This is a genomic window from Actinacidiphila oryziradicis (assembly GCF_005047355.1).
Taxonomy (GTDB): Bacteria; Actinomycetota; Actinomycetes; order Streptomycetales; family Streptomycetaceae; genus Actinacidiphila; species Actinacidiphila oryziradicis.
Genome location: NZ_SUMC01000002.1, coordinates 1 through 57,180 on the forward strand (window position 1 = coordinate 1; position 57,180 = coordinate 57,180).

At 70.3% G+C, this 57,180-nt stretch carries 49 protein-coding genes, 1 pseudogene and 1 riboswitch (1 of these 51 only partly in view); of the genes and pseudogenes, 17 read left to right on the plus strand and 33 right to left on the minus strand.

All coding sequences use genetic code 11. The features are described 5' to 3' along the window. Positions 1-204 precede the first annotated feature (204 nt). Both FCI23_RS02270 and FCI23_RS62255 read right to left on the minus strand, forming a co-directional pair. Positions 205-858, minus strand: a complete 654-nt coding sequence (locus FCI23_RS02270; RefSeq protein ID WP_246143289.1) for a DUF5753 domain-containing protein — start codon at positions 856-858, stop codon at positions 205-207. A gap of 21 nt (positions 859-879) precedes the next feature. After that, a pseudogene (locus FCI23_RS62255) lies at positions 880-1,092 on the minus strand (helix-turn-helix domain-containing protein); the annotation flags it as partial. Positions 1,093-1,374: 282 nt separating this feature from the next. On the opposite strand from FCI23_RS62255, the gene FCI23_RS02275 reads away from it, so the two are divergent. Both FCI23_RS02275 and FCI23_RS02280 read left to right on the plus strand, forming a co-directional pair. Further along, complete coding sequence (locus FCI23_RS02275) at positions 1,375-1,818, plus strand: ATP-binding protein (RefSeq protein ID WP_246143222.1); 444 nt, start codon at positions 1,375-1,377, stop codon at positions 1,816-1,818. Positions 1,819-1,884: 66 nt separating this feature from the next. Continuing rightward, a complete protein-coding gene (locus FCI23_RS02280; protein WP_136721731.1) occupies positions 1,885-2,133 on the plus strand; it encodes a hypothetical protein in 249 nt (82 codons plus the stop codon). 68 nt (positions 2,134-2,201) lie between these two features. Here the strand turns inward: FCI23_RS02280 and FCI23_RS02285 are convergent, their stop codons facing one another. Continuing rightward, the gene (locus FCI23_RS02285; RefSeq protein ID WP_322973789.1) at positions 2,202-3,350 is read right to left on the minus strand and encodes a methyltransferase domain-containing protein; all 1,149 of its coding nucleotides are present in this window, start codon (positions 3,348-3,350) and stop codon (positions 2,202-2,204) included. Positions 3,351-4,044: 694 nt separating this feature from the next. On the opposite strand from FCI23_RS02285, the gene FCI23_RS02290 reads away from it, so the two are divergent. Beyond that, complete coding sequence (locus tag FCI23_RS02290) at positions 4,045-7,020, plus strand: hypothetical protein (RefSeq protein ID WP_136721732.1); 2,976 nt, start codon at positions 4,045-4,047, stop codon at positions 7,018-7,020. A gap of 146 nt (positions 7,021-7,166) precedes the next feature. On the opposite strand, the gene FCI23_RS02295 is transcribed toward FCI23_RS02290, so the two are convergent. From FCI23_RS02295 to FCI23_RS02330, 8 genes are all read right to left on the minus strand, one after another. Beyond that, a complete protein-coding gene (locus FCI23_RS02295; protein ID WP_136721733.1) occupies positions 7,167-8,156 on the minus strand; it encodes a malate dehydrogenase in 990 nt (329 codons plus the stop codon). Positions 8,157-8,344: 188 nt separating this feature from the next. Beyond that, positions 8,345-9,271 (minus strand): helix-turn-helix domain-containing protein, encoded by a 927-nt coding sequence (locus FCI23_RS02300; RefSeq protein ID WP_136721734.1) that lies wholly within the window; start codon positions 9,269-9,271, stop codon positions 8,345-8,347. A gap of 148 nt (positions 9,272-9,419) precedes the next feature. Continuing rightward, entirely contained in the window at positions 9,420-10,256 is an 837-nt protein-coding gene (locus tag FCI23_RS02305; RefSeq protein ID WP_169316663.1) for a helix-turn-helix domain-containing protein, read from the minus strand. A gap of 517 nt (positions 10,257-10,773) precedes the next feature. Further along, complete coding sequence (locus tag FCI23_RS02310; protein WP_246143223.1) at positions 10,774-11,490, minus strand: response regulator; 717 nt, start codon at positions 11,488-11,490, stop codon at positions 10,774-10,776. 79 nt (positions 11,491-11,569) lie between these two features. Further along, positions 11,570-12,760, minus strand: coding sequence for a sensor histidine kinase (locus FCI23_RS02315; RefSeq protein ID WP_407645924.1), 1,191 nt, complete (start codon positions 12,758-12,760; stop codon positions 11,570-11,572). A 264-nt stretch (positions 12,761-13,024) separates the two neighbouring features. Continuing rightward, positions 13,025-14,242, minus strand: coding sequence for an NADP-dependent isocitrate dehydrogenase (locus FCI23_RS02320; RefSeq protein ID WP_136721736.1), 1,218 nt, complete (start codon positions 14,240-14,242; stop codon positions 13,025-13,027). 118 nt (positions 14,243-14,360) lie between these two features. After that, positions 14,361-14,804, minus strand: a complete 444-nt coding sequence (locus tag FCI23_RS02325) for a DUF3017 domain-containing protein (RefSeq protein ID WP_136721737.1) — start codon at positions 14,802-14,804, stop codon at positions 14,361-14,363. 23 nt (positions 14,805-14,827) lie between these two features. Then, complete coding sequence (locus FCI23_RS02330) at positions 14,828-15,709, minus strand: bifunctional methylenetetrahydrofolate dehydrogenase/methenyltetrahydrofolate cyclohydrolase (RefSeq protein ID WP_136721738.1); 882 nt, start codon at positions 15,707-15,709, stop codon at positions 14,828-14,830. Positions 15,710-15,835: 126 nt separating this feature from the next. Here FCI23_RS02330 and FCI23_RS02335 point away from each other — a divergent pair, with 126 nt between their 5' ends. Further along, on the plus strand, positions 15,836-16,429 hold the full coding sequence (locus FCI23_RS02335; RefSeq protein WP_246143225.1) for an RDD family protein: 594 nt from the start codon (positions 15,836-15,838) through the stop codon (positions 16,427-16,429). A 73-nt stretch (positions 16,430-16,502) separates the two neighbouring features. Here FCI23_RS02335 and purH read toward each other — a convergent pair whose 3' ends face one another. Then, the gene (gene purH, locus FCI23_RS02340) at positions 16,503-18,062 is read right to left on the minus strand and encodes a bifunctional phosphoribosylaminoimidazolecarboxamide formyltransferase/IMP cyclohydrolase (protein ID WP_136721740.1); all 1,560 of its coding nucleotides are present in this window, start codon (positions 18,060-18,062) and stop codon (positions 16,503-16,505) included. Continuing rightward, positions 18,059-18,682 carry a phosphoribosylglycinamide formyltransferase gene (purN, locus tag FCI23_RS02345; protein ID WP_136721741.1) on the minus strand — a complete coding sequence of 208 codons (624 nt, stop codon included), beginning with the start codon at positions 18,680-18,682 and terminating at the stop codon, positions 18,059-18,061. The genes purH and purN overlap by 4 nt, the downstream gene beginning before the upstream one ends. Before the next feature lie 185 nt (positions 18,683-18,867). On the opposite strand from purN, the gene FCI23_RS02350 reads away from it, so the two are divergent. Continuing rightward, a complete protein-coding gene (locus FCI23_RS02350; RefSeq protein WP_136721742.1) occupies positions 18,868-19,626 on the plus strand; it encodes a hypothetical protein in 759 nt (252 codons plus the stop codon). A 209-nt stretch (positions 19,627-19,835) separates the two neighbouring features. On the opposite strand, the gene FCI23_RS02355 is transcribed toward FCI23_RS02350, so the two are convergent. After that, positions 19,836-21,083 (minus strand): cell division protein PerM, encoded by a 1,248-nt coding sequence (locus tag FCI23_RS02355; RefSeq protein ID WP_136721743.1) that lies wholly within the window; start codon positions 21,081-21,083, stop codon positions 19,836-19,838. Positions 21,084-21,169: 86 nt separating this feature from the next. Here FCI23_RS02355 and FCI23_RS02360 point away from each other — a divergent pair, with 86 nt between their 5' ends. After that, on the plus strand, positions 21,170-21,907 hold the full coding sequence (locus FCI23_RS02360; RefSeq protein ID WP_246143226.1) for a sigma factor-like helix-turn-helix DNA-binding protein: 738 nt from the start codon (positions 21,170-21,172) through the stop codon (positions 21,905-21,907). Positions 21,908-22,026: 119 nt separating this feature from the next. Here the strand turns inward: FCI23_RS02360 and sucD are convergent, their stop codons facing one another. The 7 genes from sucD to FCI23_RS02405 all read right to left on the minus strand — a co-directional run bounded on the left by sucD (position 22,027) and on the right by FCI23_RS02405 (position 31,108). After that, positions 22,027-22,911 carry a succinate--CoA ligase subunit alpha gene (gene sucD, locus FCI23_RS02365; protein ID WP_136721745.1) on the minus strand — a complete coding sequence of 295 codons (885 nt, stop codon included), beginning with the start codon at positions 22,909-22,911 and terminating at the stop codon, positions 22,027-22,029. Positions 22,912-22,957: 46 nt separating this feature from the next. After that, positions 22,958-24,145 (minus strand): ADP-forming succinate--CoA ligase subunit beta, encoded by a 1,188-nt coding sequence (gene sucC / locus FCI23_RS02370; protein WP_136721746.1) that lies wholly within the window; start codon positions 24,143-24,145, stop codon positions 22,958-22,960. Between the two features lie 399 nt (positions 24,146-24,544). Continuing rightward, complete coding sequence (locus tag FCI23_RS02375) at positions 24,545-25,234, minus strand: hypothetical protein (protein WP_136721747.1); 690 nt, start codon at positions 25,232-25,234, stop codon at positions 24,545-24,547. 97 nt (positions 25,235-25,331) lie between these two features. Continuing rightward, positions 25,332-26,165 (minus strand): hypothetical protein, encoded by an 834-nt coding sequence (locus tag FCI23_RS02380; protein WP_136721748.1) that lies wholly within the window; start codon positions 26,163-26,165, stop codon positions 25,332-25,334. Between the two features lie 101 nt (positions 26,166-26,266). Then, a complete protein-coding gene (locus tag FCI23_RS02385; RefSeq protein WP_136721749.1) occupies positions 26,267-27,448 on the minus strand; it encodes a VWA domain-containing protein in 1,182 nt (393 codons plus the stop codon). Further along, positions 27,445-29,832 carry a DUF5682 family protein gene (locus FCI23_RS56115; protein ID WP_407645905.1) on the minus strand — a complete coding sequence of 796 codons (2,388 nt, stop codon included), beginning with the start codon at positions 29,830-29,832 and terminating at the stop codon, positions 27,445-27,447. The genes FCI23_RS02385 and FCI23_RS56115 overlap by 4 nt, the downstream gene beginning before the upstream one ends. A 166-nt stretch (positions 29,833-29,998) precedes the next feature. Next, the gene (locus tag FCI23_RS02405; protein ID WP_211265181.1) at positions 29,999-31,108 is read right to left on the minus strand and encodes an ATP-binding protein; all 1,110 of its coding nucleotides are present in this window, start codon (positions 31,106-31,108) and stop codon (positions 29,999-30,001) included. A gap of 208 nt (positions 31,109-31,316) precedes the next feature. Here FCI23_RS02405 and FCI23_RS02410 point away from each other — a divergent pair, with 208 nt between their 5' ends. Beyond that, on the plus strand, positions 31,317-32,630 hold the full coding sequence (locus tag FCI23_RS02410) for an SWIM zinc finger family protein (protein ID WP_246143227.1): 1,314 nt from the start codon (positions 31,317-31,319) through the stop codon (positions 32,628-32,630). Between the two features lie 46 nt (positions 32,631-32,676). Beyond that, positions 32,677-34,236 carry a DUF5691 domain-containing protein gene (locus tag FCI23_RS02415; protein WP_136721752.1) on the plus strand — a complete coding sequence of 520 codons (1,560 nt, stop codon included), beginning with the start codon at positions 32,677-32,679 and terminating at the stop codon, positions 34,234-34,236. A gap of 32 nt (positions 34,237-34,268) precedes the next feature. Here the strand turns inward: FCI23_RS02415 and FCI23_RS02420 are convergent, their stop codons facing one another. Continuing rightward, on the minus strand, positions 34,269-34,682 hold the full coding sequence (locus tag FCI23_RS02420) for a cobalamin B12-binding domain-containing protein (RefSeq protein WP_136721753.1): 414 nt from the start codon (positions 34,680-34,682) through the stop codon (positions 34,269-34,271). Between the two features lie 238 nt (positions 34,683-34,920). Between FCI23_RS02420 and FCI23_RS02425 the strand changes: the two genes are divergently transcribed. Both FCI23_RS02425 and FCI23_RS02430 read left to right on the plus strand, forming a co-directional pair. Then, on the plus strand, positions 34,921-35,748 hold the full coding sequence (locus FCI23_RS02425) for an esterase/lipase family protein (RefSeq protein WP_136721754.1): 828 nt from the start codon (positions 34,921-34,923) through the stop codon (positions 35,746-35,748). Between the two features lie 124 nt (positions 35,749-35,872). Further along, the gene (locus tag FCI23_RS02430) at positions 35,873-37,096 is read left to right on the plus strand and encodes a M23 family metallopeptidase (protein WP_136721755.1); all 1,224 of its coding nucleotides are present in this window, start codon (positions 35,873-35,875) and stop codon (positions 37,094-37,096) included. 151 nt (positions 37,097-37,247) lie between these two features. Here the strand turns inward: FCI23_RS02430 and pcrA are convergent, their stop codons facing one another. After that, entirely contained in the window at positions 37,248-39,674 is a 2,427-nt protein-coding gene (pcrA, locus tag FCI23_RS02435; protein ID WP_136721756.1) for a DNA helicase PcrA, read from the minus strand. Between the two features lie 357 nt (positions 39,675-40,031). Continuing rightward, positions 40,032-40,185, plus strand: a riboswitch (cyclic di-AMP (ydaO/yuaA leader). An 8-nt stretch (positions 40,186-40,193) separates the two neighbouring features. On the opposite strand from pcrA, the gene FCI23_RS02440 reads away from it, so the two are divergent. Further along, positions 40,194-41,333 carry a C40 family peptidase gene (locus tag FCI23_RS02440; protein ID WP_136721757.1) on the plus strand — a complete coding sequence of 380 codons (1,140 nt, stop codon included), beginning with the start codon at positions 40,194-40,196 and terminating at the stop codon, positions 41,331-41,333. Positions 41,334-41,342: 9 nt separating this feature from the next. Here FCI23_RS02440 and FCI23_RS02445 read toward each other — a convergent pair whose 3' ends face one another. Beyond that, a complete protein-coding gene (locus FCI23_RS02445; RefSeq protein WP_136721758.1) occupies positions 41,343-41,696 on the minus strand; it encodes a hypothetical protein in 354 nt (117 codons plus the stop codon). 340 nt (positions 41,697-42,036) lie between these two features. Between FCI23_RS02445 and FCI23_RS02450 the strand changes: the two genes are divergently transcribed. Beyond that, entirely contained in the window at positions 42,037-43,128 is a 1,092-nt protein-coding gene (locus tag FCI23_RS02450; RefSeq protein ID WP_136721759.1) for a C40 family peptidase, read from the plus strand. A gap of 119 nt (positions 43,129-43,247) precedes the next feature. Continuing rightward, positions 43,248-44,729 (plus strand): multicopper oxidase family protein, encoded by a 1,482-nt coding sequence (locus FCI23_RS02455; RefSeq protein ID WP_246143228.1) that lies wholly within the window; start codon positions 43,248-43,250, stop codon positions 44,727-44,729. 213 nt (positions 44,730-44,942) lie between these two features. Here the strand turns inward: FCI23_RS02455 and FCI23_RS02460 are convergent, their stop codons facing one another. Beyond that, positions 44,943-45,125: a DUF397 domain-containing protein gene (locus FCI23_RS02460; RefSeq protein WP_136722005.1), complete on the minus strand. Its 183-nt coding sequence runs from the start codon at positions 45,123-45,125 to the stop codon at positions 44,943-44,945. Between FCI23_RS02460 and FCI23_RS02465 the strand changes: the two genes are divergently transcribed. Beyond that, positions 45,046-45,525, plus strand: a complete 480-nt coding sequence (locus tag FCI23_RS02465; RefSeq protein ID WP_136721761.1) for an ATP-binding protein — start codon at positions 45,046-45,048, stop codon at positions 45,523-45,525. The genes FCI23_RS02460 and FCI23_RS02465 overlap by 80 nt on opposite strands. On the opposite strand, the gene FCI23_RS02470 is transcribed toward FCI23_RS02465, so the two are convergent. Together FCI23_RS02470 and FCI23_RS02475 are read right to left on the minus strand one after the other, a co-directional pair. Next, entirely contained in the window at positions 45,491-46,207 is a 717-nt protein-coding gene (locus FCI23_RS02470; RefSeq protein ID WP_136721762.1) for a LuxR C-terminal-related transcriptional regulator, read from the minus strand. The genes FCI23_RS02465 and FCI23_RS02470 overlap by 35 nt on opposite strands. After that, complete coding sequence (locus FCI23_RS02475) at positions 46,204-47,466, minus strand: ATP-binding protein (protein ID WP_246143229.1); 1,263 nt, start codon at positions 47,464-47,466, stop codon at positions 46,204-46,206. Before FCI23_RS02475 ends, FCI23_RS02470 begins: the two co-directional genes overlap by 4 nt. Positions 47,467-47,628: 162 nt before the next feature. On the opposite strand from FCI23_RS02475, the gene FCI23_RS02480 reads away from it, so the two are divergent. Together FCI23_RS02480 and FCI23_RS02485 are read left to right on the plus strand one after the other, a co-directional pair. Then, on the plus strand, positions 47,629-48,810 hold the full coding sequence (locus FCI23_RS02480) for a PspC domain-containing protein (protein WP_136721764.1): 1,182 nt from the start codon (positions 47,629-47,631) through the stop codon (positions 48,808-48,810). Then, complete coding sequence (locus FCI23_RS02485; RefSeq protein ID WP_136721765.1) at positions 48,807-48,995, plus strand: hypothetical protein; 189 nt, start codon at positions 48,807-48,809, stop codon at positions 48,993-48,995. Before FCI23_RS02480 ends, FCI23_RS02485 begins: the two co-directional genes overlap by 4 nt. Before the next feature lie 238 nt (positions 48,996-49,233). On the opposite strand, the gene FCI23_RS02490 is transcribed toward FCI23_RS02485, so the two are convergent. The 4 genes from FCI23_RS02490 to guaA form a co-directional block, all read right to left on the minus strand. Beyond that, positions 49,234-49,752 carry a DoxX family protein gene (locus FCI23_RS02490; RefSeq protein ID WP_136722006.1) on the minus strand — a complete coding sequence of 173 codons (519 nt, stop codon included), beginning with the start codon at positions 49,750-49,752 and terminating at the stop codon, positions 49,234-49,236. Positions 49,753-49,834: 82 nt separating this feature from the next. Continuing rightward, complete coding sequence (locus FCI23_RS02495) at positions 49,835-50,668, minus strand: class II aldolase/adducin family protein (protein WP_136721766.1); 834 nt, start codon at positions 50,666-50,668, stop codon at positions 49,835-49,837. A 41-nt stretch (positions 50,669-50,709) separates the two neighbouring features. After that, positions 50,710-51,321 carry a Uma2 family endonuclease gene (locus tag FCI23_RS02500; protein ID WP_246143232.1) on the minus strand — a complete coding sequence of 204 codons (612 nt, stop codon included), beginning with the start codon at positions 51,319-51,321 and terminating at the stop codon, positions 50,710-50,712. A gap of 130 nt (positions 51,322-51,451) precedes the next feature. Beyond that, positions 51,452-53,059: a glutamine-hydrolyzing GMP synthase gene (gene guaA, locus FCI23_RS02505; protein ID WP_136721768.1), complete on the minus strand. Its 1,608-nt coding sequence runs from the start codon at positions 53,057-53,059 to the stop codon at positions 51,452-51,454. Between the two features lie 225 nt (positions 53,060-53,284). Between guaA and FCI23_RS02510 the strand changes: the two genes are divergently transcribed. Further along, complete coding sequence (locus tag FCI23_RS02510; protein ID WP_265737714.1) at positions 53,285-53,590, plus strand: chorismate mutase; 306 nt, start codon at positions 53,285-53,287, stop codon at positions 53,588-53,590. Between the two features lie 428 nt (positions 53,591-54,018). On the opposite strand, the gene FCI23_RS02515 is transcribed toward FCI23_RS02510, so the two are convergent. Beyond that, positions 54,019-55,818 (minus strand): GMC oxidoreductase, encoded by a 1,800-nt coding sequence (locus FCI23_RS02515; protein WP_136721770.1) that lies wholly within the window; start codon positions 55,816-55,818, stop codon positions 54,019-54,021. A 15-nt stretch (positions 55,819-55,833) separates the two neighbouring features. Continuing rightward, on the minus strand, positions 55,834-57,180 hold the 3' portion of the coding sequence (locus tag FCI23_RS02520; RefSeq protein WP_136721771.1) for a succinic semialdehyde dehydrogenase. Its footprint extends 300 nt past the window's final position; 1,347 of the gene's 1,647 nt are visible here — the last part of the coding sequence; its start codon lies beyond the right edge, outside the window; the stop codon is at positions 55,834-55,836.

The following is a 57,180-nucleotide window of genomic DNA, read 5'->3' on the forward strand; positions in this document are numbered from 1 at the left end:
GGAAACCCCGGCCAGTTCGGCAACATCCTTGCGCCGCCGCCCCTCACCCGACCACAGCACGATCCGCGCTCGCGTCGCCACGACAGCCGGCACGTCGCGACTGTTCACCAACTCCCGCAACTCAGCGGTCTGTTCCACAGAGAGCTCCATGCCAGAACCAACGAGCCCCATCGATCAAAGTAACGACTGCAGGATCACGAGACACTAGAGGGTGTAGAGGACGTACTGGATCAGGCCAAGCGAGTCTCGTGAGTCGTGGCTGACCGGCGTGACCTTGGTGTCCACCGGCGGGAGTGCGGCCGCCGACAGCCGGTCGAATTGCCGTCGGTACTTGGAGATCGAGTCAGCGGCGTGTAGGTACATCGACTCGGCAGGGTGCTCCACGAGCACCGTCTCAAGTGCTCCCGCATGCGAGGAGAGAAAACAGAACGGCGTGTTCAAGGCTGAGACTCCATCAGCGGTGAACGGCAGGATCTGGATGGCCACGTTCGGGAGATCGGCCAGTTCGACGAGCCGGAGTAGCTGCTTGCGCATCGCCGCCGCGCCGCCGAACCGCATGTGCAACGCGGCTTCGTGGATGACTGCGTGGACCTCGGGCGGGTCCTCGTCGGCGAGGATCGCCTGTCGGTCCATCCTGAAGGCGACCGCCGTCTCGACCTCCTCCCGCGTAGTCACCGTGTCACTGGCCCGGAAGATAGCGCGCGTGTAGTGCTCCAGCTGGAACAGACCGGGGATGAACAGCGACTCAAAGGAGCGCAGGCCGGTCGCCTGCGATTCGAACTCCGCCAAATCCAGTGTCGATGGCGAGAGCTTGCCCTTGTAGCCGCTCCACCAGCCCTTCCCGGTGCTCTCGGACATACTCACCAGGGCGTCGACAAGGGTTGAACTAGTGCACCCGTACGAAGCGCAGAGCTTACGTAGCCGAGCCGAGGCGATGGCGGTGCGACCACTCTCGACATGTGTGAGGTGCACGCGACCCATGTCGATGAAGGCCCCGCCGTCACTTACCGTCAAACCCGCTTTTTCGCGCAGCTTTCTTAGCTCTGCGCCGAGTCGACGTTGCCGTTCGGTGGTTGTGGTTCGCAGTGCCAACGCGGTCTCTCCTCAAGGCTCGGCTCACAGTGTGCCCCTGGTCGAGCAGCAGGGTCTATCGAATCTCGCGACTAGGTTGAACATGTAACCCCTCTTCATCTACCGTAAGTGTTGCTTCCGTTACAGAGGAGCGTCGACGGCTCGCTGTCAACGTGTCTTCCCCGTTGCGGAAGTGCACCGCCCGATCCATGCCGCATGCCTCCCGGGCTGCGGTATGCCCGCAGGGGCGGCGAGCCACCGCCTCCACCCGCCCGCCTCAACCTTTCCGTGCAGGAGGTCAGGATGACGCACCATCCCCGGCCGCTCAGCAGCCGCCTTGAGCTGGCCTGTGAGCCCAACGCCGTGGCGTGGGCCAGACACCACACCACCGACGTCCTACGGAGATGGCGGCTGCCGTCCGAGGTGATCGAGGTCGCCCGGCTGCTGGTCTCGGAACTCAGTACCAACGCCATCAGGCATGTTCAGCCGCCGACCGCCCCGCCCTGGGAAATCCGGCTGCCAGTGGGCCGGTTCGTCCTCACGCTCACGTACTGCGTCGGCCGGCTCGTCATCGAGGTCTACGACCACGACCGCTGCCCGCCTGTCGCCAAGTCGGCCGACGACAATGCCGAGAGCGGCCGGGGACTTCTCCTCGTCCAGTCCATGAGTACGCGCTGGGGCTACATGTACCCCCACCCCGACTTCCGGCAAGGTTGTCTGGTGCGAACTGACCATCCCTCCGGCTGATGCTCTGGCCCAGGCTGCGGTCCGGCATCCCCGGCAGTCCACCGTAGGCACGGCGGAGTCGCGGCTATGACCGGACGGCGCGGCCGCACAGCGCGATGTCCAGTTCCTCGGTCACCTGCTTGCCGGATTCAAGAGGCTGCGAAGCCCGATGCCTGGGAGAACAGGCTGCTCGACGGCGTACGCATACTGGGACCGGACGAGACCACCGTCGCGGGCCACGGCTTCCTACCGGAGGACTCCGAGGCGAACAGCTACTACGAAGCCACCCCGCTCCGGCACCAGCCCTGGAGCGAGGACGAGGACGTAGCCGAGTGAGGCAGAGGTTCAGCGGAACGCGCGCTGGGCCTCCCCGACGTGGCAGGCGGCGGCATAGCGCCAGGGCGTCAGCCCGCCAGCGGGATGTGACCCGGCTCCTGCGCCGGCCACTGCGGGCCGGTGGCCGCGTCACGGCACCATACGTACTGTCGGTCCGGCTCCACGGTCATGCCAAAGTCGTACAGCTCCGGCTTGCCCTCGGCCAACCACCGGTCCCACGCCCGCTCCAGCTCATCGGCCAGGCGGCGCGGGCCGCCCTGGTGTGCGACGGTACGGCCGCCGCCGAGGGCGGAGAGCGTCGCCCACGACGAGGCGCCGTCATGGAGCCAGGCGGACAGGCCGTCATCGTCTGCTGCCGTCATAATGTGCACGTCGGACAGCGCGACCCGCAGCGCGAACCGCAGGTGCGGGTCATCGCGCAGCGACCACAGTTCCCGCGTGACCGGCCGCTCGTCCTGGGCCGGGCCGCCGCCGCGCACCTGCCGGAAGTCCCGGCCGGGGTCAGTGCCACGGGCGGGCATGAACTGGGCGAGGCCCTGTACCCAGCCGGTCGCTGACCGGCCGTCCTTGGCGACGGTGAGGGCCACATGTCCCAGCCGACCCCACGGGGTGACGATCCGGCCGCCCGGACGCGTCTGGGTCACCCAGGACCAAGGAACTTGTTCGACGGCGTAGGTGGAGATCACCCGGTCGTACGGCGCGCTCTGCGACCAGCCCGCGTCCCCGTCGGCCACCTCGACGGCCGCTCCCGCGTGCGCCGCGTCCAGACGCTTTTGGGCACGCACGGCCAGCTCCGGATCCAGCTCCACGCTGGTCACCCGTCCCGGGCCCGCCCGCGAGGCCAGCAGGGCGGCGTTCCACCCCGTGCCTGCACCCAGCTCCAGAACGCGCTGGCCGGGCTCCAGGGTGAGGGAGTCGAGCATGTCCACCACTACGGCCTGGCATGACAGGCTGGAGGAAGCCCTGCCGTCGGTGACCTGAGTGACGGTCGCCTCGTCGGGTCCGGCGTACACCTCAGCGGCCCACCGCTCGGCGTCGGCGTCGCGGTCCACCGGCACGTAGGCGTGGCCGTCCCAGCGCCACAGTCGGTCGGGGGCGAACAGATGACGGGGCAGGGCATCGATCGCCGGGCGGATCCAGGGGGATTCGGCGGGCCAGTCGCCACGCCGTTCCATGTCGGCCGCCAGGCGCCGACGCTGCTCACCGAATTGACCCACGGCTCCTACTTCTTGTGCTTGCCGCCCGACGGGGGTGGCGGCGGTACCTGTCCGTCCGCGTTCCCGGGCGGCGGTTCGCCTTGCCCGGGATCTGGTGGCGGCTTTTCGTGTTCACCCATGGTGCCCCTTTTGTAAGTCGTCGGAGGGGCGAGTCCATGGTGACGCACGATCAGACCGCCGGGAAGATGGCGCAGGTCGGACGCAGGGGAGCGCGAGACTCATGTCGCGCGCCCCAACCGCCCCTGGGTGTCCGTGGTGCGGGGCGGCCGCCCCTCGTCGAGTTCGTTCGGTGGCATCGTTACCGAGGTGGCACAGCCCGCCCCCGCCCCCGCGCGGCTGGGCCGTCCGGGGCGGGAGGATCACGTTCAAGCAGAGCTGTTGACGGCGTTCGTCAACGTCACCACTCCCACCGAGCGGTGCTGGTGGTCGAGGAGACCGGGGACGTGGAGAAGGGCACCGGCACTGACCCAGTTTCCGCACCCACAACCAAAGTTCATGGTCTTGACAAACATCGGACCTCGTCGCAGGATCATGGATCCTATAGGAAGTGGTGTGCTTCCCCGTGGGGGTCGGTACCGCGTCCGGTAGTCCCATCCTGACGCGGCGACTGGGTCCGAGCTCGTAGCGCACGACGTTGGCCGCCGCGAAACCCGAGAGGCACCCGCCGATGAGGCATGCCCGGAGAACAAAACTCATGTCTGTTCTCGCCGCTGTGACGGCGGCCGTATTCGGAACCGGAGGCCTGGTTGCTCTTGCGCCGGCGGCGTCGGCGAGCGTACAGGTCACGCTGTACGCATCTCCGGCGGCGACCGCGACCAGCGGCTGCACCCTCAGCGCACCGTGCAGCCTGGACGGCGCCCAGGCGGTGGTCCGGGGCCTGACCGCGACCATGACCGGCGACATCGTCGTCGATCTGCGCGGTGGCGTCTACCGACGTTCGACCACCTGGTCCTTCAGCGATGCCGCGCACGACTCCGGCACGAGCGGGCACCGCGTCATCTACCAGGCCTACCCCGGCGAAACGCCCGAGGTCAGCGGCGCCCAGCAGATCACCGGCTGGACGTTGCACGACAGCGCCAAGAACATCTGGAGCGCTTCCGTCGGCACCTCACTGCACACCCGCGAGCTGTATGTCGACGGGGTCCGAGCCCAGATCGCCCGCGGGCCGTCCAACCCCTCCGGCTGGTCAGCGACCTCAAGCGGGCTTACCGCGCCCGACTCCAGCATGGCCTCTTGGCCGGACGTGGTCGGAGCCGAAGTGGTCAGCGAGAACACCTGGGTGCACAAGTCCTGCCCGATAACCGCCGCCTCGGGGACGGCGATCACCCTCGCGCAGCCGTGCTACACCAACGCCGAGTTGCCGTACAACTTCGCCAGCGGAGCCGTGGTCAACCAGTATCCGTACAACGTGTCATGGGTGCAGAACGCCTACGAACTACTCTCCAACCCCGGCCAGTTCTATCTCAACTCCGGCACAGGCACGCTCTACTACGTCCCGCGCCCGGGTGAGAACCTGGCCAGTGCGGACGTCGAAGCACCGACTGTGCAGACCTTGGTCAGCGGAAGCGGCACCGGCACCTCACCGTTGTCGAACCTCACCTTCAGCGGCCTGACCTTCGAGCACGCCACCTGGCTGGTACCGGGTACGTCGGAGGGATACGCCGAAGGGCAAGCCGGCTGGCGCATCACCGGCAGCGGCATGACCCAGGTGCCGATGAGCGACTTGACCCGCACACCTGGCAACGTCACGTTTGACCACGACAGCAACCTCGTCTTCTCCGGCGACACCTTCACCCATCTGGCCACCGTCGGGCTCGAACTCGGCCGCGGCAGCAAGAACGACACGGTGATCGGCTCGCGGTTCACCGACACCGGCGGTAACGCGGTGCAGATCGGCAGCGTCGACACGCCCGACCGCACGGCAGCCACCGGCGATCAGGTCACCGGCAACACCGTGACCGACAACGCCATCACGTTCGCCGGACAGGTCTATCGCAGCGCCGTCGGGGTGTTCGTCGGTTACACCACTGGCACCACAATCAGCCACAACGCCATCGGGCAGCTGCCCTACACCGCGATCAGCGTCAACCTCGGCTGGGAAGGAACTTCCTACAGCGGAGGGGCAACCGTCACCTACAACGAGATCTTCCAGGACATGCGGGTACTCGACGACGGTGGCGCTCTCTACACCCAGATGCCCATGAGCAGCCCGTCCGTGATGAAGTACAACTGGCTGCACGACGAGGATTACACCGGCGGAGCCCCGCTGTACCTCGACTCGACCGCCGGCAACTGGACGGTGCAGTACAACGTGCTCCAGACCGGCTCGGAGGCATCCCGCAACATCCAGAACTGCTGTGGCGTGCCGGCCAAGAACAACACCGTGCAGTTCAATTACAGCAACGGCTCCGGAACGCTGCACGGCACACCCGACCCGTCGAACACTGTAAATAACAACTACGACAGCCTGACCAGCTTCCCGGTGGATGCGCAGACCATCATGGCCGGAGCCGGGCTCGAGCCGGCCTACGCCGGATTGCTCACCGGGCGCACGATCAACGACAATGCCCGCAGCCTGAGTTACAGCGGCCCCGGCTGGGCTTACTCGAACAACCGCGGCTACGGCGACTTCGACGACGATGTGCACTACAGCTACTCCGCCGGAGCGACAGTACAGTTCTCGTTCTACGGCAGCGGGGTCTCCTGGCTGGCCCAGCGCAGCGGCCAGACCGGACCGGTCAAGGTCTACGTCGACGGCGTGGACCAAGGCACGGTCACGCCGGTGACCAGTGCGGCGCCGTACCCAACCCAGCAGGTCGACTACCGGATCAGCGGATTGGCGCCGGCATGGCACACCCTGAAGATCGTCAATAGCAGCAACAGCCTGGTCACGATCGACGCCTTCACGACCGAAACCGGGTGGTCGGCCTCCAACGACACCGCGACGGCGGTGACGTATGCCGGCAGCGGCTGGAACTACTCTTCCGGACGGGGTTACGGCGACTACGGGGACGATGTGCACTACAGCTCCTCCGCAGGCGCATCGGCGACATTCTCATTCACCGGCAGTGGGGTGTCCTGGCTGGCGCAGCGCAGCGATCACACGGGACCGGTCGAGGTCTACGTCGACGGCGTGGACGAAGGCACCGTGACGCCCGTGACGGCGGCGGCGCCGTTCCCGACCCAGCAGGTGGATTACAGCATCACCGGCCTCGTTCCGGGCTCGCACACGCTTCGGATCGTGAACAACGCCGCCAGCCTGCTCACCGTCGACGCGTTCGTCGTAGAGGCCGATCGCCAAGTCACCAACGACACCGGCTTGAAGGTCAGTTACACCGGCAGCGGCTGGGCCTATTCCAGCTCGCGGGGCTACGGAGATTACGCCGACGACGTGCATTACACGTCCACGTCCGGATCCGCCGTCAGCTTCGCCTTCAACGGCACGAGTGCCTCCTGGTTGGCGCAGCGCAACTCAAGCAGCGGCCCTGTCGAGATCTATGTCGACGGCATTGACCAAGGTGCCTCGACGCCCCCAACCAGCGGCTCGCCGTATCCGGTCAGGCAGGTGAACTACCAGATCACCGGTCTGGCCGCCGGGTATCACCGGGTGAAGATCGTGAACAACAGTGCGGCCCTGCTGGTCGTGGACGCGTTTACGTCGCGGTACTGACGCCGTCACCATGGCCGGGCTGCCCTTGACCGACGGCAGCCCGGCCATGGTGTCGACCGGTCGCCCGCTCCCCCCGCCCCGGGAGGCTGAGCCGTCCGGGGCGGGGGGCGAACCACGGGCGCCGGACGGGGTCCGGCGGTGAAAACTCAGATGAGGCCGAGCTCGCGCACCGCGTCGCGCTCGTCGGCGAGCTCCTGGACGGACGCGTCGATGCGGGAACGCGAGAAGTCGTTGATGTCCAGGCCCTGGACGATCTCGAACTTGCCATCCTTGGCGGTGACCGGGAAGGAGGAGATGAGGCCTTCGGGGACCCCGTAGGAGCCGTCGGAGACGATACCGGCGGAGGTCCAGTCGCCGTCGGGGGTGCCGTTGACCCAGGTGAAGACGTGGTCGATGGCGGCGTTGGCGGCGGAGGCGGCGGAGGAGGCGCCACGGGCGGCGATGATGGCGGCGCCGCGCTTGGCGACGGTGGGGATGAAGTCCTCGGCGAGCCACTTCTCGTCGTTGACGACCTCGGCGGCGTTCTTGCCGGCGACCTCGGCGTGGAAGATGTCGGGGTACTGGGTGGCGGAGTGGTTGCCCCAGATGGTGAGGCGGCGGATCTCGGTGAGCGGGGCACCGGTCTTCTTCGCGAGCTGGCTGAGCGCGCGGTTGTGGTCCAGACGGGTCATCGCGGTGAAGCGCGAGGCCGGGACGTCGGGGGCGGAGGCCCGGGCGATGAGGGCGTTGGTGTTGGCCGGGTTGCCGACGACGAGGATCTTGATGTCGTCGGCGGCGTTGTCGTTGATGGCCTTGCCCTGCGGGCCGAAGATGCCGCCGTTGGCGGCCAGGAGGTCGCCGCGCTCCATGCCGGCGGTGCGCGGGCGGGCGCCCACGAGCAGGCCGACGTTGGCGCCGGAGAAGGCGACATTCGGGTCGTCGGTGATGTCGATGCCCTGGAGGAGCGGGAACGCGCAGTCGTCGAGCTCCATGGCGGTGCCCTCGGCCGCCTTGAGGGCCGGTGTGATCTCCAGGAGGCGAAGCTTGACCGGCACGTCCGCGCCGAGGAGCTGCCCCGAGGCGATGCGGAAGAGCAGCGCGTAGCCGATCTGACCGGCCGCTCCGGTGACGGTGACGTTGACGGGGGTGCGAGTCATTGCCTTCTCCTGGCCTTGTCCTGCTGGATCCCTGGCCGCCCCGGCAGCGTCCCATGTGCTCCGGAACGTGGATCTCTCGGCGTCAAGAGACCCAGGCCAGGCTATACCGCTTGGGGCCGAGCGCACGCCCCGGCCCCGTGTGGCCCGGCTCACCAACGCGCGCGGCGGCCGGGCCTGCCCCAGGACGGCTACCGCGGTGAGGTGGTGGCACCCGGCGCGGTGCAGCCCTTCACGCCGCCGCTGAGCACGGCGCAGGCCTTGCCCTGGCCGGGGGCGGTGACGGCGAGCATCGGCGTATAGGTGGCGGCGTCATTGCCGATACGGCTCTGCTGGGTGCGCCGCGCCGTCTTGACGCTGACCCGGTCGCCGGAGGCGGCGGCCGATATGCGGGCCCAGACGGCGTCACAGACGTCGCTGTAGCGCATCTCCACATACGAGCCGCCGACCCAGGTGGCCGCGGCCGTGGTGGCGTTGTCGCCGCCGCAGCCCATTGCTTCGGGGTCCTTGCCCGCACAGCCGGCGCCGGTGCATTTGACGCCGTCGGGGGTGACGCCGAGCGCATGTTGGGCGGGGGCGGACGGGGAGGCGGAAGGGGCCGGGGAGGAGGGGGACGGCCCGGCGATCTCGGTGTGGTGGCCGATGCCGGGAAAGGGCAGCAGGACGACGGCGAGGGCGCCGAGGACAACGACTGCGGCGCCGAGGACCAGGAGCGGGCCGCGGCGGCGGCGCCCGGTTGTGGCCGGGCGGGGCTCGTCGGCCAGCTGCGGCGGCGGCCCGAATTCGCCGAGGGCGGCACGGGCCTCGGCGACGGCGGCGGCCTCCATGGTGATGTCGCGGCGGCCCTCGGAGCGGCTCCAGGCGCGTTCGGTGAGCTCCCACATGGTGGTGAGGTGGCCGGGTTCGGCCCCGGTGACGTCGGCGAGTGCGACGACGGCGTGACGCGGCGGCAGGAGCCTGCCGTTTAGGTAGCGCTCCCATGAGGTGCGGCTGTAGCCGGTCGCGTCGGCGAGCGCGGACACGCTCAGGCCGCTGCGCTCGACCTGGCGCCGTAACTGGGTGGTGAACTCCTTCACCTGTGGGTCGAGATCCTCCGCCAGTGGCCGCCAACGGGCCATTGTTTCCCCCTTGTTCCCTCTTGATCCCCGGTTACTGCCAAAGATCGTGTTTTCTGGATATCTGGCTACCCAGAGGGAGGGCCGAAGCACGGCCACCGGTTCCCGGGAAGGGGGCGCACGGGAGCACTGGCGGCCGGGCCGCGCACCGCTAAGCGCCGATGCAGACGCCCAGGATGATCAGGCCCAGGCAGAGGCGGCCACCCTTGGAGGCGGAGGGGCTGGGCGACGGCGATGACGGCACCGTGCTCGTGGTGGGCGCGGGGGCCGTCGTGGGGGCCGTCGTAGCCGTGGGGCTCGTCCCGCCCGTGGTCGTCCCGGCCGTCCCGGACGGCGCGGTGGCAGCGCCCGTGCCTGCGCCCCGCTCCCCCGCCGTGGCGGCGCCCGACGCCATGACCTCCGGCTCCACCGCGCCGCCGACGGCTCCCCCGGCGCCCGCGACCGCCCCCGGGTTCACGGTGCCGGCCGACGCACCCGGCAGGCCCGGAACGCCCGCAGGCCCCGAGGCGGACCGCGAGGTCCCGTCACCCGGGCCGGCCACCCGCTCCGGGGCGGCCGCCGTGCTGCCGAGCACGACGATCAGCGCGATCGCGGCAGCGGCCGCCAGCAGGCCGACCGCGACGACCAGCGGGCCCCCGCGCCCCGGCCGCCCGGCCGGTGCGGCGGCGGGCAGCCCCTCCTCCGGCGCCAGCGGATCGAGCGGATCCGGGACGGGCGTACCGGAACCCCCGCCGGCCCGGGCCAGCTCCCACAGGGCGCCCAGCCGCTCGTAATCGGCACCGCTGAGCTGTCCGAGCACTTCGACCGCGTCACGCGGCGGCACCTTCAGCCCATTGAGGTACTGCGCCCAGGACTCGGTACTCTGCCCCGATCGCGCCGCCAGCGCGGGCACAGTCAGCCCGCTGCGGTCCTTCATCCTGCGCAGCTGTACGGCGAGCCGGCGCGCGTCAGCCGTCATGGTGTCCGGCAATGGCTCCCACCGCGTCATTTCGTCCCCCTCACAGCCACACCGTACGGTCGCACAGCAGACCGAATCCCGGATTCCGACAGATCGGCCGGAATCGTACCCTCCGGGTCCCCTCCCGCGTCCCATCCGGTCCCCGTTCCGCCAAGTCCCGTCAAGTCCCGCCAAAGTCCCGCCAAGTCCCGTCCCAACCCGTCCCCGCACGGCCCGCACCCGCCGAGGACCGCACTGCTGACAGCGCGGTCCGTCCCAGAGCGTCCCAGGCCCGCCGTACGGCCTTACGCGTTCGGCGAAGCTCGGTCCTGTCAGCGCAACTCGGGCCGCCCCAGGGGGAGAACCACGGGGGACGGCGGTTCGCTCGCCGAGTTCGACCAGGCTCAGCCCGGTCCGGTCCTTCAACCTCCGCAACTGCTCGACCAGATGCCGCACTTCCGGCGGCAGGGTGTCGGGCAGGGCCTGCCAACGTGCCACGGTCGCTCCCCCTCGCGCCGTATGCGACGAGGTCCGACCGGGCCCGGTTCCCCCTGTGCTCCGCGCGCCGTTACGCGCCACCGGCGCGCGGGGTGACCAAGCCCGACTCATAGGCGAGGACGACCGCCTGGGCACGGCTGCCCAGGTCCAGCTTGGTCATCGTCCGGTTGAGATGGGTCTTCACCGTCGCCTCACTGATGAAGAGCCTGTCGGCGATCTCCGTATTGGACAGCCCCCTGGCGATGAGCCGCAGCACCTCGACCTCACGGGCCGTGAGCGCGTCCAGATCCGCCGGAGTGTCCGCGGACGACTCGACACCGCGCGTATAGGCCTCGATCAGCCGGCGGGTCACGCTCGGCGCGAAGAGCATGTCTCCCCCGGCGACGGCCGCGACGGCCGCCAGCAGCCGCTCCGGGCCCGCGTCCTTCAGCAGGAACCCGGACGCCCCCGCGCGCAGCGCCGCGTACACGTACTCGTCCAGGTCGAAGGTGGTCAGCACCAGGACCCGGGGCAGCGGCAAGGGCTGCCGGTCGCGGGCCTGCTCCAGGATCCGCTCGGTCGCGCTCACGCCGCTCATACCCGGCATACGGATGTCCATGAGGATCACGTCCGGGCGTGTCGTCGCCGCCCGCTCGACCGCTTCCGCACCGTCGGCCGCCTCTCCGACGACTTCGATGTCCGGTGCGGCCCGCAGCAGTGCCACGAGTCCGGCCCGGATGAGGAACTGGTCGTCGACGACGAGCACCCTGGTCAGTTCTTCCCCCTCAGGCCGTGTCCGGCCGGTCATGAACGGCCCTTTCGCCGCCGCTCCCGCGTCACCGGACGACGCCCTGAGCGGTCGGAGACCGCACAGGCGTGTCTGCCTCCTATACCGGCTCGCGCCCGGCCGGGGCCGAGGTGGGGAGGGTCAGCCGTACCGAGAATCCGCCCTCGGCCCGCGGTCCGATCACCACGGTCCCGCCGTAGAGCCTGGCGCGCTCCCGCATCCCAATCAAGCCGTGTCCCCCGGACGGCGCGATTGTGGCCTGAACCGTACGGTCGCCGTCGTCCATGACGCGCACCGTGAGCTGGTGCGGCTCGTACTCCACCAGCACCTCCGCCCGCGCCGCCGGGGCGTGCTTCAGCACATTGGTCAGCGCCTCCTGCACTATCCGGTACGCGCACAGCTCCACGCCCGGCGCCAGCGGCCGCGGCTCCCCCACGACCCGGAGCTCCACCGGCACTCCCGCACCGCGCACCCGGTCCGCCACATCGCCGAGCCGCTCCAGGCGCGGCATCGGAGCGTACGACTCCGGCTCCGCAGGGCTCGCGCGGAGCACCAGCAGCATCCGGCGCATCTCCTCCAGTGCCTCACGCGTGGTGTCGGAAATGGTCCGCAACGCGTCGCGTGCGGTCTCCGGATCGGTCGTGAAGACATAACCGGCCATCCCCGCCTGCACCGAGATCACCGACATGTGGTGCGCGACCACATCATGCAGCTCCCGCGCTATCCGCCCCTTCTCCTCCGCGACCGCCCGCTGTTCCCGCTCCTCCTGCTCACGCCGCAACTGCTCGGTGAGCGCCGCCAGTTGGTCATTACGCTCCACCGACACCCGGGCAGCGACCCCGAACCGGCACATGACCAGGGTGAACACCACGCTCTGCGCCAGCACCGTGGCCATCGAGCTTTCCTCGGCCATGAGCCCCGCGAACACCCAGACCCCGCTCACCAGCAAGGCACATCCCGCCGCGACCCGTACCGGCCGCAGCGAGGCCACGGTGTACAGCGCGAGCAGTGGCGCGAGGCAGTTCACCACCGGCCAGTACCCGGCCGCGATGAACCAGACCCACCCGGCGCAGACGAAGACGCACACCGCGACAGGGGCGTGGCGGCGTGCCACGACCGGCAGGTTGACCAGGCAGGTCAGCAGATACCCGGGCCCGTCCAGCGCCGCCCAGCTGTTCACCGGCGGCGGCTCATGGCCGAGCAGCGCACTCACCACGGCGAACGACAGCGCCGTCGTCACGTCCATGACCAGCGGGTGCGGTCTCCCCAGCTTCCTCGCCAGCTTCCACATCGGCGCAGCGTAGCCCTCCCGGACGGCCCCGTCGTCAGCGAACGGCAGGCCTTCCGCCGTACCGCCGAAGTTGTACGGAACCACTGCCCTACCTCACTGGTTACAGCGAAACGTCAACCCCGCACAGGACGCCTGGGTCCCCTCCGCACCCGTAACTTCTGAGGCATCACGACCGGGGGGAACCACAGCAGGGGGGAACACGGAAAAACGGCGGCCCGTCCTCCCCGGGGGAGGGGACGGGCCGCCGCCACGTGGGGGCTGCCGTCAGGCGGCGAGCTTCTTGCGGAGGTTCTCGTCGATGGCGGCGAGGAAGTCCTCCGTGGTCAGCCACGGCGTGTCCGCCGAGATCAGCAGAGCGAGGTCCTTGGTCATCTGGCCGGACTCGACGGTCTCGACGCAGACCTGCTCCAGGGTCTCGGCGAAGCGGGTGACCTCGGGGGTGTTGTCGAGATTGCCGCGGTGGGCGAGGCCACGGGTCCACGCGAAGATCGAGGCGATCGGGTTGGTGGAGGTGGGCTTGCCCTGCTGGTGTTGGCGGTAGTGGCGGGTGACCGTGCCGTGCGCGGCCTCGGCCTCGACGGTCCTGCCGTCGGGGGTCATGAGGACGGACGTCATCAGGCCGAGCGAGCCGAAGCCCTGCGCGACGATGTCGGACTGGACGTCGCCGTCGTAGTTCTTGCAGGCCCAGACGTAGCCGCCCTCCCACTTGAGCGCCGCGGCGACCATGTCGTCGATGAGGCGGTGCTCGTAGGTGATGCCGGCGTGTCGGAAGTCGGCGGCGAACTCGGCGTCGAAGACTTCCTGGAAGATGTCCTTGAAGCGGCCGTCGTACTTCTTGAGGATCGTGTTCTTGGTGGACAGGTAGACCGGATAGCCGCGGGTCAGGCCGTAGCGGAGCGAGGCGCGCGCGAAGTCGCGGATCGACTCGTCCAGGTTGTACATCGACAGGGCGACACCGGAGCCCGGGAACTCGTACACCTCGAGCTCGAGCGGCTCGGAGCCGTCCTTGGGGGTGAAGGCCATGGTGAGGGTGCCCGGGCCGGGGACCTTCAGATCAGTGGCGCGGTACTGGTCGCCGAAGGCGTGACGGCCGACGACGATCGGCTTGGTCCAGCCGGGGACGAGCCGCGGGACGTTCTCGATGATGATCGGCTCGCGGAAGATCACACCGCCGAGGATGTTGCGGATGGTGCCGTTGGGAGAGCGGTACATCTCCTTCAGGCCGAACTCCTCGACCCGGGCCTCGTCCGGCGTGATCGTCGCGCACTTGACGCCGACGCCGTACTCCTTGATCGCATTGGCCGCGTCAATGGTGACCTGGTCGCCCGTGGCATCGCGGTGCTCGATGCCGAGGTCGTAGTACTTCAGCTCGACGTCGAGGTACGGCAGGATCAGCTTGTCCTTGATGAACTGCCAGATGATGCGGGTCATCTCGTCGCCGTCGAGCTCGACGACGGGGTTGGCTACCTTGATCTTGGCCATGGGAGTAGTTCGTCCCTCTCGCGGTACTTTCCGGCGGATTCCGATGTATCCCTATGTAAAGTTACTCGGCGTCCGGCGTTGAGCCGTGTTCCCGGGGCGAAATCCTGAGGGGCGGGTCTTACCGCACGGTGAAGCGCATCACATGAGCCAGGAACGGGATCTCCACGATCGGATTCGGCTGAGCCATCAGCGCCAGCAGCGCGATCGCGGCGCCCAGCGCCCCGTATGTGATCACGTCGGTGAAGCGGCTCCGTACCGCCAGCATCCCCACCGACGGCACCAGCCAGCGCAGCCCCGCTCCCACCAGCAGCGATACGCCGATGAGCACGATCCCGGCGCGGTATACGTCGGCCGCTGTGATCACCAGGCCGATCACCACGCCGCCCAGCACCACCAGGATCGGCCACTGCCGGTACGGCGCCGGGGCATCCCGGGCGGCCGCCCGGCCGCCGCCCTCGGGGCGCGCGGTGGTCCGGGTGATGGACGGGAAGCGCCGCGTGCGGGCTTTCGGCCGGGTGCCGTGCTTGGGCCGGCTGCCGTTCGGTGCCGTTGCACCACGCATGGTGGGTACCGCCCCTTCCGTTGTCAGCTGCCGGAGCCGGTGCCGGCCGTGGAGAGCTCCACGGCCTCCGCGGCGCCCACCACATTGCCCAGCAGCATCGCCCGCGTCATCGGGCCGACGCCGCCGGGGTTCGGGGAGATCCAGGCGGCGACCTCGGCCACGCCCGGGTGGACGTCGCCGACGATCTTGCCGTCCTCGTCACGGCTGACGCCGACATCGAGAACGGCGGCGCCCGGTTTGACGTCCTCCGGCTTGACGATGTGCGGGGAGCCGGCCGCGGCGACGATGATGTCCGCCTGGCGCAGCAGCGCGCCGAGGTCCCGGGTGCCGGTGTGGGTCAGGGTCACAGTGGCGTTCTCGGAGCGCCGGGTGAGCAGCAGGCCGATGGAGCGGCCGACGGTGATGCCGCGGCCGACGACGACCACATGTGCGCCCCTGGTGGCGACACCATGGCGGCGGAGCAGCTCAAGGATGCCGTTGGGGGTACAGGGCAGCGGTCCCGGCTGGTTCAGGACCAGCCGGCCGAGGCTCATCGGGGCGAGGCCGTCGGCGTCCTTGGCCGGGTCGATCAGCTCCAGGACGCGGTTGGTGTCGATGCCTTTGGGGAGCGGCAGCTGCACGATGTAACCGGTGCAGGCCGGATCCTCGTTGAGCTCGTGGACGACTGCCTCGATCTCCTCCTGGGTGGCGGTGTCGGGGAGTTCACGCTGAATGGAGGCGATGCCGACCTGCGCGCAGTCCCGGTGCTTTCCTGCCACGTACCAGCGGCTGCCCGGGTCGTCGCCGACCAGGATCGTGCCAAGACCCGGGGTGATGCCCCGTGCTTTGAGCGCTTCGACGCGTACGGCGAGTTCGGACTTGATCGCGGCGGCAGTGGCCTTGCCATCGAGAATCTGGGCGGTCATGGGCCCATCCTCTCAGGTCTGCGCCAGAGCGTTATACGCCGCTGCTGGACAGCGGGTGAGCATGGCCACGACGATATGCCTTTGACGTCCCCATTAATGCGATCATCCGCTCGGAGGAAGAGCCACGTGAGCTACCCGCCCCCCGGCCCCAACGACCACTACGGTCAGAACCCGTACGGTCAGAACCCCTACGGCCAGCCGCCGCAGCAGCCCCAGCAGCCGGGCTACGGCTACCCGCAGGGCGCCCCGCAGCCCGGCTACGACCCGAACGCCGCCGGATACGGCTACCCGCAGCAGCCCGGCTACCCGGGTCCCGGCTACGGCGGGCCGGTCCTCGCGGGCTGGTGGCAGCGGTTCGGGGCGAGGCTGCTCGACTCACTGGTATACCTTCTGCCCGGGTACATCGTGGTCATCATCGGCAGCGTGACCAAGACCGGTGCCCTCAGCGCACTCGGTTTCCTGGTCGTCATCGCCGGTTTTGTGTTCATGGCCTACCAGAAGGGCAGCCGCGGCCAGTCGATCGGCCAGAAGGCCGCGGGCGTCCGCCTGGCCCGCGAGGCCGACGGCCAGAACGTGGGCTTCGGGCTGGCCTTCGGGCGCGAGCTGCTGCACGTCATCGACAATCTCGCCTGCTACGTCGGCTGGCTGCTGCCGGCGTGGACCAGCAAGAAGCAGACCATAGCGGACATGATCCTCAATACCCTCGTCGTCAAGGTCTGACGCACCGGCACAAGTGAGAACGGGCGCGTTCACCCCACACACGGTGGGGTGAACGCGCCCGTTCTCGTCCCGCTCAGTGGAAGAAGTGCCGCGTCCCGGTGAGGTACATCGTCACGCCCGCCTTCTGCGCCGCCTCGATCACGACCTCGTCACGCACCGAACCGCCCGGCTGCGCCACCGCCTTGACCCCGGCCTCGAGCAGCACCTCCAGCCCGTCAGGGAAGGGGAAGAACGCGTCCGACGCGGCGTACGATCCGACCGCCCGCTCCGCGCCCGCGCGCTGCACGGCGAGCCTCGCGGAATCGACCCGGTTGACCTGGCCCATGCCGACGCCGACTGTGGCGCCGTCCTTCGCCAGCAGGATCGCGTTGGACTTCACCGACCGCGACGCCTTCCAGGCGAAGGCCAGTTCGCGCAGCCCCGCCTCGTCCAGCGGCTCGCCGGACACCAGCGTCCAGGTGGCCGGGTCGTCGCCCTCGGCCTGGAGCCGGTCCTTGACCTGGAGCAGCAGCCCGCCCTCGACCGGCCTGAACTCCTTGACCTCGCACGGCTCACCGGCCGCGCGCAGCACCCGGATGTTCTTCTTGCGGGCCAGCACCTCGACCGCGCCGTCCTCGTACGCCGGGGCCACGATCACCTCGGTGAAGATCTCCGCGACCTGCTCGGCGAGCGTCACACTCACCGGCCGGTTGACGGCGATGACCCCGCCGTACGCGGATACCGGATCGCAGGCGTGTGCCTTGCGGTGCGCCTCGGCGACATCCGCGCCGATCCCGATGCCGCACGGGTTGGCGTGCTTGATGATCGCCACCGTCGGTTCGGCGTGGTCGTACGCCGCCCGGCGCGCGGCCTCGGTGTCGACGTAGTTGTTGTACGACATCTCCTTGCCGTGCAGCTGCTCGGCGTGCGCCAGGCCCCAGCCGCGCCCGTCGGTGTAGAGGGCGGCGCCCTGGTGCGGGTTCTCGCCGTACCGCAGTACGTTCTTGCGCTCGTAGGTCGCGCCGAGGAACTCGGGGAAGCCCGAGTCGTCGGCGGCGGCGTAGCCCTCGGCGAACCAGTTCGCCACCGCGACGTCGTACGAGGCGGTGTGCTGGAACGCCTCGCCCGCGAGCCGCTTACGGCCGGCCAGGTCGAAGCCACCGTCCTTGGCCGCGGCGAGGACGTCGGCGTAGCGGGCGGGGCTGGTGACGACGGCCACGGACGGATGGTTCTTGGCGGCGGCGCGGACCATCGACGGGCCGCCGATGTCGATCTGCTCGACGCACTCGTCGGGCGTCGCGCCCGAGGCGACGGTCTCCCGGAAGGGGTAGAGGTTCACGACGACCAGTTCGAACGGCTCGATGCCGAGCTCGGCCAGCTGCCGCTGGTGGTCCTCCAGACGCAGGTCGGCGAGGATGCCGGCGTGCAGCTTGGGGTGCAGGGTCTTGACCCTGCCGTCGAGGCACTCGGGGAATCCGGTGACGTCCTGGACCGGGATGACCGGCACACCGGCGGCGGAGATCCGCGCGGCGGTCGAGCCGGTCGAGACCAGTTCGACGCCCGCCTCGTGCAGCCCGCGTGCCAGCTCCTCGAGCCCGGTCTTGTCGTACACACTCACCAGTGCCCGGCGGAACGGCCGCTTGGTGTCACTCATGACGGAATCGTCACCTTTCGTCCCTCGATGCGATAGCCGTCGCGGGCAAGGCGACCCACGACGTCGACGAGCAGCCCGCGCTCGACTTCCTTGATGCGCTCATGGAGCGCTTCCTCCGTGTCCTCCGGCAGGACCGCCACCGCCGCCTGGGCGATGATCGGGCCGGTGTCGATGCCGTCGTCGACGAAGTGGACCGTGCAGCCGGTGACCTTCACCCCGTACCCGAGCGCCTCGCGCACCCCGTGCGCACCGGGGAAGCTCGGCAGCAGCGCGGGGTGAGTATTGACGATCCGTCCGCCGAAGCGGGCCAGGAACTCCTTGCCGAGGATCTTCATGAAGCCCGCCGACACAACGAGATCCGGCTCGTACGCGGCCGTGGCCGCCGCCAGCGCGCTGTCCCACTCCTCACGGCTGCCGTGGTCCTGCACCCTGACCACGAACGTCGGCAGACCCGCCCGCCGCGCACGCTCCAGCCCCGCGATGCCGTCACGGTCGGCGCCGACAGCGATGACGCGGGCGCCGTAGCCGGGATCGGCGGCGATGGCGTCGAGCAGCGCTTGCAGGTTCGTACCCGAGCCGGACACTAGGACGACGAGGCGGGCAGGGCGGGCGGCAGCCACGGGTGGGGCTCTCAATCGGATTTGGAGGTTCGTACGACCCGGGGCACTCTGGGAAACCAGGGAACCCTACGAGGCCGTCGGCCGTCAGCAACGATACCGGCACTCAGCGCGGCCCCCATGGGACGGGGGAGCGTGCGGAGGGTAGCGTCTCCCGGGAAACCACACGAGGAGTCGACGTCAAGGGGATGACGGAAGCAACCATGATTATGGCCACCGCGCTGCGTGAGCGGCGTTCCCCGGAACGGGACAACCCCTTCGCCCCGCCCCCGGAGGACGCGCCTGAGCAGCCGTGGCAGCCACGGCAGCCCGATGATTCGAACAGCTCGGACGACTCAGGCGGCCCGGACAAACCGGGTGGCTCGGGCGGCTCTCAAGGCGGCGCCCCGGATGACGCGGGCCGGCCGCGTTGGGGCAGCCAATGGAGCTCCCAGCAGCCCGGCCGCCAAGGCGGCGACCTCGGCGGCCGTCCCGCGGGCCCCCGCCCCGGCCCGCCCGGCGCCCCCCGCTTCGACCCCACCGACCCGGCCCAGCGCCGTGCCCGCTACGCGCTGCTCTGCGGCATGTGGGCGCTCTTCGCCGCCCTCCTCAACTGGACCCCCATCTCTCTCCTGCTCGCCGCCCTGGCTCTCTACTGGGGCATCAGCTCCCTCCGCATGAAGCCCGAGGAGCGCGCCGCAGCCCGCGCCGCGGCGGCCGCGGCCCTCTCCATCCCCGAGCCGCCCCGGCCCTCCGGCGACGAAAAGCCCCAGCGCACCGCCGCCGTCAGCGGCATCGTCACCAGCGGCATCGCCCTCGCCCTGATCGCCTCCGCCTTCACCGCCCACCTCGTCTACGACGACTACTACACCTGCACCCGCGACGCCCTCACCTCGGCCTCCCACGACGCCTGCGCCGACCTCCTCCCCAAGCACCTCCGCCCCTTCCTCGGCGCCAACAACACGTGACGGCGTTGCCCTCGCCGGGCTGGCCGGTGCGGCGCCGGGTGCCCCGGTGCCGGGGTTGCCGCTCCTCCCCCAGCTAGCTCCCCCAGCCTTCGGCCGGGAGGTAGCTGGGGGAGGAACCGGCACCCCGGACCGGGGTAAACCTGCCGCGCCGGTCCGGCCGGACAAACCCAGCCCGTCCGGCGCTTGAGGACGGTGCGGGTGGCGCCGGGTCAGGGGCGGGCGGGCGGGGGTGCCCCATGACGGGACCGCCACCTGCGAAGGGCAAGCGCGCCGGGGACGCCGATGGCCGCCGTCCAGCCGAAGGCAAACGCGCCGGTGAGCCGCCAGGAGGGCCCGAGGACGGCAAGGGTGCCCGTACCGAGGGGGCCGGAGGCGTACCGGGCGAGGAGCGCGAGGGTGGCGCCGCAGATGAGGGCGGCGTAGAGCGCGTGCAGGGCCACGCGGCCCCGGGAGGCGGCGGAGGCGGCGGCGAACCAGCCGACGGAGCCGCCGGCGAGGAGCGGGACGGCGAGGGCGGCCCAGGTCAGGGGGGTGCCGTGGCCTGGCGCGGGGAGGGCCGCGAGCAGCGGAAAGTCGGGGAGGGCACGGTAACCGGATGCGCCGGCCGGGGCGACAATGCTGCCGGCGCCGACCGCGAAGCCGGGGCCGAGCCCGTACGCGGCACCCCAGACAGCCGCGTTCGGGACGAGCGCCAGCGCCAGCAGAAGCACGGCGAGCCGGCCGGCAAGCCCGGCGCTGAGCTGGCCGAACGCACCGCCGACGGCCCCGGCGTGCCAGAGCAGCGCGCCGGCGGTGAGCAGCGCCCCGCCGCCGAGCAGCACGGCGGTGCCGGCCGCCGCGCCCTTGACCGCCGCCTGCGGCACCACGCGCAGCGGCCAGGCAGGCCGGGCAGACGGAAGCCGCCCGCATTCCGCCCACGCCCCGGCCCCCGCCGCGACGACCGCGACGACCGGCAGCCGCAGCAGCGCACCCGGCGCATCACAGTGCAGCGGCCCGTAGGACGCGTACGTCACCGCCCCCGCTCCCACCGCCACATATCCGGCGACCAGCCAGCCCACCCTCGCCGCGATCCGGCGGGACCGGCCCTCCGCGACCGCGTCCGCCCCGGCCCGGTAGAGCAGCCAGGCCGGCAACGCGGTGAGCAGCAGCGGCGTCACTGCGACGGGCGCGGGAATCCCCGAGGACGTGTCGGCCCGCACCAGCCCGGCACCGTGCGCCAGCAGCCAGAGGTCGGCGGCGACGCGCAGCGCACCGTCGATCCCGTCGTCCGGGAAGGGCGAGCTGATCCACAGCAGGATGACGGCCACCGCCAGCCCGCCGAGCCCGAGTCCGGCGGCGACGGCCCCGCCGAGAAAGGCGCCCGGGTCAGCACTGACCCCTCGCGGGCGCAGGCGCGGACGCTGCCTCAGACGTACGCGTGCGCGTACGGACGACAACGACGGGATGCGGTCGGTCATTTGGATCACAGCACCCCATGCTGCCAAGAAGAACCCTTTCGCCCCGGCAGGATGCGCCTGACCGCCGTGTCGCGGAATATGCCGTTATGCAGACATTCGTATCATCGCCCGAGGCCGCGTTCGACGCCCTTTACTACCGCAGCGCAAGCAGCCTCATACGGCAGCTGGACCTGCTCACCGGCAGGCCGCGTCTCGCCCGGCGCGCGGTGCGGCGGGCGTTCGTGCTGGCCTGGGAGCGCTGGCCGGAGGTCGCGGTCGCCCCGGATCCGGCGGCGTGGGTGCGCGCGGCGGCGTACGCGGAAGGCCTCGCGCCCTGGCGCCGCAACCGCCGCAAGGCCTCCGCCAGGCGGCACGACGCCGAGTTGCGCACCGCCCTGCTGCGGCTGCCCCGCTCGTACCGGCAGGCGGTGCTGCTTTACGACGGTGTGGGGCTGGACCTGCCGGAAACCGCGGCCGAGAGCCAGGCCAGCACCCCGGCGGCCGCGGGCCGGATCACCCGCGGACGCGCCGCGCTCACCGAGGCCGCGCCGGGCCCGGAACCGGGGCTGCCGGCGCGGCTGGCCGCCCTGCTGGCCGTCGACTGCGCAGCGATGGTGCCCTGGGCCCCGCCCGCCGTACGCAGGCGCAGCGAGCGCCGGACGCGTCGGCTGACCGCCGGGGCGCTCGCGTTGACGGCCGCCGTCGCGGCGGCGACGCTCTACGCTGCGACGACAGAGGCGGAGCGCCGTATGCCGGCCGTACCTGAGGCCGGGACCGGAGCAAGTACGGATGCGGGCGCGCCGGACCTGCCGAAGGTGAGGCGAGGAGAGTTCAGCCCTCAATGACAGCGCCGGCCAAGCAGGCCAGGCACGCCGGCCCGGACCGGCTTCACACGAAAGCGGGCCCGCATCCCATCGCCGGGGGCGGACCCGCTTCCTGATTCGCGCGGCACCAGCCGCAACGCTCAGCCCTGGAGGATGGCGCGCGCCAGGCGAGCCGTCTCGGACGGGGTCTTGCCGACCTTGACGCCCGCGGCCTCAAGGGCCTCCTGCTTCGCCTGGGCAGTGCCGGACGAGCCGGAGACGATGGCGCCGGCGTGGCCCATGGTCTTGCCCTCGGGAGCGGTGAAGCCCGCGACGTAGCCGACGACCGGCTTGGTGACGTGCTCGGAGATGAAGGCCGCGGCCCGCTCCTCCGCGTCTCCGCCGATCTCACCGATCATGACGATCAGGTCGGTGTCGGGGTCGTCCTGGAACGCCTTGAGGGCGTCGATGTGGGTGGTGCCGATGATCGGGTCACCGCCGATGCCGACAGCCGACGAGAAGCCGATGTCGCTCAGCTCGTACATCATCTGGTAGGTCAGCGTGCCGGACTTCGACACCAGACCGATCCGGCCGGAGGTGGAGATGTCGGCCGGGATGATGCCCGCGTTGGACTGGCCGGGGGTGATGAGCCCCGGGCAGTTCGGGCCGATGATCCGGGTCTTGTTGCCCTTGCTGCCCGCGTGCGCCCAGAAGGACGCGGTGTCGTGCACCGCGATGCCCTCGGTGATGACGACAGCGAGGCCGATCTCGGCGTCGATCGCCTCGATGACGGCGTCCTTGGCGAACTTCGGCGGTACGAAGATGACGGTGACATCGGCACCGGTCTTCTCGATCGCCTCGGCGACCGAGCCGAAGACGGGCACCTCGGTGCCGTCGAAGTCGGCCGTCGTGCCCGCCTTGCGCGGGTTGACGCCACCGACGATGTTGGTGCCCGAGGCGAGCATCCGACGGGTGTGCTTGGTGCCCTCGGAGCCGGTCATCCCCTGGACGATGACCTTGCTTTCCTTGGTCAGGAAGATAGCCATGGTGTGTGTGGACCTAGTCCTTGTCGTGTCGGAGACGCGCAGATCGTTACGCGGCAGCCAGCTCGGCGGCGCGCTCTGCGGCGCCGTCCATGGTGTCCACCTGCTCGACCAGCGGGTGGTTGGCGTCGGTGAGGATCTGCCGACCGACCTCGGCGTTGTTGCCGTCCAGGCGGACGACCAGCGGCTTGCTGACCTCCTCGCCCTTGGACTTGAGGAGCTCCAGGGCCTGGACGATGCCGTTGGCGACGGCGTCGCACGCCGTGATGCCGCCGAAGACGTTGACGAAGACCGACTTCACGTCCGGGTCACCGAGGATGATCTCAAGACCGTTGGCCATGACCTCGGCGGAGGCGCCACCGCCGATGTCGAGGAAGTTGGCGGGCTTGACGGTGCCGCCCAGGGAGGAAGCGTGGGCCTCACCGGCGTACGCGACGACGTCCAGGGTGCTCATGACGAGACCCGCGCCGTTGCCGATGATGCCGACCTCGCCGTCGAGCTTGACGTAGTTGAGGTTCTTGGCCTTGGCCGCCGCCTCCAGCGGGTCGGCCGCGTCCTTGTCCTCCAGCGCCTCGTGGTCCGGCTGCCGGAAGGCGGCGTTCTCGTCCAGCGAGACCTTGCCGTCCAGCGCGATGACCTTGCCGTCGCTGGTCTTGACCAGCGGGTTGACCTCGACGAGCAGCGCGTCTTCCTTGATGAAGACGGTCCACAGCGTCTGCAGGACATTGATGATCTGGTCGTGCAGCTCGGCCGGGAACTTCGCCGCCTCGACGATCTCCCGGGCCTTGGCCTCGGTCACGCCCTCGATGGCGTCCACCGGGATCTTGGCGAGCGCGTCGGGGTTTTCCTCGGCGACGATCTCGATCTCCACGCCACCCTCGACGGAGGCCATGGCGAGGAAGGTGCGGTTGGTACGGTCGAGGAGGAAGGAGACGTAGTACTCCTCCTCGATGTCGGCGGTCTGGGCAAGCATCACCTTGTGGACCGTGTGGCCCTTGATGTCCATGCCCAGAATTGCCTTGGCCTTCTCGACCGCGTCGGCCGGGTCTGCGGCCAGCTTCACGCCGCCGGCCTTGCCACGGCCACCGACCTTCACCTGCGCCTTGACGACGGCTCGGCCGCCCAGACGCTCGGCCACTTCGCGCGCCGCCTCAGGCGTATCGATGACTTCACCGGCCAGCACCGGTACACCGTGCTTGGCGAAGAGGTCCCTCGCCTGGTACTCGAACAGGTCCACGCGCGTCCGTCCTTGGTGATCGCGGTTCGTTGTCTGCGTGGGCGTGCCGCTACGGGCAACGTGACGATTCGGTCAGTCACAGGGGATGCGCACACGGTGTCCGAGCACGCGGCAGGTCCGTCTCGCAGGTTATCGCCGTGCGGGGTGGAGGGGTAAATCGCAGATCGCAGTAGAGCGGTGAGAACGGTCACAGATCGCTTTGTCCATGCATTCACCCGCCCGGATAATGCCCGAATACTGCCCGGATACCCGTCCGCTCAACGCGGAAAAGCCGAGCGGGCGGCCTCACTTCCCATAGTGAGAGCCGCCCGCTCGGGGCTGTAGGTGACACCGTGCGTCAGGCGTTAGATGTGTCGGGTGTGTCGGGTGTGTCGGGTGTGCCAGTGGGTCGGGTGTCGGTCAGACGGACGGGACGACCGGGACCAGCTGGACGACTATGCGCGACGCGACCGGCGGGAGCACGTCCGAGGTGGTCTGGTTCACGACCGGCTGGACGATGCCGGTGACCCCGGTCAGCCCGGTGATCAGGTTGTTCACGCTGCCGACCGGGACGGCGGGCACGGACGGAACGGACGGCAGTGACGGCACACCGGCGGTGGGCAGCTTGCTGGTCACGTCGCTGATGCCGGAGCCGCTCTTGGCCGAGCCGGCCGACTCGGCGGACTTGGAGGTGCGGCCACCGCCGCCGCCACCAGTGATCATCTTGCTGTGCACAATCCCGCCACCGCCGCCACCGGTGATCATCTTGCTGTGCACGATCCCGCCACCGCCGCCGCCACCGGTGATCATCTTGCTGTCCACGATCCCGCCCGTGGCGCTGCCGGGCGCCGTGGCGAGGCCCTTCACCGTACCGGTCACGGTCTTGACGGTGCTGGTGACAGTGCTCTCGACGCCGCTGACGCCGACCGACTTCGTCAGGCTGCTCACGGAGGTAACGGTGCTGGTGGCAGTGCCGGTGACGGTGCCTGCCACCGTGTGGGCGGCGGGCAGGTTTGTGAGGGTGGCGGCGTTGGCGGCGACGCTGCCGAGGGCCCATAGGCCGGTGGCGGTGGCGGCGATGACGATCGAACGGCGGAAGTTCTTGCGCATGGCTTGAGTACGTCCTTCGAATTCCGAGGCTGAAGAGATGGGATGGGCAGACCTGTCCACCCCCGCGCGGCAGGTCCAGACGGGGGAAAGGTCTGCCCTAGGCCGGGAATTCGAGAACTTCGGAAGAACAGTCGTACGTCACCGTGCCGCTCCCCGCCCGCAGCGCACCGGCCACCAGGCCGAACTCACCGCGCGCCGAAGGAAGTACGGCACGGGTACCGCCCCCGCGCGGCGAATTGCTGTTGCCTGCGTGCGCGGGTGTGGCGGGCACAGAAGGCGCCTTGGGGAAGCCGGACGGTGCCGACGGAGCCTGGCGCTCCGTCCGGGCCTGCGCCCGCACATCGTCACGGTGATCCCGAACGTCGGCGTACGCGGCCATGACGGCCGACGCCGATTTCACCAGCGCCCGGGAGCCATGCGCGGTCGCAGCCGTGTGTGTGTCCTGCTGCGCCTCAGCGGCGGGAGCACGAACAGCCGGATCAGCGTGAGCGGTCCCGGCAGCCGTAGCGCCGACCTGCGGCAGTGTGGTGGTCACAATGTCGCCGAGCGTCGGCAAGGACGGCAGAGGCAACGCGATGGGAACACCGCTCGTGCCGCCGGTAATCGGCTTGGTCACCTTGCCGACCTGGTCAAGCACCGGCTCCAGGACCTTTGCCGCGCCGTCCGCGACACCCGCCAGGTGGGCGGTGGCGTGCTTCCGCACGGCGCTGAGCTCGGCGTTTGCCGCTGCGGGTGTGGACCGCGGCAATTTGCAGACCGAGGGCCGGCCGAGCGGCTTGGGTGCCGGTGACTGCGCCGCCTGGGCGTGGCCGCCGAAGAGGAAAGCCAGCGCCAGGAAACCGCCGAGGAATCCCGCCACCAGCAGCGCGCGCCGCACACCAGCCGTACGCCGGAGGCGTACGGCTGCGGGCATGGCGAGCACAGCGGACAAGGCAGGGGGTCCTTCCCGTACGGACGGTTACACGTTCCGGGGCAACGTCGTGATCCTTGCACGAGGAGCGGGGGTTCGCGCAACCCCCATCTCCCCACTGGCTACTGATGCCTAGTCATGTCCGGTATGGGCAGCGGCCGCTTCTCTATGGCCGCCGCCATGACCTCCGGGAAGAGGTCCGGCGTACAGGCGAACGCCGGGGCCCCCAGCGCGGCCAGTGCCGCCGCGTGCTCGCGATCGTACGAGGGCGCCCCCTCGTCGGAGAGCGCCAGCAGCGCCACGAACTGCGTGCCCGCCGCCTTCATCGCCGCTACCCGCTTGAGCATCTCGTCGCGTATCCCGCCCTCGTACAGATCGCTGATCAGCACGACGACCGTCTCCGACGGCCGGGTGATCAACGACTGGCAGTACGCCAGGGCCCGGTTGATGTCGGTGCCGCCACCGAGCTGGGTGCCGAACAGCACATCGACGGGGTCGTCGAGCTGATCGGTCAGATCGACAACCGCGGTATCGAACACAACCAGCTTGGTATCAATGCTCCGCATCGACGCGAGCACCGCGCCGAACACCGACGCGTACACCACCGACGCCGCCATCGACCCCGACTGGTCGATACACAGCACCACGTCCTTCTTCACCGCCCGCGCGGCCCGGCCGTAGCCGATCAGCCGCTCCGGCACGATCGTGCCGGCCCCTTCTTCTCCTTCTTTTCCGGGAAGCGCCAGATAGTGCTTCAGATTGGCCCGGATCGTCCGGTCCCAGTCAATGTCCCGGTGCCGGGGCCGCGTCACCCGCGCCGAACGGTCCAGCGCACCCGTCACAGTCGCCCGGGTCCTGCCCGCCAGCCGCTTCTCCAGATCCTCCACGACCTTACGGACCACCGCCCGCGCCGTTATCTTCGTCGTCTCCGGCATCGCCTTGTTCAGCGACAGCAGCGTCCCCACCAGATGGACGTCCGCCTCGACCGCCTCCAGCATCTCCGGCTCCAGCAACAGCGCCGCCAGCCCCAGCCGGTCGATCGCGTCGCGCTGCATCACCTGCACCACGCTCGTCGGAAAGTACGTCCGGATGTCCCCCAGCCACCGCGCCACCTGCGGCGCCGAACCGCCCAGCCCCGCCTGCCGCGAGGCGGCTGCGCCGCCACCGGAGTCGCTTCCGTACAGCGCACCCAGGGTGCGGTCCATCGCCGCATCGCGTCCCGCGAGCTCATGGCGTGTGCCGTCGGCCGCACCGCCGCCCAGCACCAGCCGCCAGCGGCGCAGCCGCTCATCGCTGTCCGTCATGCCGTCTCCTCCGTCCCCAGCAGCAGGCGCAGCGCCGGGAGCACCCCGTCGGCCCGCATCTCATCGAGCCCCGCCCCGAAGCCCGTCACGGCCTCCGCCACCACGCCGGCCGTCCCCGTCGTGCCCCTCCGCACCAACTCCCCGACCGACCGGCGCACCCCCGGCTCGAATTCAGCGAACGTCCGCCGCAGCAACGGCAGTACGTCCTCGAACACCTCCCCCGGCACCTCCGCCAGCCACCCGTCGACCAGCCCCAGCAACCGCTCGTCGTGCACCAGCAGCATCCCGCCCCCCGCCAGGAATCCCTCGATCCACGCCGCCGCTTCCTGCGGTGCCGTCCCCCGTGACAGGGCGAGCCCCATGAGCCGCGCCACCTCATCGGCCGCCAGCTCACCGTCGTCCATGAGCAGCCTGGTGGCCGCGCCGCGCAGCAGCCCGGATATCGACGCGCCCCACCCGCTCAGGCTGCGCAGCGCGCCGGTCCACCGCTCCTGCACCCCGTCCTTCGCCTCTCCGGGGAGCGGCTGGGCGGCCGGGCTCCCCTGCGCGCCGAAGGCGCGGTCCCCCTCCCCGGCCAGCAGGCCAACCGCCCGGTGCACCGCCTCCAGGTGGAGACGCATCGCGGCCGAGCCTTCCGCGTCGAGCCCGGCACACGCGGGCGGCAGACCGACACAGATCCGTTCCGCCAGACCGTGCGCGACCTCGCCCAGCGCCGCCGCGTCCGTGCCGCGTACGTCCCCGTACCGTATGGACCGCACCAGCGCCGGCAGCGCGGCGGCCAGGTGGGCGACATCCGCGTCGAGCGCCGCGCGATCGGCCAGGACCCGCATCACCACCGGCACCGCGTCCGGCAGATCGGCGAGGAGGCACCGCTCCGCGAGCCCGGTCACATCGGCCAGCGAGGCGGCCCGCACCGCCTCGTCCTCGGCCCTCGCGGTCGCCGCCGACCGTACCGTCGTCCCCCACACTCCGGCCTCGGCCAGCCGTACCGACAGCTCGGGCTCCCAACGCAGCCGCCAGGTCTCCCGGAAGGTCCCGGTCCCGGCGCGGGACCGCACCGGCTCGCCCCAGCCGATGCCGAGCAGCCTGAGCCGGTGCAGCAACCGGCTGCGCCCGGCGTCCGTCTCCTTCCGCAGGTCCAGCGCCAGCTCCCGTTCCAGCGCCTCCGGCTTCAGCCGCAGCCTGCGCTGCTCCCGCACCAGGTCCCGCGCGAGCGGCACCGCCGGTGCTTCGTCGGGCACCTCGCCCAGTTCGTCCCCGACCACGAGCCGGTCCTGGATGAGCCGGAGCGGTACATCCGACCCGTCGCACATCACCGCCCGTACGGCGTCCGTCGTCTCGCCCAGACCGGCGAGCGGCCTCCCGCGCATCACGGCGAGCGTGTCGGCGAGCCGTACCGCCTCGATGACATGCGCCGAGGACACCGGCAGGTCCTCGTCCCGCAGCAGCCCCGCGACCTTGGTCATCCACCGTGTCACCGGCCGGTCCGGCGCCGCGAACAGATGCCGGTACCACCCCGGTGAAGCGATCCCCGCCCCGTACCCGCTCGCCCGCGACAGCCGCCGGTGCGTCCACGGCACCCACGTGACCTCGACCTTCACCTTGGGCAGCCCCTTGAGCACCGCCCGGTCGGCCGCCACAGCCACCCGCTCCCCCAGCGCCGGCACATGCCACGCCCCGCACACCACGGCCACCCGTTCGTGCTCCCGCCGCGCCTCGCGGATCCGCAGTCTCATATGCGCTTCCCGCGCGGCGTCGTCGGCATGTCCCCCGTCGCCGTACGTCTCCCGCAGCGCCCCCATCGCCTCGGCCAGCGCTCCGAACGGCGCCAGCGCATCGCCGCCGGCCGACGCACGGTGCTCGACCGCGTCCTCCCACCACCGCTCCGGATCGTCATACCCGGCGGCCTCCGCCAGCACCGCCAGCGGATCGACCCGCACCGCGTCCGCGTCCACCACCCCGGCGTCACCGGCCCCCTGCGCCTCCCCCGACGCCAGCGAATTCGCCGCCGGCAGATCGATGAACCGCACCGGCACCCCCCTCGCCGACGCCCACCGGATCGCCACCCACTCCGGTGAGAACTCCGCGAACGGCCAGAACCCCGCCCTCATCGGCTCATCCACCACATGCGCCAGCAGCGCCACCGGCGGCCGCATCCCCGCGTCCCCCGCCAGCCCCACCACCGCGTCCCCCTCCGGTGGCCCCTCGATCAGCACAACCCCCGGACCGTACTGGTCGAGCGCCGCCCGCACCGCCCGCGCCGATCCGGGGCCGTGATGCCGCACCCCGAGCAGCACGACCGGCCCGGCCGAACCCGCGTCCCCGCGCCCCTGGCCGACCGGGGCTCCGGCGTCCCCGCCGGCGCCGGTCAACTGCCCGCTCACCGGCCCACCTCCCGTCCCCCGGGACCGGGCCTGGTCCCCTCCGACCCAGGCCGTGTCCGGGCCGCCAGCCAGGCGTCCGAGCCCAACCGGGCCACCACCACGGCCACCGACCGCAATTCGGCGCCTCCTGGCAGGCTCGCAGGCCTGGCCGCCACATCCACAACGTTCATGACGACCAAACCTCCCGGCAGGCCCGGTAGAAGTCCTTCCATCCGTCCCGCTCGCGGACCACCGTCTCCAGGTACTCCTGCCACACCACCCGGTCCGCCGCCGGGTCGCGGACCACCGCCCCCTGTATCCCCGCGGCGATGTCGGGCGCGCGCAGCACGCCGTCCCCGAAGTGCGCGGCGAGTGCCAGGCCGTTCGTCACCACGGAAATGGCCTCGGCCGTGGAGAGCGTGCCGGAGGGTGACTTGACCTTCGTACGGCCGTCTGCGGTGACGCCGCTCCTCAGCTCACGGAAGACAGTGACGACCCTCCGGATCTCGTCCGTACCCTCCGGGGCGGCCGGCAGCTCCAGCGAGCGGCCGAGCTGCTCGACCCGGCGGGTGACGATGTCCACCTCGTCCTCGGCCGACGCGGGCAGCGGCAGCACCACCGTGTTGAACCGGCGCCGCAGGGCGCTGGACAGCTCATTGACCCCGCGGTCGCGGTCATTGGCGGTAGCGATCAGATTGAAGCCGCGTACGGCCTGCGTCTCGGCCCCCAACTCCGCGATCGGCAGCGTTTTCTCCGACAGGATCGTGATCAAGGTGTCCTGCACATCCGCCGGGATACGGGTCAGCTCCTCGACCCGCGCGATCCGGCCCTCGGCCATCGCCCGCATGACCGGGCTGGGCACCAGCGCGTCCCTGCTCGGACCATGCGTGAGCAACTCCGCGTAGTTCCAGCCGTAGCGGATCGCCTCCTCGGGCGTACCGGCCGTACCCTGCACCAGCAGCGTCGAGTCGCCGCTGATCGCGGCGGCGAGGTGCTCCGACACCCAGGTCTTCGCCGTACCCGGCACTCCGAGCAGCAACAGCGCGCGATCGGTGGCCAGTGTTGTGACCGCGACCTCGACGATCCGTCGCGGGCCGACGTACTTCGGCGTGATGACGGTGCCGTCCGGCAGGACCCCGCCGAGCAGATACATGGCGACCGCCCACGGCGACAGATTCCAGCGAGCCGGCCGCGACCGGTCGTCGGCCGCCGCCAGCGCCTTGAGCTCATGCGCGAACGCCTCCTCGGCATGCGGTCGCAGCGCGGCAGGCGCTGACGCGCCGGTATCGATGGGCATGGCAGCAGTCATGGATCCCCCTTGTCGTGTATGCCGCACGGGCACTGCGCACGGGCAGCGCGCAGCGCCTGGCACAGGCGCCACGGTCCGAACCGCCGCGGTCCGCCTGCGGTTTCCACAGTGCACCACGCCACTGACAACGGGCTGTTCCGCCAAAGAAGCCGCAGGCCAGGGCCGTTTGTCAGTGCCCCGCCCTACCGTCGAAAGCATGGACGAACGGTGGACAGCAGACCAGGTTCTGGCACTCGCGCCTGACCTCTCATCACAAAAGGCCGGGTCCCGGCTGTCCGCGCCGGCCCCCTGGTCCGGCGCGGGTGCGGACGACACAGCCGTGTGGGGGTTGTGCGCGGGCAGCGGCAGCAAGCCGTACCAAACGGTCGTCGACCTGACCGGCCCCGGCTCCAAGTGCACGTGCCCGAGCCGGAAGTTCCCGTGCAAGCACGCGCTGGGGCTGCTGCTGCTCTGGTCCGGAGGCTCCGTGGCAGCGGCAGCCCCGCCCGACTGGGCAACGCTGTGGCTGGACAGCCGCCGCCGGCCGACGGAGCGCAAGGCCGAGCCGAGCGCCCCCAACCCTGCCGCCGTCGCCCGGCGCCGGGCACAGCGCGCACAGCGGGTCGCCGCGGGGGCGGCCGAGCTGGAGCAGCGCCTCGCGGACCTGCTCCGCGACGGCCTGGCCGGTGCCGAACGCGAGGGGTACCAGCGCTGGGACGAGATCGCCGCCCGCATGGTGGATGCCCAGGCGCCCGGTCTGGCCTCCCGGGTAAGAGAGTTGGGAGCGCTGCCGGGTTCGGGCGGGGACTGGCCGTCCCGGCTGCTGGAGGAGGCGTCCCTCCTCCACCTCCTCACCCGGGGCTACGCACACCAGGATCGTCTCCCGGCCCCGCTCGCGGCCACCGTCCGCACCCGGATCGGTTTCACCACCGACACCGCCGGGCTACTGGCCGGTCCGACCGTAAGGGACCGCTGGCTGGTCCTCGCCCAGCACGATGCGGCGGACGACCGCCTGACCACCCGCCGCGTCTGGCTGCTGGGCGAGGCCACCGGCCGCGCCGCCCTGCTCCTGTCCTTCGGTGCCGCTGGCCGCGCCCCGGAACTCGCCCTGCCCGTCGGGCTCACCCTCGATGCCGACCTCGCCTACCACCCCGCCGCGCGCCCGCTGCGCGCCGCCCTGGGGCCTGTCCGGGGCGAGCGCCACGGCCCGCCCGTCCCCGGCAGCGTCCCGCCCGGCACCCCCGTCGGCCCCGCCCTCGCCGCCTACGGAGCCGCCCTCGCCGACGACCCGTGGCTCGACGCGTGGCCCGTCGTCCTCACCGACGTCGTCCCCATACCCGGCCACGGCGAACCCTCCTGGCAGCTCGCCGATGCCGGCACCCCCGACGCCGTTCCCCTCACCACTCGCCCCTGGCGCCTGGCCGCCCTCTCCGGCGGCCACCCCGTCACCGTCTTCGGCGAGCTCGGCCACCGCGGCTTCCACCCCCTCACCGCGTGGAGCCCCGCCGCCCCCGATCCCGTGCCCCTCTGACCAGCCCCCCCGCCGCAGGCGCGGACACCACAACCCAAGGGGAACTGTGAAAACCACCTGGCCCGACCTCCTGACCACCGCTCTCCTCGGCACCGACCGCCGCGGCGGCACACCGACCGCTCTCCTCGACGCCGCAGCGACGGCGACCGTGCGCCGCCGGGCCGGCCTGCGCCCCGCCACCGCGCACAACCGCCCCGTCCCGGCCCCGCCGGACACCCGCCCGGCACTCCCGCCGGCCGCACACCGGCGCCTGGCGCTGCTCCTCGCAGACCGCGACCGCACGACCCCGTCCGGAGCCGGGGGCGGCGGCAGACGCGGGGCGGCACCGAATCTGTCGGAGCTGCTCCCGCAGTGGCTGACCAGCGCCAACGAGCACGGCTACGCCGCCCCGCCCGCACTGCTGCCCGCGCTGCTCGACGCCGCCCGGGCCCGCACAGACCTGCGCGCGGACGCCCTGGCCCTCGCCGGCCCCCGCGCCTTGTGGCTCGCCGAGCTGAACCCGGACTGGAAGTTCGCCCTCCGCGCCGGAGCCCGCGGCATCGCCCCCGCCACCGACGACCCGTCCGCCGTCCGGCGTCTCTGGGAGGAAGGCCTCTTCGCCGAACGCGTCGCGGTCCTCACCCACCTCCGCCTCCGCGAACCGCAAGCAGCGCTCGCCCTGCTCCGGACGACCTGGGTCACCGAGCGCGCCGAGGACCGTCTGATGTTCCTCGATTCCCTCCGAGAGGGCCTCTCCCCCGCCGACGAGCCGTTCCTCGAACAGGCCCTGTCCGATCGCAGCCGAAATGTCCGCGCCACCGCCGCCGAGCTGCTTTCCGCCCTCCCCGGCTCCGCGCTCGCCACCCGAATGGCCCAGCGGGCCCGTAGTTGCGTGTCCCTCAACGCGGCAGGGGCCGGCGAAATCACCATCGAGGCCCCCTACGAATGCGACGCCGCCATGGAGCGCGACGGCATCGCCCCCATCCCCCCGTCGGGCCGCGGCAAACGCGCCTGGTGGTTCGCCCAGCTGATCGACGCGACCCCACTGGCCACCTGGACCGACCGGCTCCAGGGCCGTACCCCGGAACAGATCGTCGCCCTTCCCGTCGCCGACGACTGGCAGGCCGACCTCCACGCCGCCTGGTGCCGCGCCGCCGTCCGCCAGCGCGATCCCGCCTGGGCCCGAGCGCTCCTCGGACCCACCCCGGCGGCGTCAACCAGGGTCGCCACGATCGGCGACCCAGCGAAGCTGCTCTCGATCCTCCCCGAGCCGGAGCGCTCCGCCTGGGTGGCCCGCTTCATCGCCTCGCACGGCCTGGCCGAGGCCTTCCAGATGCTCGGCGTCTGCGCCGTCCCCTGGTCGGAACCGCTCGGCCGCAGCGTCGTCGACGCCCTCGACATAGCCCGGGACGCGGGCAGCTATCCATGGAGCTTCAGCGGAGTCATGGGCCTGGCCGAACGCTGCCTCCACTCCTCCGAAGCCGACGGCGCCACTGCCCTCACCGCCGCCCCCGAAGAGTCCGCCGACACCACCCCCGGCGCCGGCACGTACTGGGCCGAAGCCTTCCAGCGCCTGGTCAGCACCCTCCGGCTGCGCGCCGCGATGCTCGCCGAGCTGGAGCCCTGAGGAGGTTCCAGTGAATTCCGGCCTCGCCCGTGTCAGGCCCCGGCGGGCTCCCGGAGATTGGCATTCACCCAGGCCACCACGTCACCCGTCGGCGCGCCGGGGGTGAAGATCGCGGCGACGCCCAGCTCCTTCAGAGGGGCGATGTCCCCGTCGGGGATGATGCCGCCGCCGAAGACCTTGATGTCCTCGGCGTCGCGCTCACGGAGCAGCTCGATGACCTTGGCGAAGAGGGTCATGTGGGCGCCGGAGAGAATGGAGAGGCCGATGGCGTCGGCGTCCTCCTGGATGGCGGTGTGGACGATCTGCTCGGGGGTCTGGTGAAGGCCTGTGTAGATCACTTCCATGCCGGCGTCGCGCAGCGCACGCGCGATGACCTTGGCCCCGCGATCGTGGCCGTCGAGACCCGGTTTGGCCACCACTACGCGGATCGGACCGGACACTCCCATCGCTGCCTCCATTGGCATTGCAAGTGCGTGAACGAACGTTATCCGTCAGCATCCCTTACAGGACAGTTTCGATCCATCGAGGGAGGGGGAAATCACATATGGGACACGTAAATGTTCGATGCGCGTTGGGCTCGCAACCGTCTTCCCGCCCAGGTGGGCAGGCGTTCGCGGGCTCGCGCGTTCTTCGGCGCACAGGGGACAGGGACAGTCTCCGGGGTGCCGTAGCGGGAGGTGGGCCATGGACGTCCTGTCTTTCGGATTCGGAGGCCGTCTGCTCCGCCAGGCGGCGTACGCACGAGCCGCTGCCATCGAGATCGTCACCCTGACCGGGCACGTCCTGCGCTATCCGACCGGCATTTTCCAGGAGCGCATCGCGCAGTCGATCGCCTCGGGCGGTGACGGGACGCAGCGGACTCCCCGCATTCCCATTGCGGGGCTCGGCCATCCGCCCGTGCTCCTGCTGCACGGCTTTGTGGACAATCGTTCGGTTTTCGCACCCTTGTCGCGATCATTGCGGCAGCACGGCTGGACGCATGTGCAAGCACTGAACTACTCCCCGCTCACCTGTGACATCCGCACCGCTGCGGCATTGCTCAGCCGCCACGTCGAACGCATTTGCGAGCAGAGCGGCCACCGCCATGTCGATATCATCAGCCACAGCCTGGGCGGCCTCATCGCGCGCTACTACGTTCAGCGACTGAGGGGCGACGTACGCGTCCGCACCCTGGTCACCTTGGGGACACCGCACTCCGGGACAACGGCCGTCCCGCTACTGAACCCGCACCCGATCGTCCGGCAGATGCGTCCGGGCTCCGATCTCATGGACGAATTGATGGAGCCGGCGCCGCACTGCCTCACGCGTTTCGTGGCTTTCTGGAGCGACTTGGACGAAATGATGATCCCGGTCGAAACAGCACGGCTCGACCATCCGGATCTCATCAAGGAGAATGTGCACATCTCCGGAATGGGGCATCTGACGATGCCGGCGCACAGCTCGATCGCGGCCGGTATCCGCCAGGCACTGGTCGGCGAACCACCGACTCCAGGCGCCGCCGACGCGGCATAAGCGTCGAAAGCTTCTCGAACACAAGGCATTGCGGGCGCTCGAAACCCACCGAAGATTGTGAGCCTCGGCCGCAGGGGGATACAGTCACCGCTAATTCTCCTGCTGCCGAGGCGAAAGAGAAGCGGTGAACGAACGTCACCCATCGGGGTACGCCCCCGGCTACAGCGCCTACGGGTACGACACGTACCCGACCGTAGGCGCCACCTATGGGGACGGCGACCCTCTCTTTGGTGTGATGCCGGGCACCCTCACCTATGAGGACCCGCATCCGTACGCCACGGTTCCCCGGCAGCCCCAGCAATACGAGCAGACTCCATACGGGCAGACTCCATACGGGCAGACCTACGACACCACCGGCTACTGGCAACAGCCGGCCTGGGTCTATGCCCAGCCCGAGCAACACGTGGCCTACGAGCCGGAGCCGCAGCCGCAGCTCCAGGCCGAACCCATGATCGAATATCCGTACGAATATGAATACGAGTACGGACGCGCCGACCCGGAGCTGGAACCGCACCCGGACCCAGAGCTGGACCAGGACCTGGACCCGGTACTGACCCCGGCAGCAGAATCTCAGCCGGAGACGAACCCGGAGACGAACCCGGGGGCGACCTCGCCCCCGCTCCCCCGGAGCCGGCGCAAGCGCACCGCCAAGCGCTCGGCCCTGCTCACCGTCGCCGTACCGTCCGCCGCCGTCATGGGGGTCGCCGCCTGTGCCGCAGCGACCATCAGCGCGCCCGGCGACCAGAAGGACACCGCAAACAGCCAGGCCGACGCCGCATCCTCCAGCACCGTCACCACCAAGCTGGACCAGCAGCTGGCCGGGGTCAGCCGGGACGCCGACGACTTCGCGACCCGCGCCAGCCGCACCCAGGAACGGCTCGATCTCAAGGAACGCCAGGCCGCCGAGAAGCAGAAGAAAGCCGCCGCGGCCGCCGCCAAAGAAGCGGCCCGCCCGAAGTTCCTGCTCCCCGTGACGCAGAAAGGCCTCAGCGCCTACTTCGGCCAGGCGGGCGTCAACTGGATGTCGGTGCACACCGGCATCGACTTCCCCGTCAGCTACGGCACCCCGGTGATGGCCGCGACCGACGGCACCGTCCGCACCCAGTGGAACAGCGCCTACGGCAACATGGCCATAGTCACCGCACCCGATGGCACCGAGACCTGGTACTGCCACCTCAGCAGCACCAAGTTCCGCTCCGGCTCCGTCCAGGCAGGCGACGTCATCGCCTACTCCGGCGACTCCGGCAACTCCACCGGCCCCCATCTCCACTTCGAGGTACGCCCCCACGGCGGCGCGGCCATCGACCCCCTCCCCTGGCTCCTGGCAAAGGGGCTCGACCCGCGCTAAAGCCTGTCCGGCGGATTAGAGGCCGCGACGCGCCCCCAGCTACCGCTGGGAGGTCCCCCCATCACCGGACGCCGCGGTCTGTCCGACCCTGATCCGCCGGACAGGCCCTGGAGCCGGGGCCGGAGCGTCCAACTCCCGCCCGCGCGAAGCGCTAGAGCTTCTCCACCGGCGCGTACCGCAGCAGCAACCGCTTCGGCTTCTCCTCGCCGAAATCGACCGTCGCCTCCGCGGCGTCCCCGCTGCCCTTGACACCCACCACCGTGCCGAGCCCGAACGAGTCGTGCGTGACCCGGTCGCCCACCGCCAGCGCCACCACCGGACGCTCCTTCGCTCCCCGGCGCGTCGCGAAACCGCTCGGCCCGGACTTGGCCCGGGAGAGCACCGAAGCCGCCGCGCTGACCGAAGCAGAGGGTGCCGCGGAGCCGCCCGTGCGCTTCCACTCGATCAGCGTCTCCGGGATCTCCTCCAGGAACCGCGACGGCGGGTTGTACGAGGGCTGCCCCCATGCGCTGCGCATCGAGGACCGCGTCACATACAGCCGCTCGCGCGCCCGGGTGATCCCGACATACGCGAGCCGCCGCTCCTCCTCCAGCTCCTTGGCCTGCCCGAGCGACCGCATGTGCGGGAAGACGCCGTCCTCCATGCCGGTGAGGAAGACGACGGGGAACTCCAGGCCCTTCGCCGTATGCAGCGTCATCAGCGTTATGACGCCACCGCCCTCGTCGCCGTCCGGGATCTGGTCGGAGTCGGCGACCAGCGCGACCCGCTCCAGGAAGTCGGCCAGCGTCCCCGGCTCGTCGTCGGCACGCTCCTGCTCGAATTCGAGCGCGACGGCCGCCAGCTCCTGGAGGTTCTCGATCCGGGTCTCGTCCTGCGGATCGGTGGACGCCTGCAACTCCGCCAGATAGCTGGTGCGCTCCAGCACGGCCTCCAGCACGGTCGCCGGCCCGGCACCCGACTCGACGATGGTGCGCAGCTCCTCCAGCAGCTCATTGAACCGCTTCACCGCATTGAGCGAGCGCGCGGCCATGCCGTACGCCTCCTCGACCCGGCGGAGCGCCTGTGGGAAGGAGACCTTCTCCCGAAGCGACAGCGCGTCGATCATCGCCTCGGCGCGGTCGCCGATGCCGCGCTTGGGCACATTCAGGATCCGGCGGAGCGAGACGGTGTCCTCCGGATTCGCCAGCACGCGCAGATACGCGAGGACATCGCGGACCTCCTTGCGCTCGTAGAAGCGCACCCCGCCGACGACCTTGTACGGCAGCCCGACGCGGATGAAGACTTCCTCGAAGACACGGGACTGGGCATTGGTCCGGTAGAAGACCGCCACATCGCTCGGCTTGGCGTCCCCGGCATCGGTCAGCCGGTCGATCTCGTCGGCGATGTACTGCGCCTCGTCGTGTTCCTGGTCGGCCACATAACCGGTGATGACGGGGCCGTCCCCGGCCTCGGTCCACAGGTTTTTCGGGCGGCGCGAGGCATTCCGTTCGATAACAGCGTTGGCGGCCGTCAGAATCGTCTGCGTAGAGCGGTAGTTCTGCTCCAGCAGGATCGTCCTGGCCTGCGGATAGTCCTCCTCGAACTGGAGGATGTTCCGGATGGTCGCACCGCGGAAGGCGTAGATCGACTGGTCCGCGTCACCGACGACGCACAGTTCGGCCACCTCGTCCCCGGCCCCCACCAGCTCGCGGATCAGCGTGTACTGGGCGTGGTTGGTGTCCTGGTACTCATCGACGAGGACATGCCGGAAGCGCCGCTGGTAGTGCTCGGCCACATCGGGGAACGCCTGCAAGAGGTGCACCGTCGTCATGATGATGTCGTCGAAGTCCAGCGCATTGGCCTCGCGCAGCCGCGACTGGTACAGCGCGTACGCCTCGGCGAGCTTCTTGTCGAACGCGTTCTCCGCCTGCCCGGCGAAGGTCTCCTCGTCGATCAGCTCGTTCTTCAGGTTGGAGACCTTCGCGCTGAACGACTTCGGCGGGAACTGCTTGGGGTCGAGATCCAGGTCCCGGGTGCAGACCAGCGCCATCAGCCGCTTGGAGTCGGCGGCGTCGTAGATCGAGAAGCTGGAGGTGAAGCCCAGCCGCTTGCTCTCACGCCGCAGGATCCTTACGCAGGCGCTGTGGAACGTCGACACCCACATCGCGTTGGCACGCGGGCCCACCAGCTGCTCCACGCGCTCCTTCATCTCGCCCGCGGCCTTGTTGGTGAACGTGATCGCCAGGACCTGCCCCGGGTGCACCCCGCGCGCGCCCAGCAGATGCCCGATCCGGTGCGTCAGCACCCGCGTCTTGCCCGAGCCCGCTCCCGCGACGATCAGCAGCGGCGAACCCGCGTGGACGACCGCGGCCCGCTGCTGCTCATTCAGCCCCTCCAACAGCGCCGCCGGATCCACGGGGGGACGTACCGCGCCGTCCCGGTAATACACGTCCCTCGGGACGGGCACGTCGAAGCGACCCCCGAACAGGTCGTCCGCCAAGGGCTCCGGCCCGGGCCCGGCCTCGTCCTCCGGCGGCGGAGGCTCCTCGCTCGTGGGCTCAAGGCTGGCCAGGAAGCTGTCATCGAAGAGGCTGCTCATCGTCCCCCAAGTCTAGGCGCCCCCACTGACACCCGCCGCCCCCTTCGCCGCGCCCGGACGCCTGCGGCGCTTTCCCGGACGGGCTGGATTTAGAGGCCGCGCGAATAGGTGGGGCGGCGTGCCGCAGGACGGCACGGATGGGCACAACCCGGCCACCGGCCCGCACATGAACAACTCCCCCGGCGGGCCAGCGGAGATGCCCCATTCCGCACCCCGTGAGCGATACGCCCCGTGCGATACCTCACACATCACAGAAAGGTTTCGAGAAGATCGCGGATCGGTCTTCCCATCCGCCACTTCCGTTGGCTAGCGTGCCGGGCAAGCGGTCCGTCCCTCCCACGGCAAACCTGCCGGCACGGGCCGCTTCCGCTGAGTCCGGCTCCGGCCGGAGCCGGGGACCCAAGTGTTTTTGGGGTGAATCGGCTGTATGTCTCGTACGTACAGCCGTAGGGCGACCTTCCGACAGCCCGAACCCGACAGCTAACCCGGTAGGCGGTCCACGGAAGGAGCTCGACCGCCTTGGCGTCGCACCGTAAGCCGCGTAATCGCACCCGAATACTGACTGCCCCCGGCCCACGCGCGGTCGTGGGGTTCACCACGGTGGCGCTGGCCACCGTCACCCTGTTCAGCGAGACGGCGAACGCGGCCCCCGCCACCCAGTCGATCGCGCAGGTACAGTCGCAGGTCAACAAGCTGTACCAGCAGGCCGAGGTCGCCACCGAGCGGTACGACGGCGCCAAGACGCAAACCGACCAACAGCGCACGAAGGCCGACCAGCTGCTGGAACAGGTCGCCCGCAAGACGGCGAAGCTGAACGACGTGCGGCGCACCCTGGGTGAGTACGCCACGGCGCAGTACCGCAGCGGCGGGCTGGACCAGACGGCGAGCTTCCTGCTCGCCAGCGACCCGCAGGCACTGCTGGACCAGGCCCACACGATGGACCGCATGTCCACCCAGGAGGCACAGGTCCTGGATGACTACCGCACCCAGCAGGCCGCGATCAGCACGCAACGCACCGAGGCGGTGCAGAGCCTCAACAAGCTGACGACCTCGCAGCAGAGTCTGCAGATGGAGAAGAAGACCGTCCAGACCAAGCTCGCGGCGGCGCAGAAGCTGCTCAACAGCCTCACCGCGCAGCAGAAGGCGAAGCTGGCGGCACTGCAGAAGCAGCAGGAGGCGGCGGCGACGAAGAAGGCCGTGGCCTTCGCCGCGAAGTCGCAGTCGTCCTCAAGCAGCTCGTCGTCCTCCAGCTCCGGTACGAGCACGGGCACGGGCACCAGTACGGGTACGGGCTCCAGCAGCGCGTACGCGACCAAGGCCGCCAAGGCGATCGCCTTCGCTCAAGCCCAGCTCGGCAAGCCGTACGTCTACGGCGCCACGGGCCCCAATTCCTACGACTGCTCCGGCCTGACGCAGGCCGCCTGGGCCGCCGCCGGGATCTCCATCCCGCGTACCACCTACACCCAGATCAACGCCGGCACCCGGGTGTCGGCGTCCCAGCTGCAGCCGGGTGACCTGGTGTTCTTCTACTCCGGGGTCAGCCATGTCGGCCTCTATATCGGCGGCGGCATGATGATCCACGCCCCGCACACGGGCACGGTCGTGAAGATCGCGCCGATCACCGAGATGCCGATCGCCGGCTACGCCCGCGTGGCATAGGCGCAGGGGTCACGTCCACAGCACAGCGATGAAGATGTTGGCGGCGGTCAGCCCGCCCACGGCACCGAAGACCGCCGCCGGCAGCTTCTCGTCGTCCCGCTTGACGTAGACCAGGCCGAGGATCACCACCAGCACGGCCAGCTTGATGCCGATCTTGATGTTGTTGACCGGTTGGTTGTCGGCCTGGTTGAGGCCGACCAGCAGTGCCCCCGTCACGAGCATCGTCAGCGCGCCGTGCAGCATCGCCGGGATGAAGCGCGCCTCTCCGCGGCCCATCGCCTTGATCTGGGTGACGAAGCCGCCGAGCAGCGCGGCGATGCCGATGATGTGCAGGCCAAGGATGAAGTGAATGAGTACGCCCATGGCTTCGGAGCCTAGCTGGGCCCTTACCAGCCCCTCTCACCCAGGTGGGGCTCAACCGGCACATCGGTCACGGCCGCTCGGCAAACGGCCGGGTCACCCGTCGAACAGCGGTCAACCCCCGACACTTGCGGGACGAATCGAACCAGTCCTGCTCTATGCCGCCCCCTCCCCTTACGACCAGGTTTAGCGTCCTCCCCCAGGTGGCCATTCCCCACTGCCGGCGATACCGCGTCGGCACGGCCGCCCCGCCGAAGGTCCGGCGGTGGACCGCTCCCCGTGCGGCCACCGCCGGATCGGGGCGGCGGAAGGAAACGGGAACTGGAAGGATCTGGCGGCGTCCGTGGCATCGCACCGTAAGCCCAAGCAGCGCAACCTGACGGGCTCGCGCTCCCGCACCGCCGCCACCCTGGCCATCGCCGGAGCGGCCTCTGTGACCACGCTGACCGAGCCCGGGCACGCCGATCCGCAGCTCACCGCCGCTCAGGCCCAGGCCAAGGTCGACCGGCTGTACCAAGAGGCCGAGACCGCCACCGAGGGTTACAACGGCGCCAAGGAGAAGGCCGACGCGGCCGACGCCCGGGTCGGGCGCCTCCAGGACGAACTGGCCCGCAGAACCGCCCGCCTCAACACCACCCGCAACCGCCTCGGCTACCTCGCCACCGCCCAGTACCGGTCCGGCGGCATCGATCCCGCCATGCAGCTCGCGCTGGACTCCCGGCCCGACGACTATCTGGAGCGGGCCGGATTCGTCGACCGGATGAGCAGCCGCCAAGCGGCCGACCTGCACACCCTCACCGCCCAGCAGCGCCAGGTCGAACAGCTGCGGCAGGAGGCCGACGGTACGCTCGCCGACCTCCGGGACTCCCAGCGCCGGCTCGCCGCGCACAGACGCACCATCGAGGCCAAGCTCGACGCGGCCCGCAAGGTCCTCAGCGGGCTCTCCGCCGCCGAGCGAGCCCGCATCGCGGCCCAGGACGGTACGGGGGCGGCTCACACCGGCCCTTCCACCCCCGGCGTCAACCGCCCGCCGGGCGCCGCCGACGGCGGCCCGAGCGACGGCACCGCCGCCCCCGGAGCCCCCTCCGCCCGCGCGGCACGCGCCGTCTCCTTCGCCTACGGCGCCCTCGGCATGCCGTACGTCTGGGGCGCCACCGGCCCCTCCGGTTACGACTGTTCAGGCCTCACCCAGGCCGCCTGGCACGCCGCAGGTGTCGCCCTCCCCCGTACGACCTACACCCAGATCAATGCCGGCGCCCGGATCACCAAGTCCCAATTGCGGCCGGGCGATCTGGTTTTCTTCTATTCCGGTATCAGCCATGTCGGCATTTACATCGGCAACGGCCGGATGATCCACGCCCCGCATTCGGGCGCCCCGGTCCGTATCGCCCCGATCGACCAAATGCCATTCGCCGGTGCAACCCGCCCCGTCTGAGAGGACTCACAGCTGACTGAACGTCAATTTATCTGGCTCTTAAGAGACTTAAAGCTGCTGTAAAGATCACAGGGCCACGCTCCTGCCCCATGGATCACTCGAACGAATCTGCGACACGCGTGTCTCGTAAGCGCAACGGCAAGGGCCTGCACCGTCGGCGCTTCCTCGGCGGATTAGTCGGCGCCGGCGCCGCCCTCGCCGCCACCACCACCGCCGTCTCCCTCATCGCGCTGACCGACGACAAGAACAAGGCTTCGGCCGCCTCCGTCGCTCTCACCATCCCCGACCTGCTCACCGCCACCACCACGAACGGCGTTGACGTCTACACCCTGGACATGCAGACCGGCACCTCGGAAGTGCTCAGCGGTGTTTCGAGCACCACCGCCGGCTTCAACCAGTCCTTCCTGGGCCCGACCATCAAGGTCACCAACGGTGACAGCGTCCAGATGAACGTCACCAACAACCTCGGTGCGGACACCACCGTCCACTGGCACGGCGCCCACGTCCCCGCCAAGGTCGACGGCGGCCCGCAGGTCGCCTTCGCCAACGGCGAGACCTGGAGCCCCGCCTTCACCGTCAACCAGGAGGCCTGCACCCTCTGGTACCACCCGCACGCCCTGGGCACCACCGCCGAGCAGGTCTCCAAAGGCCTCGCCGGGATGCTCATCGTCGACGACGACTCCGACGCCTCCGCGGCCCTCCCCAGCGACTACGGCGTCGATGACATCCCGATCATCCTGCAGTGCCTGGCCGTGGACAACGCCGGCGACATCAAGTACAACCTCACCGGTTACCAGTCGTCGACCCTGAACTTCCCCTTCCTGGTCAACGGCGTCAACGCGGACTCCACGACCTTCACCTTCGCCGCCACCAAGTCCCGCCTCCGGCTGCGGTTCCTCAACGCCTCCCTCTCGGACATCATCACCATCCAGCGCAACGACGGCTCCACCCTCACCCAGATCGCCACCGAGCAGGCGTACCTCACCAAGGCCACGGAGGTCGACTCGATCCGCCTCGTCGCGGGCTCCCGCGCGGAGATCGTCATCGACGCCGCCGACGCCGCCACCCTCGACGCCGTCATCACCACCGGCTGGGTCCGGGGCGGCAGCGGCACGTACTCGTTCCTGACCATCAGCGACAGCTCGTCCGGCACCCCGGCTGACCTGCCCAGCACCCTCAACACCATCACCCGCTACGACACCAGTGCCTTCACTGCCCGCACCATCAAGCTCACCCAGTCCGGGCTGAACATGGGCATCAACGGTGTCGTCGGTACGACCATGGCGGCCATGAAAGCCGCCGAGATCTCCACCACCGTCGGCGCGAAGGAGATCTGGACCATCGCCAACAGCACCCAGTTGGAACACTCGTTCCATCTGCACGACGTGCCGTTCCAGGTCATCTCCACCAGCGGAACCGCTGCCAGCGGCGTCGACCTCGGCTGGAAGGACACCGTCGAAGTAATCGGCGGCGGGACCGTCGTGATCGCGATGGAGTTCACCGACTACTCGGACGACACATACATGTACATGCTCCACTGCCACCTGGCACAACACGAGGACGAGGGCATGATGGCCGCCCTCATGGTCACCGCAAGCTGATCATTCCCAGCCCTCGCCGACGACCCCCCGTCCGCCCCGCCCGACGCAACCGGGCGGGGCCCCGCCGAGCGCGTGCCCGCGTAAGAGGCCGCGCGAATAGGTGGGGCGGCGTCGCGTGCCGATGGGCGGCGCCTGGCGGCGTTGTCATCGGTCAACGACTGGCCTCTAAGTCCAGACCAACCCCCGCACCCGACCAGCCGGGCCACCCAGCGGTTACGAAAGTGGGCGGCCCGCGCCTGCGGCGTAGCCCACGAACGCCCCCCAGGCGGCGGGCGCGACGGCCAGCTGCGGGCCGGCCTTGCCCTTGGAGTCCCGTATGTGGACGGTGCCGGGGCAGGCGGCGACCTCGACGCAGTTGCCGCCCTCGTCCTTGCGGCTGCCCCGCCATCGCCGCAGCGTCGGCCGGTCGCGGACGCTGCTACGGGAGCAGGCACGTTCGTGGGAGGTCCCGGAGGACGCGGCGGAGACGGCGGTGCTGCTGCTCAGCGAGCTGATGACGAACGCCTGTCAGCACGCGCACGTCTCGCCGGGGCGTGAGATCAGCGCGCGCTGCGTCCTACGCGACGGGACGCTGCGCCTTGAGGTCCCGGACGCCAGCGACGACGACTGGCCGCAGACCCGGCAGGCGTCGCCGGACGACGAGTCAGGTCGCGGTCTGATGCTGGTGGCGGCGCTCGCGGATGCCTGGGACGCGTACCCGCGAGCGTGCGGGATCGGCAAGACGGTGTGGTTCGAGCTCAAACTCCCGGCGGCGGCGGAACTCAGACCAGCCGGCGGGCCGTCGCCCACCGCGTGAGCTCGTGGCGGTTGCTGAGCTGCAACTTCCTGAGCACGGCCGAGACATGGCTCTCGACCGTCTTGACGGAGATGAAGAGCTGCTTGGCGACTTCCTTGTACGCGTATCCGCGCGCGATCAGCCGCAGCACCTCACGCTCCCGCTGGGTCAGCCGGTCCAGGTCCTCGTCGACGGGCGGGGCGTCGGTGGAGGCGAAGGCGTCCAGGACGAAGCCGGCCAGGCGGGGCGAGAAGACGGCGTCGCCGTCGGCGACGCGGAAGATGGAGTTGATCAGTTCGGGGCCCGTGATGGTCTTGGTGACATAGCCCCGGGCGCCGCCCCGGATGACGCCTATGACGTCCTCGGCGGCGTCGGAGACCGACAGGGCCAGGAAGCGCACCGGCTGCTGGGCGTCCGCCATGAGCGGCGCGCAGCGGCGCAGGACCTCCACGCCGCCGCCAACCGGCAGGTGTACGTCGAGGAGTACGACGCCCGGGCGTGTCGCGGTGACGACCCTGACCGCCTGGTCGACGTCGGCCGCCTCGCCGACGACATCGACGCCGGTGCGTTCGGTGTCGCCGATCTCGGCCTGTACGCCCGTACGGAACATACGGTGGTCGTCGACGAGCACGACCCGCACGCGCCGTTCTTCCCCCGATGCCGCTGGCCCTGCCCCTGGCCCTGGCTCTGGCGCTGACGTCATGTTGTCGCCGACCTTTCCATGTCGAGTTCCACTTCCGTGCCCCCGCCGGGCGCTGCCCTCAGCCGTGCCTCGCCGCCGTGGCGTCGCATCCGGCCGATGATCGACTCCCGGACGCCCATGCGGTCGGCCGGTACCGCGTCCAGATCAAAGCCGGCGCCCCGGTCCCGTACGGATACAAAGACCTTCGCCTCCTCGACCTCCGCGTACACCTGAACTCCCCCGTCCCCACCGTACTTGGCGCCATTCACCATCGCCTCGCGCGCGGCCTGCAACTGGGCCTGGAGCCGGTCGTCGAGCGGGCAGTCGCCGACGCACACCACCTCCACCGGCACTCCGTGCGCGTCCTCGACCTCCGCCGCCGTCCGGCGGATCGCCGCCGCCAGTGTCGTCGGCTCGTCGTCCTTGCCAGTGCCCTCCGGGCGGTACAGCCACGCCCGGAGCTCGCGTTCCTGCGCCCGCGCGAGGCGGGTGACCTCGCGGGGGTCCTCGGCGTTGCGCTGGATCAGGGTGAGCGTGTGCAGTACGGAGTCATGTACGTGGGCGGCGACCTCGGCGCGCTCCTGGGCCCGGATGCGTTCGCGCCGCTCGGCGGAGAGGTCCTGCGTCATCCGGACCAGATACGGCCCCGCGATCAGCGCCACACCGACCAGGACGGCGAGTGCCGCCCGCAGGATCGTCCCGAGATGGCTCGCCGAGCCCTGCACCACCAGGAACCCGGTGGCCCCCGCCCCCACCAGGATCACCCCCGCAGCGCCGCGCGCCACCGGCAGGAACCGCTTGCGGCGGCTCATCTCCACCCAGCGCGCCCGGCGGGCGTTGTCCGCCTGCCGCCAGACCAGCGCCACGCCGAAGCCGATCAACAACAGCGGCCATATATAGGCGTTGGCGGCGCCGAGATCCATGCTGTCCAGCAAGATGCCGATTCCGCACGCGAACGCGAGCAGCGCGACGATCTGGCCCCGGTCGGGACGGCGGCCCGCCAGCCATGACTTGGCGCTGCGCGGCTCCTGCGCCTCGCTGACGCCGCCGACGCCCAGCGGTACGACGAACCAGAAGATGGCGTACAGCAGGATGCCGAGACCGTGGATCGTCGCCAGCACGACGAGCACCACCCGCACCCACGACACAGGCAGCGACAGATGCCCCGCGAGCCCCCGCGCCACGCCGCCGACCATCCGGCCTTCCGAACTCCGGTACAGCTTGCGCGGCTGCGGCGCGTACGGCTCCGCCGGTGCGCGGGGTGGGTTGGTGGCTGGCATGTCCCGATCGTCACACGTTTGGCCCGCGGCGGGCATCAGGGTTTGCCCCTGGGTGCCCCTGAGTCCCGTCGCGGGCGGGCCTGGACCCGCAAGGGGCGGATCAGGGATCAGCCAGGGTTGTGCCGGGTGCGGGGCGGACCCGGCGCCCGCGACGATGGGGGCATGACGGAGAGCGGCACCAGCACCGAGCAACCTGAAGCGCCCGCCCGGCGGCGGCTGGTGCGGATCCGTAAGCCGAGGGTGATCGGGGGGGTTTGCGAGGGAGTGGGGCGGTATTTCGATATCGACCCGGTGGTATTCCGGGTGGTACTGGCGGTGCTGGCACTGACGGGCGGGGTGGGGCTGGTCGCGTACGGGTTGGCGTGGCTGCTGATGGTGCAGGAGGGGGAGGAGGAGAGCGAGGTGCGACGGCTGTTGGGGGGCCGGGTCGAGGGCCCGGCGCTCACCGCGGTGGTGGTCGCGCTAGTGGGCTGCGGCCTGTTCCTGTCGATGCTGGGCAGCCCCGGCAATCAGACCTTCTCCCTTGTGCTGTTGGCGTCACTGGCCGGGGCCGTGTACTGGTCGCAGCAGCGCCGCCGCGCCCAGGAGCCCGCGCCGCCCGCCGCGCAGCCACCGCCGTCGCCGAGCGCGGAACCGTGGTGGCGCGAGACGATTCGCGAACCGTATGTGTGGGCGCCGGACGACGGTCCTTACGAGAAGGAGCCGCGCCGACCGCGCCGCCAGGCGCCGTGGTTGGCGATCGCCACCTTCTTCGTGGCCCTGGCCGCGGCAGCGATCGGCATAGCGGCGTCGTGGGGCGGGCGACCTCTCGGGACAAGCCTGGAGATCGGCTTCGGTGCCGCGCTGGGCGTGTTCGGCCTGGGCTTTACGATCAGCACGCGCCGGGGCCGGCTGGGCGGCGGCAGCGTCGTCGCCGCCGTGCTGGTCACGGCGCTGCTCGTGGGGGCGGCGGCGGTGCCGAAGTCGGTCGGCACCCAGTGGTCGGACGCTACCTGGCGGCCGGCGAGCGTCGCCGAGCTCCAGTCCTCGTACAAGCTGGGCGCGGGCGAAGGCGATCTGGACCTGACCGCCCTGAAGCTCAGCCACGGGCAGACCATCTCGACCCGCGTCGAGCTCGGCACCGGTCTGGTGAAGGTGATCGTCCCGAACAACGTCACCGTGCGGCTCCGCTTGCGGGTCGGGCTCGGCGATGTCCAACTGCCCTCCGACTACGGCCAGAACATTGACGTAAAGCCCGGCCTGGACCGTACGACGACGCTTGGGCCCGCCTACCGTGCGACCACCGTCGGCACGATCAAGCTCGACCTCAAGGTCGGCCTCGGAGAGTTGAAGGTGGTCCGGTGAAGCGGCATGGGTTCCGGCCGGCGGCCCTGGTGATGGGCCTGGTGTTGCTCGCTCTGGCGGCGGCCTTCTTGCTGGACGCCTCGGGCGCGTGGGACCTCGCCCCGCGCCTGTCCCTCCCCTTGGCCGCCGGCGGCCTGACGATCGCGGGGGTGGCCGCGGCGGTGTCCGGCCGTCGGCGGGGTTAGGGCTGTCCGGCGGGGGGCGGCGCTTGCGCCTGCGGCGTTTTCCCCTCCCCGCCCCTTCCCGACTCGTCCGATATGCGGCTGGCGCCGCGTGAGGGGCTTCGCCCCCGGACCCCGTTGTCCTCAAACGCCGGACGGGCTGATTTTGGGCCCCTTTGTCCTCAAACGTCGGGAGGGCTGGGTTTGGGGCCCGTTGACCTCAAACGTCGCACGGGCTGGGTTTGGTCACGGTTGGCCGGGGTCAGCGGAACCCCCCGCCGCGCCGCCGGCCGACGCCGAACAACGCGTCCAGCGAGAGCACCGGGGCCCCCGCGAGCAGCAGTGGCAGCCAAGCCATCAGGTACGGCAGGTCGTTGCCGTAGTAGTACGGCGTGGACGACCAGCTCACCGTCAGCCACAGGCTCAGGGAGATCAGGGCGCCGCCGAGCGCCGCCAGCCGGGTCAGCAGGCCGAAGAATGCGCCGAGGCCGGCCGCGAGCTCACCGAAGGCCATGGCGTAGCCGAAGGCGTGCGGGTTCTTCAGGGCGAGATCGATCATGCCGGGGAAGGCGGCGCTGCTGTGCACCCCGTTGAGCACGCTGACCAGCGACCCCGATGCGGAGTCGGTGAAGAACGTCGAGCTGGTGAGCTTGTCGAGTCCGGCGTAGATAAAAGTGACGCCGAGGAATATTCGGAGGGGCAGCAGGGCGTACTTCCGCGCTGCATCCCGCCATGGGCCCTGGCTCGGGGTGGTGTCTCTGGAGCCGCTCACACCACTCATTCCACTCATGCCAGTTACCACATCGATCACATCCTGTCTTGCTGCCGTATGCGCCCGGGGTTCCTGTCGGACCGATTCTTCACTATGGGGTACGCAGATCGAAGAGATCTGGTTCACTACGAATGACCTGTGTATACAGCGGCTGGTAATTGATCCACGCCACAAGGTCGTTACCAAGCTGCTCACGCGTCCGCAACGCGTCCTCGTGCGCGATCCGCACCGGCTTTCCGGCCGCCTTCGCCAGGAGCTGCGCCCGGCAGGCCCGCTCCATCGAGATGAACCACCACGCCGCCGCGTCCACCGAGCCCCCGACCGTCACCGGCCCGCGATTGCGCAGGATGACCGCTTTGTGCGGGCCGAGCGCTGCCGCGATCCGGCCCGCCTCCTGTTCGTCGACGACGATGCCCGTGTACGCGTCGAAGAGCGCGTGATCCTCGTAGAAAGCGCACGCGTCCTGGGTGATCGGCTCCAGCGGCTCCCCGAGTGCCGCCAGCGCCCTCCCGTATGTGCAGTGGCCGTGCACTACGGCGACGACCTCCGGCCGGGCGGCGTGCATCCGGGCATGGATCGCGAACGCGGCCTGGTTGACGTGGTACCGGCCCTCCACGACCTGCCCGGCCTGATTGGCGAGGACCAGATCCCCGACGCTGACATGCGCGAAGGGCACGCCGAAGGGGTTGGCCCAGAAGTGATCCGTGAATTCGGGGTCCCGGACGGTGATGTGCCCGGAGACGCCCTCCTCGTACCCCAGGCGTGCGAAGAGGCGGAGCGCGACGGCAAGGCGCTCCTTGCGGTGGCGGCGCTCTTCGGCGGCGCTGCCGAAGGTGGGTGGCAGCTCGAAGTACAACTGGTCGATGGGGATGGGTTGCGGCTGGGGCTGGGTGTCGTCGACGGTGTCGGCGGTGTCGGGCGGCATGGGGCGGAAGCTACCGCGCGGTACCCGGGATTGCCAGGGTCCTAGAGGCGGTCGATCTCGGTGAGGTCGATGTCGATGGTGAACGGGACGCTGAGCTTGAGCTGGTCGTGATGGATTCCGGTGACGACGTATGTCTTGGTCCCCGGGTCCAGCTCGTAAACGTAGACCGCAGGCCGGTCTTGCTCGCCGGTCATCTCCACCCGCCAGAAGTGGCGAATGCCTGCGGCCGCGTACTTGCGAGGCTTTGTGTCGCGGTCACGTTCCTCCGACTCGGGGGAAACGACCTCGACCGCGAGCACCACGTCCTCGGCCTCGTACCTGGACTGCCGACGCCCGACGACGGCTTCGGCTTTCACCACCATGACATCGGGTTCCGGAGCAGTGCGCCTGGTCAGCACGACGTTCATTTCCCGCCTTACCCGCAAGTGGTCCGGCACCGTCCGGCGCAGACCGAAGAGCAAGATTTCAACCGTCAAGGCGTGAAAATCCCGCTGTGGGCTCACGAAAACCAGACTCCCGTCGATCAGCTCAGTGTGCGGCGGGAGGCCGGGCAGGGTGAACAGGTCATCCACGGTGTAGCCATCGAGCGGCGGCACCGGCCATGCAGGGCCTTCAGGCAGCGGCTCGGCGGCGGGCAGCGGCTCGGCAGTCATGGTTCCTCCCATGGACGGGATTTTGGACCGTAGAGCCAGCGTACCCACAGGAAACGACCGCGCCGCCGCCCAAACGAATGGACGGCGGCGCGGTCGTTGACGCATTGACGCGTCCGGGAGGACTATTCGACTACTCCCACTCGATCGTGCCCGGCGGCTTGCTCGTCACGTCGAGCACCACGCGATTGACGTCCGCGACCTCGTTCGTGATCCGGGTCGAGATCTTCGCCAGCACCTCGTACGGCAGCCGGGACCAGTCCGCCGTCATCGCGTCCTCGGACGAGACCGGACGCAGGACGATCGGGTGGCCGTACGTGCGGCCGTCGCCCTGGACGCCGACCGACCGCACGTCGGCCAGGAGGACGACGGGGCACTGCCAGATGTCGCGGTCGAGACCGGCGGCGGTGAGCTCTTCGCGGGCGATGGCGTCGGCGTCGCGGAGCAGGTCGAGGCGGGCCTTGGTGACCTCGCCGACGATGCGGATGCCCAGCCCCGGGCCGGGGAAGGGCTGCCGCTGGACGATCTCCTCGGGGAGGCCGAGCTCCTGGCCGACCATGCGGACCTCGTCCTTGAAGAGCTTGCGCAGCGGCTCGACAAGGGCGAACTGCAGGTCTTCGGGGAGGCCGCCGACATTGTGGTGGGACTTGATGTTGGCGGTGCCGGTGCCGCCGCCGGATTCGACGACATCGGGATAGAGGGTGCCCTGCACCAGGAACTCGACGGACTCACCGTGGGCGCCGGCCTCGGCGACGATCTCGGACGCCGCCTGCTCGAAGACGCGGATGAACTCCCGGCCGATGATCTTCCGCTTCTCCTCCGGGTCGCAGACCCCGGCCAGGGCCGCGAGGAAGCGCTCCTCGGCGTCGACAACCTTCAGCTGGACGCCGGTGGCGGCCACGAAGTCCTTCTCGACCTGCTCCGACTCGCCCTTGCGCATCAGCCCGTGGTCGACGTAGACGCAGGTCAGCTGGGAGCCGATGGCCTTCTGGACGAGGGCGGCGGCGACCGCGGAGTCCACCCCGCCGGAGAGGCCGCAGATGGCGCGGGCGCTGCCGACCTGGGCGCGGATGGCCGCGACCTGCTCGTCGACGACATTGGTGGTCGTCCACTGCGGCCTGAGGCCCGCGCCGCGGTAGAGGAAGTGCTCAAGGACCTGCTGGCCGTGCTCGGTGTGCAGAACCTCGGGGTGGTACTGGACGCCGTAGAGCTTGCGCTCGTCGTTCTCGAAGGCGGCGACCGGGACGACCCCCGTGGAGGCGGTGACGGTGAAGCCGGCGGGGGCGGCGGAGCAGGCGTCGCCGTGCGACATCCAGACGGACTGCTCGGCGGGGGTGCCCTCGAAGAGCGTCGAACCGGGCTTGGAGACCTTGAGCGGGGTGCGGCCGTACTCGCGGGCACCGGTGTTGTCCACCGTGCCGCCGAGGGCGGTGGCCATCAGCTGGAAGCCGTAGCACATGCCGAAGACGGGGACGCCGGCCTCGAAGATCGCACGGTCGAGAGCGGGGGCGCCGTCCGCGTACACGGAAGAGGGACCGCCGGAGAGGATGATCGCCTTCGGCCCCTTGGCGAGGATCTCATCAACCGGCATGGTGCTCGGCACGATCTCGCTGTAGACCCGGGCCTCACGGACGCGGCGGGCGATGAGCTGGGCGTACTGCGCCCCGAAGTCGACGACCAGAACCGTGTCGGCCGCGGTCTCGGTTTCGGTGTCGGGAACGACTGGGGTCGCTGATGCCACGGGCAGCCTTCCGGCGAATTGTACGAGGGTCGAGCCCGATTCTACCGGGGCGCGCCGACACCCCTCTCGCGTGCCGGTCGCCCGTGCCATACTGGACACCATGTTCAGCAGCACGCACGTCTCGTTTACCTATGGCACCGGCTGGTCCGGCTGCCATGGTCGTGCTGTCTGAGACACAGAACCCAGACCTCACCAGGCGCCCCGGGCCATTCGGCCCGGGGCGCTTTGTGTCTCTCCGGGCAGGCTCGGGGCCATAGCTCCAAGGAGACGGCAATGACTGACACAGAGACCGCGACGGAGATCAGCACCGCGCGGGGCCGGATCGATGATCTGGACGCCCGGATCATCGCCCTCGTACAGGAAAGGACGGGGGTCTCGGCGGAGATCCAGCAGGCCCGCATCGAGTCCGGCGGGCGCCGGGTGCACCTCTCCCGCGAGATGGAGGTCATCGCGCGCTACAGCGGTGAGCTGGGCAAGCCCGGGACCACATTGGCCATGACGCTGCTGGAGCTGTGCCGCGGACGGATCTGAGCCGTGTCACGGACAGGGGCGCGCTATCGCCCGTTCGGGGGGCATTACGGGTACGGGACGTGACCGGCCCGGAGCGCTTTCGTTGGAAGGGTTGCCGCACCAGCCAGGAGCGGTCGGCCGAAATAGTACGCGTGGAATCCTCCCGGCCGCAGCCCGGGCGGCGTAACTCCGGAGCGATGCGCACGTCCGCGACGCGGGCGTGCCGTGGGACCTCGCTCCGGTGGGGTGACCGGACGGCAGGGGACAGCAGCCCGGTCACAACCCAAGGAGACGGCCGGTCCCGGGGACGCCCGGGACCGGCCGCTCTGTGAAGGACACAATACTCATTCGCGCCACGGGGGCAGGTATCCAACGCCCGATCGGGTGAGGCGGAGCCGGGCTTTAGAGGCGCGCGGCCTCTTACACAATCCTGCGGCCCGGCCGCGCCGTCAGGTCCTGGGCGGCACCGGCGGCACCGGGAGGAGTGGCAGGCGCAGCGCGCCGAATGCCGCTTCCGGGACCGCCGGGTGCAGGGGGGCGACCGCGGTGAGGCGTGCGTATGCCTCCCCCTGGGCGGGACGGGGGTCGGGCTCGCCCTTGTTGGGCCACAGGGACATCGCGCGCTCGGCCTGGGCGGTGATGGTGAGGGACGGGTTGACGCCGAGGTTGGCGGAGACGGCGGCGCCGTCGACCACATGGATGCCGGGGTGACCGTAGAGCCGGTGGTAGGGGTCGATGACGCCGTGGCCGGCGTCCGCGCCGATGGGGCAGCCACCGAGGAAGTGCGCGGTGAGCGGGGTGCCGATGAGTTCGCCGATGTTGCTGCCGGCGAAGCCGTTGATGTCGTCGGCGATCAGGCGGGCGGCCTGGGCGCCCTCGGGGATGTGGTCGGGGTTGGGCGCGCCGTGGCCCTGTCTGGCGGTGAGCAGGCCTTTCCCGGGTCCGCGGGGCTTGCGGTAGGTGGTGAGGGAGTTGTCGAGCGACTGCATGACCAGGCCGATGATGGTGCGCTCGGACCAGCGGCGGTTGGACAGCGCCCGCATGGTCAGCACCGGGTGCCGGAGGGTCGTGACGGCGAAGGCCAGCCCCCGCGGCAGTCTCGTGTCCGCCGGTACCTGGAGGGTGGAGAGCAGGCCCATCGCGTTGGAGCGCTTGCCGTAACGGACCGGCTCGATGTGGGTGTGGTCGTCGGGATGGATCGAGGATGTGATGGCCACGCCCCGTGTGAAGTCCGGCTTGCGGCCCGGGTACTTCTTCGCGTAGTGGCGGTCGATCGTCTGTGCGCCGACGAGTGCCTCGGAGTTGGTACGGGTCAGTTCGCCGAGCCTCGCCGACACGCCCGGGAGCCTGCCGGAATCGCGCATATGGTGCAGCAGGGTCTGCGTGCCATATGTGCCGGCCGCGACGACGACGTACCGGGCACGCAGGGCGCCCGGCTTGGACTTCCGCTTCCTGTCCGTCGGGACGGCTCCGATGTCGTAGCCGCCATCGGGGTTCTCGCCGATGGCGGTGACGGTGGTCATGGGGTGGATGACGGCACCGGCCTGCTCGGCGAGGAAGAGGTAGTTCTCGTTGAGCGTGTTCTTGGCGCCGTGGCGGCAGCCCGTCATGCACTCTCCGCACTCCGTGCACGCCCGGCGGGACGGCCCCGCGCCGCCGAAGTACGGATCGGGGACCTCGGCGCCGGGCGCGGCCTTCACCGCGGCTTCCTCGCCGTCGCGGGCGTCCTTGCCGTCACAGGCGTCCTTGCCGTCCCCGAAGAAGACGCCGACCGGCGCCAGGTGGAAGGTGTCGCCGACGCCCATCCGCTCGGCTGCCGCCTTGAGGTGGATGTCGGAGGGGGTGAGGGTCGGGTTGAGCCGTACCCCGAGCATGCGCTGGGCCTGGTCGTAGTACGGGGCCAGTTCCGACTGCCAGTCGGTGATGTGGCCCCACTGGCGGTCCTCGAAGAAGGCTTTCGGCGGGATGTAGAGGGTGTTGGCGTAGTTCAGTGAGCCGCCGCCCACGCCCGCCCCGGCGAGGATCATGACGTTTTTGAGGAGATGGATGCGCTGGATGCCGTAGAAGCCGAGCGCCGGGGCCCACAGGTAGTTGCGGATGTCCCAGGAGTTCCTCGGCAGCGTGTCCCGGGTGAAGCGGCGGCCCGCTTCCAGGACCCCGACGGAGTAGCCCTTCTCGGTCAGGCGCAGGGCGCTCACGGCTCCGCCGAAGCCGGACCCGATCACGATCACGTCGTAGTCGTACGACATCTGGACCTCCAGGGGTCAGCGAAGGCGCAGCGTCTTCATGGCGCGCAGGCTACGGCTCATGAACGTCGCGTACTGGGCGTCGTCCATGCCCAGCGACGGAGCCATCGGCAGGAGCCGCTGGGTGGCGACGGTCTGGGCCTCGGTGTACTTGAGGATGCCCTCGGCGCCATTGCGGCGGCCGAGGCCGGACTCACCCATGCCGCCGAGCGGCGCCCGGACGCTGCCGTAGGCGGCGGCGTATCCCTCGTTGACGTTGACGGTGCCGGCGTGCAGACGGGCGGCGATGCGGCCGCCGCGTCGGGTGTCCCGGGTCCAGACGCTGGCGTTGAGGCCGTACGGGGTGGAGTTGGCGCGTTCGACGGCCTCGTCCTCGTCGGTGAAGCGGTAGATGGAGACGACGGGGCCGAAGGTCTCCTCGGCGCAGACGGCCATGGGGGGCTGGACGCCGTCGAGGATGGTCGGCTCGTAGAAGTAGGGGCCGACGTCGGGACGGGGACGGCCGCCGGCGAGCACTGTGGCGCCCTTGGCCACGGCCTCGTCCACGTGCCGGGCCGTGGTCTCCAGCTGCCGGTCGCCGGCCAGGGAGCCCATGCCCGCGCCGTAGGCCAGGCCGGTGCCGAGTCTGATCGCCTTCGTACGGGCGGTGAACCGCTCCAGGAAGGCGTCGGCGACCGACTCATGGACGTAGAGGCGCTCGACGGACTCGCAGAGCTGTCCGGCGGAGGCGAAGCAGGCGCGGACCGCGCCTTCGGCGGCCTTGTCCGGGTCGGCGTCGTGGAGGACGAGCATGGCGTTCTTGCCGCCGAGCTCCAGGGAGACGCCGACGAGGCGGGCGGCGGCGCGCCGGGCGACATCGAGGCCGGTGCGGGTGGAGCCGGTGAAGGAGACATAGTCGGCGTGCTCGACGACAGCCGGGCCGACCACCGGTCCCTCGCCGATCACCACCTGCCAGACCTCCTCCGGCAGTCCGGCCTCGATGAGCTGCTCGCGGGCCCAGAGCACGGTCAGGGCGGTCTGGGTGTCGGGCTTCATGACGATGGCGTTGCCCGCCACGAAGGCGGGCAGCGCGTCACCGGCGGCCAGCGCGAAGGGGTAGTTCCAGGGCACGATGTGGCCCACGACGCCCTTGGGGTGACGCAGCTCCACAGCCTTGGTGAGCACGGGGATCGCTCCGGTGTGGCGCCTCGGCCTGAGGTAGGCGGCGGCCTTGCGTCCGTAGTGCCGGGCGGTGACGGCGACCAGCTGCAGCTCTTCGTGCGCGTGAAGGCGGGCCTTGCCGGTCTCCAGCTGCACGAGGTCCAGGACCTCGGCCTGGCGCGCCAGTACGAGATCGTGGAATCGCAGCAGCACCGCGGCGCGCTG

Bases quoted from the DNA above. Each gene is read 5' to 3' on its own strand.
- FCI23_RS02280 (WP_136721731.1), top strand. From the start codon at position 1,885: ATGACCGGACGGCGCGGCCGCACAGCGCGATGTCCAGTTCCTCGGTCA.
- FCI23_RS02295 (WP_136721733.1), bottom strand. From the start codon at position 8,156: ATGACTCGCACCCCCGTCAACGTCACCGTCACCGGAGCGGCCGGTCAG.
- FCI23_RS02300 (WP_136721734.1), bottom strand. From the start codon at position 9,271: ATGGCCCGTTGGCGGCCACTGGCGGAGGATCTCGACCCACAGGTGAAG.
- FCI23_RS02495 (WP_136721766.1), bottom strand. From the start codon at position 50,668: ATGCCGCCCGACACCGCCGACACCGTCGACGACACCCAGCCCCAGCCG.
- sucD (WP_136721745.1), bottom strand. From the start codon at position 22,911: ATGGCTATCTTCCTGACCAAGGAAAGCAAGGTCATCGTCCAGGGGATG.
- FCI23_RS02425 (WP_136721754.1), top strand. From the start codon at position 34,921: ATGGACGTCCTGTCTTTCGGATTCGGAGGCCGTCTGCTCCGCCAGGCG.
- FCI23_RS02350 (WP_136721742.1), top strand. From the start codon at position 18,868: ATGACGGAAGCAACCATGATTATGGCCACCGCGCTGCGTGAGCGGCGT.
- FCI23_RS02355 (WP_136721743.1), bottom strand. From the start codon at position 21,083: ATGACCGACCGCATCCCGTCGTTGTCGTCCGTACGCGCACGCGTACGT.
- FCI23_RS02310 (WP_246143223.1), bottom strand. From the start codon at position 11,490: ATGACCGGCCGGACACGGCCTGAGGGGGAAGAACTGACCAGGGTGCTC.
- FCI23_RS02405 (WP_211265181.1), bottom strand. From the start codon at position 31,108: ATGCCCATCGATACCGGCGCGTCAGCGCCTGCCGCGCTGCGACCGCAT.
- FCI23_RS02475 (WP_246143229.1), bottom strand. From the start codon at position 47,466: ATGCCAGCCACCAACCCACCCCGCGCACCGGCGGAGCCGTACGCGCCG.
- FCI23_RS02320 (WP_136721736.1), bottom strand. From the start codon at position 14,242: ATGGCCAAGATCAAGGTAGCCAACCCCGTCGTCGAGCTCGACGGCGAC.
- FCI23_RS02470 (WP_136721762.1), bottom strand. From the start codon at position 46,207: ATGACGTCAGCGCCAGAGCCAGGGCCAGGGGCAGGGCCAGCGGCATCG.
- FCI23_RS02515 (WP_136721770.1), bottom strand. From the start codon at position 55,818: ATGTCGTACGACTACGACGTGATCGTGATCGGGTCCGGCTTCGGCGGA.
- FCI23_RS02270 (WP_246143289.1), bottom strand. From the start codon at position 858: ATGTCCGAGAGCACCGGGAAGGGCTGGTGGAGCGGCTACAAGGGCAAG.
- FCI23_RS02500 (WP_246143232.1), bottom strand. From the start codon at position 51,321: ATGACTGCCGAGCCGCTGCCCGCCGCCGAGCCGCTGCCTGAAGGCCCT.
- FCI23_RS02480 (WP_136721764.1), top strand. From the start codon at position 47,629: ATGACGGAGAGCGGCACCAGCACCGAGCAACCTGAAGCGCCCGCCCGG.
- pcrA (WP_136721756.1), bottom strand. From the start codon at position 39,674: ATGAGCAGCCTCTTCGATGACAGCTTCCTGGCCAGCCTTGAGCCCACG.
- FCI23_RS02360 (WP_246143226.1), top strand. From the start codon at position 21,170: ATGCAGACATTCGTATCATCGCCCGAGGCCGCGTTCGACGCCCTTTAC.
- FCI23_RS02410 (WP_246143227.1), top strand. From the start codon at position 31,317: ATGGACGAACGGTGGACAGCAGACCAGGTTCTGGCACTCGCGCCTGAC.
- FCI23_RS02375 (WP_136721747.1), bottom strand. From the start codon at position 25,234: ATGCGCAAGAACTTCCGCCGTTCGATCGTCATCGCCGCCACCGCCACC.
- FCI23_RS02420 (WP_136721753.1), bottom strand. From the start codon at position 34,682: ATGGGAGTGTCCGGTCCGATCCGCGTAGTGGTGGCCAAACCGGGTCTC.
- FCI23_RS02445 (WP_136721758.1), bottom strand. From the start codon at position 41,696: ATGGGCGTACTCATTCACTTCATCCTTGGCCTGCACATCATCGGCATC.
- FCI23_RS02325 (WP_136721737.1), bottom strand. From the start codon at position 14,804: ATGCGTGGTGCAACGGCACCGAACGGCAGCCGGCCCAAGCACGGCACC.
- purH (WP_136721740.1), bottom strand. From the start codon at position 18,062: ATGAGTGACACCAAGCGGCCGTTCCGCCGGGCACTGGTGAGTGTGTAC.
- FCI23_RS02305 (WP_169316663.1), bottom strand. From the start codon at position 10,256: ATGACGCGGTGGGAGCCATTGCCGGACACCATGACGGCTGACGCGCGC.
- FCI23_RS02330 (WP_136721738.1), bottom strand. From the start codon at position 15,709: ATGACCGCCCAGATTCTCGATGGCAAGGCCACTGCCGCCGCGATCAAG.
- FCI23_RS02465 (WP_136721761.1), top strand. From the start codon at position 45,046: ATGTGGACGGTGCCGGGGCAGGCGGCGACCTCGACGCAGTTGCCGCCC.
- FCI23_RS02290 (WP_136721732.1), top strand. From the start codon at position 4,045: ATGTCTGTTCTCGCCGCTGTGACGGCGGCCGTATTCGGAACCGGAGGC.
- FCI23_RS02385 (WP_136721749.1), bottom strand. From the start codon at position 27,448: ATGACGGACAGCGATGAGCGGCTGCGCCGCTGGCGGCTGGTGCTGGGC.
- FCI23_RS02275 (WP_246143222.1), top strand. From the start codon at position 1,375: ATGACGCACCATCCCCGGCCGCTCAGCAGCCGCCTTGAGCTGGCCTGT.
- FCI23_RS02490 (WP_136722006.1), bottom strand. From the start codon at position 49,752: ATGAGTGGTGTGAGCGGCTCCAGAGACACCACCCCGAGCCAGGGCCCA.
- FCI23_RS02315 (WP_407645924.1), bottom strand. From the start codon at position 12,760: ATGTGGAAGCTGGCGAGGAAGCTGGGGAGACCGCACCCGCTGGTCATG.